At 68.2% G+C, this 57,671-nt stretch carries 48 protein-coding genes and 2 pseudogenes (1 of these 50 cut by a window edge); 23 read left to right on the plus strand and 27 right to left on the minus strand.

Translation table 11 applies throughout. The features are described from left to right. Positions 1–98: 98 nt before the first annotated feature. The 4 genes from recF to dnaA form a co-directional block, all read right to left on the minus strand. Positions 99–1,256, minus strand: coding sequence for a DNA replication/repair protein RecF (gene recF, locus JWQ81_RS32520; protein WP_297547586.1), 1,158 nt, complete (start codon positions 1,254–1,256; stop codon positions 99–101). Positions 1,257–1,277: 21 nt separating this feature from the next. Next, a complete protein-coding gene (gene gnd / locus JWQ81_RS32525; protein WP_297547587.1) occupies positions 1,278–2,168 on the minus strand; it encodes a phosphogluconate dehydrogenase (NAD(+)-dependent, decarboxylating) in 891 nt (296 codons plus the stop codon). 59 nt (positions 2,169–2,227) lie between these two features. Further along, positions 2,228–3,364, minus strand: coding sequence for a DNA polymerase III subunit beta (gene dnaN, locus JWQ81_RS32530; protein ID WP_297547588.1), 1,137 nt, complete (start codon positions 3,362–3,364; stop codon positions 2,228–2,230). Between the two features lie 1,061 nt (positions 3,365–4,425). After that, on the minus strand, positions 4,426–6,048 hold the full coding sequence (dnaA, locus tag JWQ81_RS32535) for a chromosomal replication initiator protein DnaA (protein ID WP_297547589.1): 1,623 nt from the start codon (positions 6,046–6,048) through the stop codon (positions 4,426–4,428). A 645-nt stretch (positions 6,049–6,693) separates the two neighbouring features. Between dnaA and rpmH the strand changes: the two genes are divergently transcribed. Genes rpmH through JWQ81_RS32560 form a run of 5 tightly spaced genes read left to right on the plus strand, consistent with a single transcriptional unit; the run spans position 6,694 to position 9,373 of the window. After that, positions 6,694–6,837 carry a 50S ribosomal protein L34 gene (rpmH, locus tag JWQ81_RS32540; RefSeq protein WP_297547590.1) on the plus strand — a complete coding sequence of 48 codons (144 nt, stop codon included), beginning with the start codon at positions 6,694–6,696 and terminating at the stop codon, positions 6,835–6,837. Positions 6,838–6,860: 23 nt separating this feature from the next. Next, positions 6,861–7,262, plus strand: a complete 402-nt coding sequence (rnpA, locus tag JWQ81_RS32545) for a ribonuclease P protein component (RefSeq protein ID WP_297547591.1) — start codon at positions 6,861–6,863, stop codon at positions 7,260–7,262. Beyond that, positions 7,259–7,576: a membrane protein insertion efficiency factor YidD gene (yidD, locus tag JWQ81_RS32550; protein WP_297547592.1), complete on the plus strand. Its 318-nt coding sequence runs from the start codon at positions 7,259–7,261 to the stop codon at positions 7,574–7,576. The genes rnpA and yidD overlap by 4 nt, the downstream gene beginning before the upstream one ends. 4 nt (positions 7,577–7,580) lie before the next feature. Continuing rightward, positions 7,581–8,771 carry a membrane protein insertase YidC gene (gene yidC, locus JWQ81_RS32555; RefSeq protein ID WP_297547593.1) on the plus strand — a complete coding sequence of 397 codons (1,191 nt, stop codon included), beginning with the start codon at positions 7,581–7,583 and terminating at the stop codon, positions 8,769–8,771. Positions 8,772–8,800: 29 nt separating this feature from the next. Next, positions 8,801–9,373, plus strand: coding sequence for a R3H domain-containing nucleic acid-binding protein (locus tag JWQ81_RS32560; protein ID WP_297547594.1), 573 nt, complete (start codon positions 8,801–8,803; stop codon positions 9,371–9,373). Between the two features lie 69 nt (positions 9,374–9,442). Here JWQ81_RS32560 and JWQ81_RS32565 read toward each other — a convergent pair whose 3' ends face one another. After that, positions 9,443–10,030, minus strand: a complete 588-nt coding sequence (locus tag JWQ81_RS32565) for a DinB family protein (RefSeq protein WP_297547595.1) — start codon at positions 10,028–10,030, stop codon at positions 9,443–9,445. Positions 10,031–10,366: 336 nt separating this feature from the next. Between JWQ81_RS32565 and rsmG the strand changes: the two genes are divergently transcribed. The 3 genes from rsmG to JWQ81_RS32580 all read left to right on the plus strand — a co-directional run bounded on the left by rsmG (position 10,367) and on the right by JWQ81_RS32580 (position 13,102). Next, positions 10,367–11,047: a 16S rRNA (guanine(527)-N(7))-methyltransferase RsmG gene (gene rsmG / locus JWQ81_RS32570; RefSeq protein ID WP_297547596.1), complete on the plus strand. Its 681-nt coding sequence runs from the start codon at positions 10,367–10,369 to the stop codon at positions 11,045–11,047. Positions 11,048–11,168: 121 nt separating this feature from the next. Next, entirely contained in the window at positions 11,169–12,098 is a 930-nt protein-coding gene (locus JWQ81_RS32575; protein ID WP_297547597.1) for a ParA family protein, read from the plus strand. Beyond that, the gene (locus JWQ81_RS32580; protein ID WP_297547598.1) at positions 12,095–13,102 is read left to right on the plus strand and encodes a ParB/RepB/Spo0J family partition protein; all 1,008 of its coding nucleotides are present in this window, start codon (positions 12,095–12,097) and stop codon (positions 13,100–13,102) included. Before JWQ81_RS32575 ends, JWQ81_RS32580 begins: the two co-directional genes overlap by 4 nt. Before the next feature lie 122 nt (positions 13,103–13,224). On the opposite strand, the gene JWQ81_RS32585 is transcribed toward JWQ81_RS32580, so the two are convergent. Both JWQ81_RS32585 and JWQ81_RS32590 read right to left on the minus strand, forming a co-directional pair. Beyond that, positions 13,225–14,175: a D-alanine--D-alanine ligase gene (locus tag JWQ81_RS32585; protein ID WP_297547599.1), complete on the minus strand. Its 951-nt coding sequence runs from the start codon at positions 14,173–14,175 to the stop codon at positions 13,225–13,227. A 62-nt stretch (positions 14,176–14,237) separates the two neighbouring features. Beyond that, positions 14,238–15,557, minus strand: coding sequence for a PLP-dependent aminotransferase family protein (locus tag JWQ81_RS32590; protein WP_297547600.1), 1,320 nt, complete (start codon positions 15,555–15,557; stop codon positions 14,238–14,240). Positions 15,558–15,759: 202 nt separating this feature from the next. Here JWQ81_RS32590 and JWQ81_RS32595 point away from each other — a divergent pair, with 202 nt between their 5' ends. Continuing rightward, positions 15,760–16,401 carry a GNAT family N-acetyltransferase gene (locus JWQ81_RS32595; protein ID WP_297547601.1) on the plus strand — a complete coding sequence of 214 codons (642 nt, stop codon included), beginning with the start codon at positions 15,760–15,762 and terminating at the stop codon, positions 16,399–16,401. A gap of 180 nt (positions 16,402–16,581) precedes the next feature. Here JWQ81_RS32595 and JWQ81_RS32600 read toward each other — a convergent pair whose 3' ends face one another. From JWQ81_RS32600 to JWQ81_RS32640, 9 genes are all read right to left on the minus strand, one after another. Beyond that, a complete protein-coding gene (locus JWQ81_RS32600) occupies positions 16,582–17,727 on the minus strand; it encodes an N-acetylmuramoyl-L-alanine amidase (RefSeq protein WP_297547602.1) in 1,146 nt (381 codons plus the stop codon). A gap of 229 nt (positions 17,728–17,956) precedes the next feature. Next, on the minus strand, positions 17,957–18,280 hold the full coding sequence (trxA, locus tag JWQ81_RS32605) for a thioredoxin (RefSeq protein ID WP_297547603.1): 324 nt from the start codon (positions 18,278–18,280) through the stop codon (positions 17,957–17,959). Positions 18,281–18,320: 40 nt separating this feature from the next. Beyond that, the gene (gene trxB, locus JWQ81_RS32610; protein WP_297547604.1) at positions 18,321–19,322 is read right to left on the minus strand and encodes a thioredoxin-disulfide reductase; all 1,002 of its coding nucleotides are present in this window, start codon (positions 19,320–19,322) and stop codon (positions 18,321–18,323) included. 195 nt (positions 19,323–19,517) lie between these two features. Continuing rightward, a complete protein-coding gene (locus JWQ81_RS32615; protein ID WP_297547605.1) occupies positions 19,518–20,294 on the minus strand; it encodes a hypothetical protein in 777 nt (258 codons plus the stop codon). Then, positions 20,291–20,896, minus strand: a complete 606-nt coding sequence (sigM, locus tag JWQ81_RS32620; protein WP_297547606.1) for an RNA polymerase sigma factor SigM — start codon at positions 20,894–20,896, stop codon at positions 20,291–20,293. Before sigM ends, JWQ81_RS32615 begins: the two co-directional genes overlap by 4 nt. A 57-nt stretch (positions 20,897–20,953) precedes the next feature. Further along, positions 20,954–22,516 carry a protein kinase family protein gene (locus JWQ81_RS32625; protein WP_297547607.1) on the minus strand — a complete coding sequence of 521 codons (1,563 nt, stop codon included), beginning with the start codon at positions 22,514–22,516 and terminating at the stop codon, positions 20,954–20,956. A gap of 122 nt (positions 22,517–22,638) precedes the next feature. After that, entirely contained in the window at positions 22,639–24,606 is a 1,968-nt protein-coding gene (gene murJ / locus JWQ81_RS32630; protein WP_297547661.1) for a murein biosynthesis integral membrane protein MurJ, read from the minus strand. Between the two features lie 270 nt (positions 24,607–24,876). Then, complete coding sequence (locus JWQ81_RS32635; protein ID WP_297547608.1) at positions 24,877–27,132, minus strand: DUF6049 family protein; 2,256 nt, start codon at positions 27,130–27,132, stop codon at positions 24,877–24,879. Further along, positions 27,129–27,650: an NUDIX hydrolase gene (locus JWQ81_RS32640; protein WP_297547609.1), complete on the minus strand. Its 522-nt coding sequence runs from the start codon at positions 27,648–27,650 to the stop codon at positions 27,129–27,131. The genes JWQ81_RS32635 and JWQ81_RS32640 overlap by 4 nt, the downstream gene beginning before the upstream one ends. A 101-nt stretch (positions 27,651–27,751) precedes the next feature. On the opposite strand from JWQ81_RS32640, the gene JWQ81_RS32645 reads away from it, so the two are divergent. Together JWQ81_RS32645 and JWQ81_RS32650 are read left to right on the plus strand one after the other, a co-directional pair. After that, positions 27,752–29,197, plus strand: a complete 1,446-nt coding sequence (locus JWQ81_RS32645) for a CCA tRNA nucleotidyltransferase (protein WP_297547610.1) — start codon at positions 27,752–27,754, stop codon at positions 29,195–29,197. A 47-nt stretch (positions 29,198–29,244) separates the two neighbouring features. Further along, a complete protein-coding gene (locus JWQ81_RS32650) occupies positions 29,245–30,558 on the plus strand; it encodes an ATP-binding protein (RefSeq protein ID WP_297547611.1) in 1,314 nt (437 codons plus the stop codon). Between the two features lie 369 nt (positions 30,559–30,927). Here JWQ81_RS32650 and JWQ81_RS32655 read toward each other — a convergent pair whose 3' ends face one another. From JWQ81_RS32655 to JWQ81_RS32665, 3 genes are read right to left on the minus strand one after another with little or no spacing between them, the layout of a single operon-like run. Beyond that, on the minus strand, positions 30,928–32,847 hold the full coding sequence (locus JWQ81_RS32655; RefSeq protein WP_297547612.1) for a TNT domain-containing protein: 1,920 nt from the start codon (positions 32,845–32,847) through the stop codon (positions 30,928–30,930). Between the two features lie 31 nt (positions 32,848–32,878). Next, the gene (locus JWQ81_RS32660) at positions 32,879–33,973 is read right to left on the minus strand and encodes an ADP-ribosylglycohydrolase family protein (protein WP_297547613.1); all 1,095 of its coding nucleotides are present in this window, start codon (positions 33,971–33,973) and stop codon (positions 32,879–32,881) included. Between the two features lie 4 nt (positions 33,974–33,977). Next, positions 33,978–35,456, minus strand: a complete 1,479-nt coding sequence (locus JWQ81_RS32665) for a TNT domain-containing protein (RefSeq protein ID WP_297547614.1) — start codon at positions 35,454–35,456, stop codon at positions 33,978–33,980. A 407-nt stretch (positions 35,457–35,863) separates the two neighbouring features. Here JWQ81_RS32665 and JWQ81_RS32670 point away from each other — a divergent pair, with 407 nt between their 5' ends. Then, entirely contained in the window at positions 35,864–36,445 is a 582-nt protein-coding gene (locus JWQ81_RS32670) for a YqgE/AlgH family protein (RefSeq protein ID WP_297547615.1), read from the plus strand. A gap of 3 nt (positions 36,446–36,448) precedes the next feature. Here JWQ81_RS32670 and JWQ81_RS32675 read toward each other — a convergent pair whose 3' ends face one another. After that, positions 36,449–36,877 carry an SdpI family protein gene (locus JWQ81_RS32675; protein WP_297547616.1) on the minus strand — a complete coding sequence of 143 codons (429 nt, stop codon included), beginning with the start codon at positions 36,875–36,877 and terminating at the stop codon, positions 36,449–36,451. A gap of 65 nt (positions 36,878–36,942) precedes the next feature. Here JWQ81_RS32675 and JWQ81_RS32680 point away from each other — a divergent pair, with 65 nt between their 5' ends. Together JWQ81_RS32680 and leuS are read left to right on the plus strand one after the other, a co-directional pair. Beyond that, positions 36,943–38,100 carry an esterase-like activity of phytase family protein gene (locus tag JWQ81_RS32680; RefSeq protein ID WP_297547617.1) on the plus strand — a complete coding sequence of 386 codons (1,158 nt, stop codon included), beginning with the start codon at positions 36,943–36,945 and terminating at the stop codon, positions 38,098–38,100. Between the two features lie 161 nt (positions 38,101–38,261). Next, positions 38,262–41,150, plus strand: coding sequence for a leucine--tRNA ligase (gene leuS / locus JWQ81_RS32685; RefSeq protein WP_297547618.1), 2,889 nt, complete (start codon positions 38,262–38,264; stop codon positions 41,148–41,150). Positions 41,151–41,181: 31 nt separating this feature from the next. Here the strand turns inward: leuS and JWQ81_RS32690 are convergent, their stop codons facing one another. Continuing rightward, positions 41,182–41,913, minus strand: coding sequence for a TetR/AcrR family transcriptional regulator (locus tag JWQ81_RS32690; RefSeq protein WP_297547619.1), 732 nt, complete (start codon positions 41,911–41,913; stop codon positions 41,182–41,184). 473 nt (positions 41,914–42,386) lie between these two features. Here JWQ81_RS32690 and JWQ81_RS32695 point away from each other — a divergent pair, with 473 nt between their 5' ends. Then, complete coding sequence (locus JWQ81_RS32695) at positions 42,387–43,262, plus strand: ribokinase (RefSeq protein ID WP_297547620.1); 876 nt, start codon at positions 42,387–42,389, stop codon at positions 43,260–43,262. Here JWQ81_RS32695 and JWQ81_RS32700 read toward each other — a convergent pair. Continuing rightward, complete coding sequence (locus tag JWQ81_RS32700; protein WP_297547621.1) at positions 43,259–43,387, minus strand: hypothetical protein; 129 nt, start codon at positions 43,385–43,387, stop codon at positions 43,259–43,261. The genes JWQ81_RS32695 and JWQ81_RS32700 overlap by 4 nt on opposite strands. 30 nt (positions 43,388–43,417) lie before the next feature. On the opposite strand from JWQ81_RS32700, the pseudogene JWQ81_RS32705 reads away from it, so the two are divergent. The 4 genes and pseudogenes from JWQ81_RS32705 (at position 43,418) to ptsP (ending at position 47,609) form a co-directional block, all read left to right on the plus strand. Then, positions 43,418–44,003: pseudogene (locus JWQ81_RS32705) on the plus strand (helix-turn-helix transcriptional regulator). Positions 44,004–44,020: 17 nt separating this feature from the next. After that, positions 44,021–44,199, plus strand: a pseudogene (locus JWQ81_RS32710) (DUF397 domain-containing protein). Between the two features lie 201 nt (positions 44,200–44,400). Then, positions 44,401–45,909 (plus strand): arabinofuranosidase catalytic domain-containing protein, encoded by a 1,509-nt coding sequence (locus JWQ81_RS32715; protein WP_297547622.1) that lies wholly within the window; start codon positions 44,401–44,403, stop codon positions 45,907–45,909. 71 nt (positions 45,910–45,980) lie between these two features. Then, positions 45,981–47,609 carry a phosphoenolpyruvate--protein phosphotransferase gene (gene ptsP / locus JWQ81_RS32720; protein WP_297547623.1) on the plus strand — a complete coding sequence of 543 codons (1,629 nt, stop codon included), beginning with the start codon at positions 45,981–45,983 and terminating at the stop codon, positions 47,607–47,609. On the opposite strand, the gene JWQ81_RS32725 is transcribed toward ptsP, so the two are convergent. Further along, positions 47,606–48,346, minus strand: a complete 741-nt coding sequence (locus tag JWQ81_RS32725) for a DUF1707 domain-containing protein (protein ID WP_297547624.1) — start codon at positions 48,344–48,346, stop codon at positions 47,606–47,608. The genes ptsP and JWQ81_RS32725 overlap by 4 nt on opposite strands. Positions 48,347–48,446: 100 nt before the next feature. Between JWQ81_RS32725 and JWQ81_RS32730 the strand changes: the two genes are divergently transcribed. Then, the gene (locus JWQ81_RS32730; protein WP_297547625.1) at positions 48,447–49,532 is read left to right on the plus strand and encodes a hypothetical protein; all 1,086 of its coding nucleotides are present in this window, start codon (positions 48,447–48,449) and stop codon (positions 49,530–49,532) included. 84 nt (positions 49,533–49,616) lie between these two features. After that, positions 49,617–50,663: a hypothetical protein gene (locus JWQ81_RS32735; RefSeq protein ID WP_297547626.1), complete on the plus strand. Its 1,047-nt coding sequence runs from the start codon at positions 49,617–49,619 to the stop codon at positions 50,661–50,663. 3 nt (positions 50,664–50,666) lie between these two features. Here the strand turns inward: JWQ81_RS32735 and JWQ81_RS32740 are convergent, their stop codons facing one another. The 4 genes from JWQ81_RS32740 to JWQ81_RS32755 are packed head-to-tail and all read right to left on the minus strand — an operon-like array spanning position 50,667 to position 54,013. Next, a complete protein-coding gene (locus tag JWQ81_RS32740; RefSeq protein ID WP_297547627.1) occupies positions 50,667–51,341 on the minus strand; it encodes a response regulator transcription factor in 675 nt (224 codons plus the stop codon). Then, positions 51,338–51,721 carry a VOC family protein gene (locus JWQ81_RS32745; RefSeq protein ID WP_297547628.1) on the minus strand — a complete coding sequence of 128 codons (384 nt, stop codon included), beginning with the start codon at positions 51,719–51,721 and terminating at the stop codon, positions 51,338–51,340. The genes JWQ81_RS32740 and JWQ81_RS32745 overlap by 4 nt, the downstream gene beginning before the upstream one ends. 28 nt (positions 51,722–51,749) lie before the next feature. Continuing rightward, positions 51,750–52,895: a DUF5931 domain-containing protein gene (locus tag JWQ81_RS32750; protein WP_297547629.1), complete on the minus strand. Its 1,146-nt coding sequence runs from the start codon at positions 52,893–52,895 to the stop codon at positions 51,750–51,752. Continuing rightward, on the minus strand, positions 52,892–54,013 hold the full coding sequence (locus JWQ81_RS32755; protein WP_297547662.1) for an AI-2E family transporter: 1,122 nt from the start codon (positions 54,011–54,013) through the stop codon (positions 52,892–52,894). Before JWQ81_RS32755 ends, JWQ81_RS32750 begins: the two co-directional genes overlap by 4 nt. 391 nt (positions 54,014–54,404) lie before the next feature. On the opposite strand from JWQ81_RS32755, the gene JWQ81_RS32760 reads away from it, so the two are divergent. Both JWQ81_RS32760 and JWQ81_RS32765 read left to right on the plus strand, forming a co-directional pair. Then, complete coding sequence (locus JWQ81_RS32760; RefSeq protein WP_297547630.1) at positions 54,405–55,511, plus strand: hypothetical protein; 1,107 nt, start codon at positions 54,405–54,407, stop codon at positions 55,509–55,511. 204 nt (positions 55,512–55,715) lie between these two features. Beyond that, positions 55,716–57,671 carry the 5' portion of a PE-PGRS family protein gene (locus JWQ81_RS32765; RefSeq protein WP_297547631.1) on the plus strand. It continues 1,020 nt past the right edge of the window, so the window shows 1,956 of its 2,976 coding nt (coding positions 1–1,956); the start codon lies at positions 55,716–55,718; its stop codon lies off the right edge, out of view.

Raw genomic sequence — 57,671 nt, forward strand, 5'->3', positions numbered from 1 at the left:
TGTTATCCACACTATCCACAGGTTTGTCCCCAGATCGGTGCGACTCTGGTGTGGTCCCGGTCACCGCGCGTGGCCAGTTTGATCTTGTGGGTGATTGGTCAGGCACGGGACAGCTCACCTTCTGCCACCAAAAAACGGCATCCGGCCAGTTCAGCCGGGATATCTTCCTCGACCGCAGCGGTCACCAGCACCTGTTCGGCACTCGCTGCCACCTCCGCGAGCCGGGACCGCCGACGGCGATCAAGCTCCGCGAACACATCGTCCAGCAACAACACCGGTTCTCCGGCTTCGCCACGCAGAAGCTCGTACGACCCGAGCCGCAGCGCCAACGCGAACGACCATGATTCCCCGTGGCTCGCGTAGCCCTTCGCCGGGGCCTCCCCGAGGATGAGCTCGAGCTCGTCGCGATGCGGCCCGACCATGCTGACCCCGCGTTCCAGCTCGACCTTCCTCGAGTCGGCCATGGCCTGGACCATGATCGCGGCGAGTTGCTCGACGTCGGCGCGCTCCCCACCGGGCACGCCGTACTCCGGCGGCATCGCCGCACCGAGACTGGAGCGGTAGGCGATCTTCGCCGGCCTCGAATCCGGTGCCACCCCGGCGTAGGCCGCCGCGGTGTACGGCTCGAGGTCGGCAACCAGGTTCAGCCGCGCCGCGAGCAGCTGCGCGCCGGAAGTCGCCAAGTGGTTGTCCCAGACTTCGAGAGTCGACAGCGCGTACGGGTCTTCCTTGCCGGTGCCCTTGCGCTTGCCCGCGGTCTTGAGCAGCGCGTTCCGCTGTTTGAGGACCTTCTCGTACTCGGCGCGGACGCCCGCGTACCGAGGAGCCCGCAGTACGAGCAGCTCGTCGAGGAAACGACGTCGCTCCCCTGGGTCTCCGCGCACCAGCGCCAGGTCCTCCGGAGAGAACAGCACCGTGCGCAGGATTCCGAGGATGTCGCGAGGCCGGCCGACCGCGCCTCGGTTGACGCGGGCCCGGTTGGCCTTGCCCGGGGTGATCTCCAGTTCGACGGTCAGCTCGCGGTCCTCGTTGACCACGGCCACCCGCACCAAAGCCCGCTCGCAGCCATGGCGGACGAGCGGCGCGTCCGACGCGACCCGATGCGAGCTGAGGGTCGCGACGTACCCGATCGCTTCGAGCAGGTTCGTCTTGCCGCGGCCGTTCGGCCCGACCAGCACGGTCGGACCCGGCGTCAACGGCAGGTCGGCGTGTGGCCACGACCGGAAGTCGGTGACCTGGAGATGTCTGAGATGCAAGCGCTGTACCCGGGAATTCTGCTAGCTGCCGGCCTTCTTCACGGCGTGCCCGCCGAACTGGTTGCGCAGCGCCGCCACTGCCCGCATCGCGGACGAGTGCTGCTGCCGCGAAGCGAACCGGGCGAAGAGCGCGGCGGAGATGACCGGCGCCGGCACCGCGTTGTTGATCGCTTCTTCGAGCGTCCACCGGCCTTCGCCGGAGTCCTCGACATAACCCTCGAGGTCGTCGAGGTCCGGGTCCTCATCGAGCGCACGCACGAGGAGGTCGAGCAGCCAGGACCGGACGACGGTGCCGCGCTGCCAGCCCTTGATCACGGCGGGCACGTCCTGGACGACCTTCGAGGCCTCCATGAGTTCGAAGCCTTCGGCGAAGGCCTGCATCATCCCGTACTCGATGCCGTTGTGGATCATCTTCGCGTAGTGGCCGGCACCGACCGAGCCGGCGTGCGAGAAGCCTTCCTCGCGCGGACCTTCCGGGCGCAGCGCGTCGAAGATCGGCATCGCGTGGGCGACATCGGCCTCGGCGCCGCCGACCATCAGGCCGTAACCGTTGTCCTTGCCCCAGATGCCACCGGACACCCCGGCGTCGACGTAGCCGATCTTCTTGGCCGCAAGCAGTTCCGCGTTCAGCTTGTCGTCGGTGAACTTCGAGTTGCCGCCGTCGATCACCATGTCGCCCTCGGCGAGCAGCTCACTGAGCTCGGTGATCGTCTGCCGGGTCGGGTCACCGGCGGGCACCATCACCCAGACGATCCGCTGACCGTCCAGTTTGGACACCATGTCGGCGAGTGACGCGGAGTCGCTCACCGCCGGGTTGCGGTCGTAACCGACAACTTCGTGGCCGGCCGCGCGAAGCCGCTCACGCATGTTGAAACCCATCTTGCCAAGGCCGATCAGTCCCAGCTGCACCATGAGATCCCCTTCGTTCACAACAGAAATTCGCCAGAGCGGGAAGAGCGAGTACGAACCGGTCAGCCCGGGAGGCGGACCGGCATCAGGAGGTAGAGATAGCCAGGAACGACGTTGCCCTGCTCGTCCGCGGGCTTGATCAGCGCGGGGCGGTTGGGCGTGGTGAAGGTCAGCTCGGCGCGGTCGGCGTGCAACGCGCTCAGCCCGTCGACGAGGTAGCCCGGATTGAAGGCGATGGTCACCGCTTCGCCTTCGTAGTCGACCGGAAGCTCTTCCTCGGCGCTGCCTTCGTCGTCGCCGCCGGCGGAGAGCCGCAGCGATCCGTCGGCGAACTCGAGCCGGACCTGAGTGCCGCGCTCGGCGACCAGCGACACGCGCTTGATCGACTCGGCGAGTGCGGCAACCTCGATGACGGCCCGGGAAGTGTGCTGCGCCGGGAGAAGCTGGCGGTACGGCGGGAACTCGGCGTCGAGCAACCGCGTCGTGGTGGACCGGCCGGACCCGGTCAGGCCGAGCAGCCCCTCACCACTGGCGAGCGCGAGCTGAACGGTGGCACCGCTCGAACCGAGAGACTTGGCCGCTTCGGCCAAAGTCCGCGCGGGCACGAGGACCGCGGCGTCTTCGAGACCTTCGGTCGGCTCCCAGGTGAACTCGCGCATGGCGAGCCGGAAGCGGTCCGTTGCCACGAGGGTCAGCGAAGTACCGGAGATCTCCAGCCGCATGCCGGTGAGCATCGGGAGGGTGTCGTCCTTGCCCGACGCGATCGCGACCTGCGTGACGGCCTGACCGAACGCGTCACCGGCGAGTTCACCGGCGAAGGCGGGCTGAGCCGGCAGCTGCGGGTAGTCCTCGACCGGCATGGTCGGCAGGCTGAACCGGGCACTGCCGCAGGTGATGCTGGCGCGGGCGCCGTCGACGGCGATCTCGACCGGCTGGTTCGGCAGCGACTTGGTGATGTCGGCGAGCAACCGCCCTGAGACCAGAAGGCGACCGCCGTCGGCGATGGTGGCCGCGACGCCGACCGTGGCCGAGACCTCGTAGTCGAAACCGGAGACCGTCAACGTGTCGCTGCCGCCGGTGTCCGAGCCGGCATCGAGGAGCACCCCGCCGAGCACCGGAACCGGCGGCCGGGACGGGAGGCTTCGAGCCACCCACGCCACGGCGTCGGCGAGCCCGTCACGCTCGACGCGGATCTTCATGCGCCCATCCTTTCGACAGCCGAGCTCGTCGGAGCCCGAGAAGATCAACGAGGTCGCGGACCGGGCGCCGGAGCGGCACGGCCGGAGACCTCGCCGGTGTGGTGCGGTCCGGCTCCGGGGATCGGCGCCGTGGACCAGGTGTGGGCTCCCACGTTAGGCCGTCGGCGAGGACCGCGTCATCTCGGCCTCGCCATCGACTTGTCGACAAAGTTGCGGTGGCCTCGAAGTGTCCCCAGCTTCGGCCCCTGCCTGTTTTTATCTTTTTCTTTTCTTCAAGAGATTTAAGAACAGCAGTAGTAATAGGCGTTGTGGATTGTGTGGACAGGTGCCGTCTTGGCTGCTGGCAGGCGGTCCCGACGTGTGTACAGGGTGGGTGGCGAACCGGTGGACAGTTCGGGCGGCCGGTGGATGAATTTTCCCCACGTTCGATCCGTCCACAGATCCGGCCGGTTGTCCCCATGGTTGTCCCCAGTTTGCGAGCCAGTTGTACCCAGGTTCGGCGGCCCTCCGGCGTGATCGGAATCGCCCTGTCGAGTGACGGGCGCCGGATGTGGACTGACTGGGGACAGCCTGTGGAACCACTGGGTACAACCATGTGGACTTCCTGTGGATGGGCTGGGGACGGATTGTGGAGCAAATCCCATCGTCGCCTGTCGGGAGGCCTACCACCCTGTGGGGCAACCGCCCACAGGGTGGGGAAACTTCCTTGTGGGCCAACGAGTTTTTCAACGCTGTCCGAAGTGGTCTCGACGTGCGTCACGATTTCGCAGCTATACAAGGGATCTCGCGCTGCGTACGTAGGCGTCACCGCTTCGCGCGCTGAAGGCGGCTACGCGACGTCTCGCTCGCTACGCGAAGCTGCTTGGCAGCCAAGGAAAATCGCGTACGCACTCGCAACTCGACGGCGAGTTGCGCTGTTGTGGGGTAGGGCGCGTCCGCCCATTCGTATCAGGGGTCCCCCGATACGCAACGCTGTCGACAGGACACCGAGACGAAGAACGGGCCCTCCCGGTGGTGGGAGGGCCCGAAGCGAAGCGGCTCTATAGATAAGGACAGAAGGCTTACTGCCGGGCGCGCTGCTTGATGCGCGAGGTGAGTTCCTGGACCTGGTCGTAGATCCGCCGGCGCTCGGCCATCTCCTTGCGGATCTTCTTGTCCGCGTGCATGACCGTGGTGTGGTCGCGGCCGCCGAAGGTCTGCCCGATCTTCGGCAGGGACATGTCGGTGAGCTCGCGGCACAGGTACATCGAAATCTGCCGCGCGGTGGCCAGCGCCTTCGTCTTGCCGGGGCCGCAGAGGTCGTCCAGGCTCACGTCGAAGAACTCGGACGTGACGCTCATGATCGTGGGTGCGGTGATCTCCGGGGCGTGGGAGTCCGGGATCAGGTCACGAAGCACGATCTCGGCGAGGCTGATGTCCACCGGTTGCTGGTTCAGCGAAGCGAACGCGGTGACGCGGATGAGCGCGCCTTCGAGCTCCCGGATGTTGGCCTCGACTCGCGTCGCGATGAACTCGAGTACTTCGGCAGGCGCGTCGAGGCGGTCCTGTGCGGCCTTCTTGCGGAGGATCGCGATGCGCGTTTCGAGTTCCGGCGGCTGGATGTCGGTGATCAGGCCCCACTCGAACCGGGTGCGCAGCCGATCTTCCAGGGTTTCCAGCCGCTTCGGCGGGCGGTCGGAGGAAACGACGATCTGCTTGTTCGCGTTGTGCAGCGTGTTGAAGGTGTGGAAGAACTCTTCCTGAGTTCCTTCCTTGCCTTCGAGGAACTGGATGTCGTCGACGAGCAGAATGTCGATATCTCGATACCGGCGCTGGAACGCGACCTTGCGGTCGTCTCGCAGCGAGTTGATGAAGTCGTTGGTGAACTCTTCGGTCGAGACGTACCGGACGCGCATGCCCGGGAACAGGCGTTGCGCGTAGTGACCGACCGCGTGCAGCAGGTGCGTCTTGCCGAGGCCGGACTCGCCCCAGATGAACAACGGGTTGTATGCCCGGGACGGTGCCTCGGCGACCGCGACCGACGCGGCGTGCGCGAAACGGTTGGAGGCGCCGATGACGAACGTGTCGAAGGTGTACTTCTCGTTCAGCCGGGTCTTCGAGGTCTGGGGCTGCGCGGGCGCCGTGTAGGGCTGGCCCGCCACCGGGCGTCCGGAGAACGTGGGCCAGATCTCGTGCACGGCGGCGAGCGCTTCGCCTTCTTCGTCCACTTCTTCGTCACTGTCGTCGTTGGTGTCTTCGGTTTGCGCCTGGGGGATCGGCTGGGCCGGTGGTCCGGCGGGCGGACGCACCGGCGCGCGGACGCCGTCAGTTGCCGGCAGCGGCGGAGGCTCGGCGGCTTGTCCGGTGTGCCCGGCGGGGTTTTCCACCCGGCTGGGTGAGGGCGTGTAGCGCGGCTGGCTCGACGGCGTGCTCACGACGGACTCGGTGCTGTCGACCTTGACCGCGAGTGAGACGTCGCGGCCGAGACGTCGTGAGAGCGCGTCAGTGATCGCGCCGCGGAGGGCGCGTTCGATCGCTTCCTTCGCGAAGTCGCTTGGCGCGGCCAGCAGAGCGGTGCCGTCGAGCAGGCCGATGGGCCTGGTGACGCGCATCCACGCTCGTTGCTGCGGTGAGAGCGTGCCGTCGGAAAGTTCTCTGACGACCTGCTCCCAGATGACACCCAGATTGACCTGATGGTCGGACACCTAGCTAGCTCCCCTCCCCGCGGTAGCGCTCAGCCACTGAAAACGACACTGGAACCACGTCGAACCACTCCCTGAGCACGTAGTTCACTTCATCGAGTGTCGTCGAGTGCAGTCTTGGACCGATCCGCTTACCCGGCGCAGCAGGTATCCACATAGTTGTCCACAGCTGTGCACTAATGTACGACCACCCGCGGTGACTCCAGCCGCGGGCTCTCGCTGCGCCGGCCGAGGCCTCCACTCCTGCGGCGCACAACGTCATCCGGCGCGGTCACAGCGATACTGTGCACGTGCACCGAAGACCCGAGAGAGGCACGCTAACAAGTGCCGGGCCTTGCCACAAGGCCGTGGCGGAGGCAAGCATTTCACGGTGTACGGCGTGTTGCCATTCGGTGCTGCGCGGTAGGTCCACCAGTCTCGTCCGCTTGATCGCGGTGTGTGGTCGAGGGGGCGCTTTCGTCGCCACGGAAGCGGGTGCGTACCCTCGTAAGGTCTCCCGCCTGCAGTGGGTGTGTTCTGCGTGCCCGGGTAGTCGTCGCTGGATGTGACGGGACCACACGTTGGTAGGAGACACCACAGACTGCCGTGTGCGAACACGACACGCCTGACGACGGGCGACCAGAAGTCGAGACCAGGAGATTTTGAGCCGTGAGCAAGGGTAAGCGCACCTTCCAGCCGAACAACCGTCGCCGCGCTCGGACCCACGGGTTCCGTCTGCGCATGCGGACTCGCGCCGGCCGGGCCATCTTGGGTGCCCGTCGTCGCAAGGGCCGCGAGACGCTGTCCGCCTGATTCGGCCGTCGTCGAGGCGTGCCGTGTTGCCGGCTGCCGCACGTTTGCGGCGTAGTGAGGACTTCCGCGTTGTCCTGCGACGCGGGGTCAGGGCCGGTAAGCGCCGCCTCGTCGTCCACGCACTGACCACGGACCCGCCCGGGTCTGCCGAGGCAGCCAGGGCGGGTTTTGTGGTGAGCAAGGCCGTGGGCAATTCGGTGGTCCGCCATCGGGTGAGTCGTCGACTTCGCCATCTTGTGTCCGCCCGGCTCGGAACCTTGCCGGTCGGTACTACGTTGGTAATTAGGGCGTTACCCCCGGCCGCCACCGCGAACAGCGCGGAGCTCGGCTCGGATCTTGACGCTTCACTGCGCAGGCTCGGCTTGCTCGCGGCGAAGCAGACACGCATCCGCGACGCCTCCCACGACGAGGGAGCAGCGGTGTGAGCGAAAAACAAGCGACCACGACAGGTGGAACGCCGGAAGCACTCCGGCCGGGCCCGGTGGCGTGGGTGCTGCTGCTCCCGATCAAGCTGTATCGCAAGGCGATCTCCCCCTTCTTCCCACCCGCGTGCCGGTTCTATCCGAGCTGCAGCGCGTATGCGGTGGAGGCGTTGACCCGGCACGGCGCCGGTCGCGGGCTGTACCTCGCGACCCGCCGGCTGCTGCGTTGCGGCCCGTGGACCATGCCTGGCCGCGACCCGGTGCCCGAGGTGTTCTCGTGGCGTCACCAGAGACCTGGTACATCAACCGAGGAGTAGTTTCGTGCTCAACTTCATCTACTACCCCGTGTCCTTCATCCTGTGGTGTTGGCACAAGGTGTTCGGGTTCGTCTTCGGGGACGCCACGGCCATCTCCTGGATCCTCGGCGTCATCTTCCTGACCTTCACGATTCGCGGCATCCTCTTCAAGCCGTTCGTGAACCAGGTCCGGTCGATGAAGAAGATGCAGGACTTCGCACCCGAGATGAAGAAGGTGCAGAAGAAGTACGCCAACGACAAGCAGAAGCAAGCGCAGGAGATGCAGAAGCTCCAGAAGGAGCACGGCGTCAACCCGCTGGGCAGCTGCCTGCCGATGGTGCTGCAGATCCCGGTCTTCATCGGCCTGAACCACGTGCTGCGGTCGTTCACCAACCTCGGGCTCGAGCAGAAGACCGGCAACTACTTCTTCGACCACGCGGGCGTCGAGTCGTACGTCAACGCCAAGTTCTTCGGCGTCAACCTCGGTGAGGCGATCCACAACACCGCCATCGTCGGTGGCACGGGCGGCGGCTGGCACTGGAGCATCGCGCCCGTCGCGATCCCGCTGATGATCATCGCCGGTATCGCGACCCACCTGACCGCGCGTCACAACGTGAGCCGGCAGAACCCGGAATCGGCCACCGGGCAGACCGCGATGATGAACAAGCTGACGATGTACGTCTTCCCGCTCGGTGTCCTCGTCTTCGGTGCGCTGTTCCCGATGGGGCTGCTGTTCTACTGGCTCGCCAACAACGGCTGGACCCTGATGCAGCAGCGGCTCGTCTACACGCGCATCGACAAGGAGCAGGAAGCCAAGAAGGCCGAAGCGATCGAGAAGCGCAACGCGCTCGCCCCGAAGGCAGGCCAGAAGCCGGCCGTCGGACAGAAGCCCGCGGTGGGGCAGAAGCCGGTCCAGCAGAAGCGAAACCAGTCCGGCGGTGGCTCGCAGCAGGGCAACAAGAAGGTCGTCAAGGCAGGCTCTCCGCACGGCTTTGCGCAGAGCGCGTCGACCGCGAAGGCCGGAACCGCACCCAAGAACAACGGCACCAAGTCGAGTTCGGCGAAGCCCGCCGCGGCCGGTTCCGGTGGTAATGCCACCGGAACCGGCGCCGCGTCGCAGGGCAACTCCGAGAACGGCGGTGCCCAGGAAAACGGCTCGGGAACTCCCGGCCTGATCAGCGACTCACCTAAGAAGTCGGGCCGCAAGCGTCGTTGACGCTGTCGGGTCTGGAGAGGAGACGAATGATGTCGGACACGATCGACACGATCGAAGCCAAGCAGGACGACGCCGCGTCGGAGGCGACCGAGGAGTCCATCGAAGAATCCGCCACACCGGGACGCCGCGGAGACGACCTGCTCGTGCAGGAAGGCGACATCGCGGGTGACTACCTCGAGCGGCTGCTGGACCTGCTCGACTACGACGGCGACATCGACCTCGATGTCGAAGCCGGTCGCGCGATCGTCAGCATCGACGGCGGCGAGGATCTCGAGAAGCTCGTCGGCTCGCGGGGCAACGTCCTCGAGGCGCTGCAGGAGCTGACTCGGCTCGCGGTTCAGCAGGAGACCGGTTCTCGCAGCCGGCTCATGCTGGACATCGCGGGCTGGCGTGCGGACCGCCGCGAGGAGCTGAAGGAGCTGGGCCGCTCGACCGCCGAGTCCGTGGTCTCCTCCGGCGAGCGTGTGCGGCTTCAGCCGATGAGCCCGTTCGAGCGCAAGGTCGTGCACGACGCGGTCGCCGCGGTTGACGGAGTTCACAGCGAGAGCGAGGGTGAAGACCCGAAGCGTCGCGTGGTGGTCTTCCCCGACACCGAGGCCTGACAGCCGTCAGAACTACGAACCGCCCCACTGGATCTTCCGGTGGGGCGGTTTTGTTTTGTGGTGAGCGCGTCAGTGACTGAGCGGACGGTGTGCTTCCGCCGCGAGCTGAACGCGCTCGACGTAGGCGGTCGACGTTTCCTCGGGATCGCTCGCTGTCCGCCCGTCGATCATTTCGCGGACGATGTCCGCATGCCCGGCGTGGTGCGCGGTCTCGGCGACCATGCGCACCAGCAGAGAGCCGAACGTCGTCTCCCGCCGTGCTTCAGGCCACCACGAAACGCTCGCCGGTGAGTCGAGCGCCAGCTGGCCAATCGACTCATCCGAGTGCGCCCAGGCCGCTCGGTACAAGTCGACGATGTAGGTCTTGCTCTCTTCGGCTTTCGCCCACATGTCCGCGCCATCCCAGATCGACCCGTCGTCGACCCAAGGCAACTGAACCGGCGAAGGACGACCTACGGAGTTCCCCAGATAGGCAAGCTCGAGCCCGGCGAGATGTTTGGCGAGCCCGAGCAAGTTGGTAGCGGTCGGTGTCATCGGTCGCCGGATCTGGTACTCCGTCAAGCCGTCGAGCGCGGCGAGGACGGTCTCCCGGGACTCCTGGAGGTATCGGCGTAAGTCGCGGGTGAGTGTGGCGTCGACGTCAGATCGTTCGGTCATGCGCCGAGGCTAACGCTCCGCGTTTCACGTGAAACGGTTAGCCGAGCGCCTGCATCACCGAAGCGAACCGGATGGCATTTTTCGCGGCAGAAGGCCGGGACCGGACGACTTCTGCCGGGTCGGCGGAGAAGCAGCCGACGTACATCGTCGACCCCTCGACGACATGGACACCGAGTCGCTCTCGATGTCCACAGTTTCACGTGAAACGGCGCGAGAGGCTCGGTCGCTAGGTGGAGTTGTCCACAATTGCGGTCTGTCGCTCGGATCTGGCGGCGGAGTCGTGGACAATCAACCTGAGCCGTTTCACGTGAAACGGCGATGGTTGAGGAGTGATCAGTGAGCTTGGATGGTGCCGCGGTCGCGGTGCGCACAGCGGCAACCAAGGTCTTCGGTGACCACGTCGACAAGGCCGAGGGGTACGTCGAGCTCCTGCGCGAGCATGGCGTCGAGCGTGGGTTGATCGGACCGCGTGAGGTGGATCGACTCTGGGAGCGGCACGTTCTGAACTCCGCGGTGATCGGTGAACGCATCCCCGAAGGTGCCCGCGTCGTCGATGTCGGGTCCGGCGCAGGGCTACCGGGTGTGCCGCTGGCGATCAGTCGACCGGACCTCGATATCGTTCTCCTCGAGCCGATGGCCCGTCGGGTCGACTGGCTCACCGAAGTTGCCGAGAAGCTGGACCTCTCCATCATCATCGTGCGTGGACGCGCGGAGGAACGAGAAGTGCGCGAGCAGGTAGGCGACGCGGACGTCGTCACCGCTCGCGCCGTCGCTCCCCTGGCTCGTCTCGCGGGATGGTGTCTGCCGCTCGTGCGGCCTGGTGGCCTTCTTCTCGCACTCAAGGGTGCGAGTGCCGCCGAGGAAATCGAACGTGACCAACTGGCTGTCCGACGAGCAGGTGGCGGGTCCCCAGTGGTCGCCGAGTGTGGCTCGGCGGTCCTTGAGGTACCGACCACGGTCGTCCTGATCGAGCGGCTTGCGGCGAAGCCGGCGCGGCACCGAGGCAGGCAGAAGTAGTGCACCACGAGTACGGAGCCGCGATGTTCCACGTGAAACGCCGCGGCCAGATCGCCGCTGAGACTTCACCGCATGAGCCCGCTACCCATGAGCCATCCACACAGAGGAGGTGTCTCGACCGGTGACTCCCCCGCCGTCAGACCCCACAAGCACCAGCAGCGAGCTGGGCTGGACCCCGATCGCCGAGGAAGCAGTACGCGCCGCGCGCATCCTGCACCCGAAGGCGAACCAGCTGCCCCGCCCCGACCACCGGCGAGTGCTGACCGTTGCCAACCAGAAGGGTGGCGTCGGCAAGACGACGAGCACGGTGAACCTGGCCGCCGCCCTGGCCGTCCACGGGCTGAAGACGTTGGTGATCGACCTTGACCCGCAGGGCAACGCCAGCACCGCGTTGAACATCGAACACCGCTCGGGCACGCCGTCCATCTACGAGGTGCTGATCGGCGAGGTGACGCTCGCCGAGGCGTCCGCGGTCAGCGAGCAGTCCCCGAACCTCTTCTGCGTTCCCGCAACGATCGACCTTGCCGGCGCCGAGATCGAACTGGTGTCGATGACGTCCCGCGAGCACCGGCTGAAGGAGGCGCTGTCGACGGAGATCCTCGACGAGATCGGCGTCGACTACGTCTTCATCGACTGCCCGCCGTCGCTGGGCCTGCTGACGGTCAACGCCATGGTGGCCGCACAGGAGGTACTGATCCCGATCCAGTGCGAGTACTACGCGCTCGAGGGACTCGGCCAGCTGCTCAGCAACATCGAGCTCGTCCAGGCCCACCTGAACCGCGAACTGACCGTCTCGACGATCCTGCTCACCATGTACGACGGCCGCACGAAGCTGGCCGACCAGGTGACGCAGGAGGTGCGCAACCACTTTGGCGACACCGTGCTCACGACGGTGATTCCCCGGAGCGTGAAGGTCTCTGAGGCGCCCGGGTATGGCCAGACGGTCCTCGCCTACGATCCGGGTTCCCGTGGCGCCATGAGCTACATGGACGCCGCAAAGGAGATCGCCGTGCGCGGGGCGACGGACGGACAGAAGGGCGGAGAGTTATGACGGAGCGAAGGGGCGGCCTCGGCCGCGGCCTGGCGGCGCTGATCCCGACCGGGCCGCCGCCCGGATCGGGCCCGACGTCGATCGTCGAGCGGGAGTCCGCCGACCATCGTCCGGGCAACGGCTCGGTCCGTGACGGCGGGGCGGGGCCGCTCGGCGCCGCCGCGTCGAGCGGTGAAGTCGCCGGTGCGGTCTACCGGGAACTGCCGATCACGTCGATCAAGCCGAACCCGAAGCAGCCGCGGCAGGTCTTCGACGAGGAAGCACTGGGCGAACTCGAGCACTCGATTCGAGAGTTCGGACTCATGCAGCCCATCGTCGTGCGCGAGTTGGGCAACGGTGAGTACGAGCTCGTCATGGGTGAGCGGCGGCTGCGCGCGTCGCAGCTGGCCGAGCTCGAAGCCATCCCCGCCATCGTCCGGCAGACCGCCGACGAAGCGATGCTGCGCGACGCGCTGCTCGAGAACATCCACCGCGTTCAGCTCAACCCGCTCGAAGAAGCAGCCGCGTATCAGCAGCTGCTCGACGAGTTCGCGGTCACCCACGAGGAGCTCGCCAGCCGGATCGGCCGCAGCAGGCCGGTCATTACGAACACGATCCGGCTGCTGAAACTCCCGCTTCCGGTCCAGCGCCGGGTCGCCGCGGGCGTCCTTTCGGCGGGGCACGCCCGCGCGCTGCTCTCGCTGGACGACGCCGGGAGTCAGGAAGAGCTGGCGGTTCGCATCGTCGCGGAGGGCATGTCGGTCCGCGCGACGGAAGAAGCGGTCACCCTCAAAAAGGGTGAGAAGCCGGTGAAGCCGAAGGCTCCCCCACGCAAGCCGATCCAGGCTCCGGGGCTCCAAGATCTCGCGGACCGGCTCTCGAACACGTTCGATACGAGGGTCAAGGTCGACCTCGGTCGCCGCAAGGGCCGGATCGTGCTCGAATTCGGTTCGGTCGACGACCTCGAACGCATCGTATCGATCATCGACGGAAATGAGACAAAACAGGCACGGGAAACCGACTAGGGATCACCCCGGGTCGTTTCGTCACGGTGATGATTGCTCGCGGTACTGGTTCTCGTCACGCGAAGTCACCAGATTGAACGGCCGGCGGCTCAGCAGAATTCTCGGTCCCCGCTGTCTCTGAGTCAGCTTCGGCGTTCGATGGCGCGCGAGACGAGTTCGCCGAACACCGAGCCGAGCGAGGAGCCGGACGCTTCGATCGCCATCGGCACGGTCGACGTCTCGGTCAGGCCCGGCGAGAGGTTGACTTCCAGGAATTCGACGGTGCCGTCGGTACGGATGATCGCGTCCGTGCGGGAAATGTCGCGCAGCCCGAGCAACCGGTGCGCGGCGACGGCGAGTTCGCTGACCGACTTCGCGTCAGCCTCGGACAACCTTGCCGGCGCGAAGAAATCCGTCAGCCCGGCGGTGTAGCGGGCGGTGTAGTCGTAGACGCCGCTCTCCGGCACGATTTCGACGGCAGGCAGAGCAACCGGACCAGCTGCGCCTTCGATTACCGTCACGGCCACCTCAACGCCGTCTACGAAGCGCTCCGCGAGCACGGTGTCCCCGTAGGCGAAGCAACCGACCATCGCGGCGGGCAGTTCGGTCGCCTCGCGGACGACCTGGGTGCCGAGCGCGGATCCGCCCTGATCGGGCTTGAGGATCAGCGGCAGCCCCAGCCGTACGACCATCGCGTCGAGGACGCCCTGCGCGCCGAGTTCGCGGAACGTGCTGTGCGGCAGGACGACCCAGTTCGGAGTCGAGTAACCGGCCTTCTCCAGCAACGCCTTCGCCGTGGGCTTGTCCCACGCGTGGCGACAGCCCTGAGAACTCGTTCCCACATAAGGAACTTCGAGCATCTCCAGGATCGTTTGCACCGAGCCGTTCTCGCCCTCGCCGCCGTGCAGGGCCACCACGACCGCGTCCGGGCGCTGCGTGCGCAGGCGGTTGATCAAGCCCGCGTCGGTGTCCCACTCCTCGACGGACAGACCCTCGCTCCGGAGTGCCGCGGACAGGCGCCGGCCGGAGCGGAGCGAGACGTCACGTTCGTGGGACAGACCGCCTGAGAGCACGGCAACGGTACGTTCGGCCACCGGGTGACTCCTTATGTCTCATGTGGACGGTCGGGTGGACCGCCGGCAAAACCCGAGGGCGCTCAGGCCGTGTCGGGAGACGGGTTCTGTGGACCCGAGATGGTGCGTGGGCTCACGTTACCGAAGGTGCGCATGAGGTCCATTTCGGACTCCAGCACGGCGGCGAGGCGCCGGACGCCTTCCTTGATCCGGTCGGGCGTCGGATAGCAGTACGACAACCGCATCTGTCTGCTGCCGAACGCATCCGCGTAGAAGCCGGTCCCAGAGGCGTACGCGACTCGCGCGGTCACCGCCCGCGGCAGCATCGCCTTGGTGTCGACCCCCGGGGGCACGGTCACCCAGACGTAGAACCCGCCGTCCGGGTGGGTCCAGCTGCAACCGGCCGGCATGTGCTGCTCCAGTGCGGTCAACATGGCGTCGCGGCGCTCGCGGTAGCTCTCCTGGAACTTCTTGATCTGGCCCTGCCAGTCGTGGGTCGCCAGGTACCGCGAAACGATCATCTGGTTCAGCGTCGGCGGGCACAGCGTCGCGGATTCGGCGGCCAGCACCAGTTTTTCGCGCACGGCGTGCGGAGCGAGCACCCAGCCGACCCGGAGACCCGATGCGAACGTCTTCGAGAACGAACCGAGGTACACGACGTTGTCCGGGTCGAGCGAGCGGAGTGCGGGATACGTCTGGCCGTCGAAGCCGAGTAGCCCGTACGGGTTGTCCTCGACCACGAGGACGCCGTACTCGCGGCAGATCTCGAGGATCTCGGCGCGGCGCTCTACGGCCAGCGTCACACCGGCGGGGTTGTGGAAATTGGGGATCGTGTAAAGGAACTTGACTCGCTTGCCGTGCTTCTCGGCCTGGGCGAGTGCATCCCGCAAGGCCTCGGGCACCAGGCCGTCGTCGTCCATAGTGACGTGAGTCACCTGGGCCTGGTACGCCGTGAAAGATCCCAGCGCGCCGACGTAGGACGGACCTTCGGCGATGACGATGTCGCCCGGGTCGCAGAACAGCCGGGTGACCATGTCGAGGCCCATCTGCGAGCCGACCGTCACCACGACGTCGTCAGGATGCGCCGAGATGCCTTCCAGCGCCATGATTTCGCAGATCTGCTCCCGCAGCACCGGGATGCCGTGCGCGGAGCCGTACTGCAGCGCGACCAGCCCGTCCTCGGCGATGATCTCGGCGACCTGCGTCGACAGCGTGTCCAGCGGCAGCGCCGCCAGGTTTGGCATACCGCCCGCGAGCGAGACGACCTCCGGCCGGCTCGCGACGGCGAACAACGCTCGGATCTCCGATGCGGTCATCCCGGCGGTGCGCGCGGCGTACCGGTCGAGATGCGGGTCGAGGTTGTGGTGGCCGGCTTGCAGCCTGACAGGGCGGTTCTCGGTCATGGGACACGTCACCAGGATCTCGGCGGGCGGGTTCTACCGGCAGGTAGACCCACCGAGTGTAACCACCACACCGTGTGGCCTAACCGACCTTTCGGCGCGCATCACATCGGCCTATCCTCGGACACGTCCTTTCGGACGTGTGCCGTGCCCTATTCTGGAAGCACGGGTAGGCAGGTTTTCCGGTGTTCTGCAAGGAGGACGCGTGTCGCGACGCGTAGTGGGCGTCACGCTGGACAACCTCGAGCAGTTGCCCAAGCGCTGCCGGCGGTGCGTGTACTGGGAGGTCGCGCCGCATCTCAAGGCGCAGGCCGAGGAGTACGGCTCCACCGAGGTCGAGAAGGAGTCCTGGGTGTCGAGCGTGCTGCTCGAATGGGGCTCCTGCGGCCGGATCGCCTACAGCGACACCCTGCCCGTCGGTTTTGTCTTCTACGCCCCACCGAACGCCGTGCCGCGCGCTCGGGCGTTCCCCACCTCGCCTCCGGGCCCCGACGCCGTCCTGTTGACGGCGTTCCAGGTGCTGCCCGAGTTCCGTGGCGGCGGGCTGGGCCGCATGCTCGTCCAGGCCGTGGCGAAGGACCTCACCAAGCGCGGGGTAAAGGCGATCGAGGCGTTCGGTGACGCCGATCCGGCCGAGAACGAGCTCGAGGAACACAGCTGCGTCGTGCCGGCCGCGTTCCTGCAGAGCGTCGGCTTCAAGACCGTTCGTCCGCACCCGAAGTGGCCGCGCCTGCGTCTCGAACTGCGCTCGGCCAGCTCGTGGAAGGAAGACGTCGAGGCGGCTCTCGAGCGGTTGCTCGGACAGGTCACCATCACCACGGCCGAGCCGAGCCTCAACCGCGCCTAGCCCATCTCTGACCCGTCGTCCTTCTAGCACGTGATCATCTAGCACAGTGCCGACCCTATGGCGCGGCACATCCACCGGTTGTGTATGGCTGTGGACGAAACCACAAGTTATCCACAGATCGCTGCTGAGGACGTCGGCGAAGCTGTGGATGAATCGGGCTGAGGGTGAATAACCTTCGGGTTACTCCGCCTTCGCCAACTCGTGCGCGAGCACGTCGGCGAAGGTGAAAGTCCCGGTGGGCTGGTCGCCTTCACCGAGCAAATACAGGCGCTTGACAGCGATCAGGATGCCTTCGGTGACCAGGTCGCGGAAGGCCGGATCGGACAGCCGCCGGTGGTCTTCGGAGTTCGTCAGGTACCCGACCTCCACCCGCACCGCGGGGCAGCGCGTCCTGGTGAAGATCTCCCAGGTCTTGGGGTGCGTGCGGCAGTCCAGCAGACCCGTGCGCGCGGCCACCTCACGCTGGATGAAGCCGGCGAGCAGTTCGCCCACCGTCGACGTCGTGCCGGTGCCGGTGCCGAAGTGGAAACTGGCGACGCCCTGGGCCTTCGGCGACGCGCTACCGTCGTTGTGCAGCGACAGGAAGAGGTCGGCGCCGGCGTCGTTGGCGAACTGCGCGCGCTCGGCCTCGGACGGGCTCTGGTTCGGGCCGCGGGAGATCAGCGCTTCCATCCCGGTGGCCTTCATCCGGCCCTCCAGGCGGCGCGCGAGGTCCCAGGCGAGGTCGGCCTCCCGCAGGCTGCCGGCGACGACGCCGAGGTCGTCACCGCCGTGCCCGGGGTCGATCACGATGCGCTTGCCGCGCAGCCGCGGTCCGGCACGCCGGACCTGCTCCTGCTCGCGCAGGAAGACCGGACGGCCGCCACTGGCTCGAGGGGACAGCTGCCGCAGCTGGCGGACCGTCTCCGCCCCGCAGATGCCGTCGACGACCATGCCCATGTCGCGCTGGAAGTTCCGCAGGGCGTGCTCGGTCTGCGGGCCGAAGGCGCCGTCGGGGCGGCCGGCGTTGTAGCCGAGCTCGGTGAGCCGCTCCTGCAACGCGAACACGTCGTCGCCGTGGATCGGGGCCGAGATGAGGTGCGCCAGCGGGCGGCTGCCCAGGTGGAAGCTGGCGCCGCGCAGCGCCCGGTAGGTCGCGGGACCCACCACTCCGTCAGTGATCAGGCCACGGCGCTGCTGGAAGGCACGAACGGCTTGTTCCACGGCCGTGTCGAAAGAACCGTACCCATCGGCACCACTTACCGCGGGCAGAAGTTCCACCGCAGCAAGAGCCGATCTGATCTCGGCGACGTCAGGTCCGGCGTCACCGCGGCGGAGTACCCGCATGCACTCCTCGCTTTTCGCTCGGCACCGAACTCGAGTCTCGGTGCGACTACAGAAAACTTGGCACTGGGGAAGACCCAGTTCGTCTATTGTGCCCTGTGAACTCTGGGTGAGCGCGCAGGCCCGGTCTGTAGGTCAAGCCGCTGAACGTATGAGGACAGCGAAAACCCGGTGATCGTACGCCCGTTTTGGGCGACCACCGGGTTTTCGCTGGTTACACGCTCAACTCAGCTCAGAGCACGTCCGACAGGTCCGACAGGAGCGCCGCCTTCGGCTTCGCTCCGACGATCTGCTTCACCGGCTTGCCACCCTGGAAGAGGATCAGCGTCGGGATGGACATGACCTGGTAGTCACGCGCCGTGTTCGGGTTCTCGTCGACGTCGAGCTTGGCGACGGTGATCTTGTCGCCGTACTCGGCCGCGATCTCCTCGAGCACCGGGGCGACCATCTTGCACGGGCCGCACCAGGTAGCCCAGAAGTCGACCAGGACCGGCTTCTCGCTGGTCAGCACGTCGTCGACGAAACCGGCATCAGTCACCTTGACGGTGTTGGACATCTTGTCTCCTGTTCAGGGGTTGGGCGTCAGGGGTTGGGAGTCAGTGGGCGGAGACCTGCGCGGCGTAACCGCCGCCGACCAGCTCCGATGCTTCGTGGGCGTTCTCCACGCCCGCGTTCTCGGCGAGCCAGCGCTCGGCGTCGATGGCCGCGGCACAGCCCGAGCCGGCGGCGGTGATCGCCTGCCGGTAGGTGTGGTCGACCAGGTCGCCGGCGGCGAACACGCCGTCGAGGTTCGTGTACGAGCTGCGGCCCTTGGTGATGACGTAGCCGGCGTCGTCGACGTCGACCTGGCCACGCACAAGAGCGCTACGCGGGTCGTGCCCGATCGCGACGAAGAACCCCGTGACGTCGAGCGTGGACTCCTCGCCGGTCTTGGTGTCCTTCAGCTTCAGGCCTTGGACCTTGCCGTCACCGACGACGCCGGTGATCTCGGAGTTCAGCTTCCACTGGATCTTGTCGTTCGCCTTGGCGCGCTCGACCATGATCTTGGACGCCCGCAGCTCCTCGCGGCGGTGCACGATGGTCACCGACTTGGCGAACTTGGTGAGGAAGGTCGCTTCCTCCATCGCCGAGTCGCCGCCGCCGGCCACCACGATGTCGTGGTCGCGGAAGAAGAACCCGTCACAGGTCGCGCAGGACGACACCCCGCGGCCGAGCAGCTCCTGCTCCCCGGGCACGTTCAGATAGCGGGCCGCCGCGCCCATCGAGAGCACCACGGCGCGGGCGGCGTACCGCACCCCGTTCGCCGTGACGTACTTGATGTCGCCGGTCAGCTCGAGGCTTTCGACGTCTTCGGAGCGCAGTTCCGCGCCGAACCGCTGCGCCTGCGTCCGCATCTGCTCCATCAGGTCGGGGCCCTGGATGCCGTCACGGAAGCCGGGGTAGTTCTCGACCTCCGTGGTCGTCATCAGCGCGCCACCGAACTGGGTGCCTTCGAACACCAACGGCTCCAGCTGCGCCCGCGCCGCATAGACGGCAGCGGTGTATCCGGCAGGACCTGATCCCACAATGATCAGGTTCCTGATTTCCTCGGCAGCCACCCGTGTCCTCCGCTCGTAATGACCCTGTGTCTTGAGCAAGGCCGGTACCCACCCATTCGTAGCCGACCTCACCGAGATCTGCCCGCTGGTGGATTTTCCGTCCCTGTACAGGGCTCAACACGATCGTAGGGGCCGGTGTTCCCCACGTTCGCCAGGCGTAAGGTGTCGCGCGTCGCAGCAGGTCAGCGACCTGCGCTACTTCTCGCCGACCACCCGGTCGAAGAGCTTGCCGGGGTGTCCTGGCCCACAGTCCGCGGGGAAGCCGACGAGCCGGTACTGCGCGAACTTCCCGGTGGTCAGCAGGATCATCACGCCGGACCGGCCGCCGACCGTGACCGGCAGGATGCCGGCCGGCCGGACCGTGGGGTCGAACCCGTTGGCGTCCAGGCAGGCGTCCAGGTGCTGCTCATCGTGCAGCGGGCCGAAGTCCCGGACGCCGAGTCCGCCGCCGACCAGAGCGTCCGCGCCCGAACCGTCGCCGCCGAGGGCGGGGATGCCCGCGCCGGGGCTGCCCGCTGACGGGCCGGGGGCAGGCGGCAGCGCGACACCCGGGCTCGAGCTGTTGCTGCCCGAGAGGGGCACGACGATGAGCGTGACCGCGGCGGCTGCCGCGACCAGCAGTCCGGCACCCCAGCCCAGTTGCTTGTTCCGACGCCGGCGTGCGGCGTCCAGGCTGGTGACCGGTGCGACCGTGGCCTCGGGCGCGCTCGCTTCCTGCGCGAGCGCGGCGTCGAGCCGGGCCGCGAAGTGGGCGGGCATCGGCTCGAACGGAGCGTCGGCCAGTGCCGAAAGGTCGGCCGTGGTCGCTTCGAGAGCGTCGATGATCGCGCTGGCCTCGGGGTCCGCGTTCACCTGCGGCCACAACCTTGCCGATTCGACGTCGTCGAGGACCCCGGCGTGCAGGTCGGCGAGGACGTCGACAGACCACGGCGGGCCGACGGCTCCGTCAATCCCCCGACTTTCGTCCGTCATCGTCCCTCCCCGTCTCGTTTGCTTTCGTGAGTTGGGACGTTCGCAATCGCATCGGGGTTCCGCAGATGTCCGAGAACCTTGGCCAGCTTCCCGCGACCTCGGGCACACCGGCTCTTGACCGTGCCTTCGGCGATTCCGAGCAGCTTGGCGGTCTCCGCGACCGAGTAACCCTCTACGTCGACCAGGACGATCGGGGCGCGCTGGTTCTCCGGCAGCTCGTCGAGCGCGGCCTGGACCATCAGCTTCGTTTCGCGCTCCGAAATCGAGTCGCGAGGGGAAGCGGGTTCGTTGAAACCGGTCTCCGGCAGCGGCACCGTGGGGCGCGCCTGCCGTCGGCGAATCCGGTCGAGGCAGGCGTTGACCACGATCCGGTGCAGCCACGTGGTGACCTGCGACTCGGCGCGGAAGTTGCCGGCGGCGCGGTACGCCGAGATGAACGCGTCCTGCAGGGCGTCAGCGGCTTCCTCGGGGTCGCGCACCGTCCGGAGGGCCACCGCCCACATCCGGTCCCGATGTCGCCGGACCAGTTCACTGAAGGCGTGCGGATCCCCGGCGGCATGCGCCGCCAAGAGATCGGCATCCGTAGGTGCTGCTGCGGTCACCGGCCAGAGCTTACTGACGCGGTCGGACCGCGCTTTTTCAAGTCGGGACCGTTCGCGTCAACCCGCCGGGACAAAGCTCAGATCACCGATCTGCGAGCTGAACTTTCCGGTGTCCCCGCCCAGCTGGGTGATCCAGACGATGAAGAACTTGCCGTCGGTGGGCTGCTGCAGCGTGATCGTGGTGTCCGGGCCGGTCAGGTCGCCGGCGCCGACGACCTTCGTGTCGGCGAGGGCCGCGTCCTGGCTGTCGGCCGTGCGGATCTCGACCTTGGTACCTGGGCTGTTCGCGCTGATCTTGACCTGCGCGAGCTTGATCGAGTTGTCGAAGTTGGCGACCAGGCCCACGCCGGACTTCAGCACTGGGAACTGCTGGTGGTACTGCTCGGTCTTCCAGACGGTGGCCGGGTCGCCGTCGATCGCGTTCTTCGCGCGGGACGCGTAGTCGCCGGTGCCTTCCGGGTTGTAGACCGCGACTCCGGCCGGATCCACCGGGGTGCCGAACTTGGCGGCCGGCGGAGCTGCCGGAGGTGCGGCGGACTGCGCGGGTGCCGGCGCGGCCGAACTCGACGATGCGGCCACGTTGACCTTGGGACCGGTAGCGGCCGGATCGCTCTGGAAGAAGCTGATCGCGAGCATGCCCAGCCAGGCGAGGATGCCGACGGCGGCGACCACCAGCACGGTGACGCCGGCGGCCAGCTTGCGCCGCCGGGCCGCGTCCTTGACCGGCTTCTTCGTGGTCCAGATCGTGCCGTTCTCATCGCGGCCTTCGACGTCGGCAACAGAGCCGCCGACCGCCTTGATCAGCTGGGTGCGCTCCTCGGCCTCGGCGGCCTGGTCGAGCACGCGCAGGATCGCGGAGCTGGTGCGGATACCTCCGTGGTCGCCGTCCTCGATGGTTCGGACGGCCAGCGACGACAGCTCCGGCGGGACGGACGGGACCAGCGACCGCGGCGGCACGATGCGGCCGGCCGGGGTCAGCGGGGCGGCCGGGATGGCCGTCGGACCACCGGGCAGCGCCCACTTGCCGGTCAACAGCAGGTACAGCACGGCACCGAGGGCCTTGACGTCGTCACGCAGGGTGGCGTCCGGCAGTGGGCCGGGGAACGCCAGCTTGAGGGCGCCTTCGGGGGTGAGCCGGAGGCGCTGCGGGTGGTCGAGGCCGAGGACGAGACCGCTCTGGTGGGCGCGTTCGACGGCTTCGGCCAGCGCCTGCACCATGCGGGCCGCGGCCGCGGGGGCGACCGGACGCTCGGCTACCAGGTCGACGAGGTCGCTGCCCTTGGTCCATTCGGCGACAACAACGCCGAGCAGGCCTTCGTTGGACGTGACGCCGCTGCCGAGGCTGAGGACGTCGAGCACCCGGGCGACGCCGGAGTGGCCGAACTTCGCGGCGTGCGCCGCGCGCTCGAGGGTGCGGCGGGCGAGCCGGGCGGATTCCGCGTCGGCCGGGTCACCGACCAGCAGCGTCAGCGCCACATCGCGGCGGAGCTGGCCATCGCGGGCACGCCAAAGATGCGCCCCGGCCCGTTCGTCGATGCCGAACTGGGCCAGCAGCCGGTATCGGCCGTCTCCGACGACACGGCCGGGCGCCAGGGATCCACCACGTGCCTTTGTGACCACTGGTCTAGGACCCCCTGCTTGCTCGCTCCGTCTCGTGTCCACGCACGCTCCCGCTTATCTCCCTGCACGAGGATACTCTGAACACGGCGGGTGAACCGGGGTTATCTGTGCGTGAATCGTTATCAGCGCCTGATCAACCGGGTGATTCTGGCCGTGGCAGGGGCGATTTCCTCCACTTTGAGCGCCATCAGGACGCCGAAGGACACCACCAGGCCGACCGTTCCCTGCAAGATCAACTTGATCCAGGCCTGCAGAGTTGTGCCCAGGGAGCTTGGCACGAGGTAGCCGACGCCGAGCGCGGCGGCCACGCCGAGTGCGCTCGCGACCACAGTGAAGAGGATCACTCCGAGTACCCGTTTGCTACGCAGGTTACCGAGCGTCACCCACAGCCAGACCTGGCCGAGCACCGCGCCGACCACGAACGTCAGCGCGTTGACCATCATCGCGCCCAGCACGATGTGGTCGGCGTCGAGCAGCTTCGGGGTCAGGAAGAGCAGGGGGATCTTCACCGCGGTCATCGCGATCATGATCAGCGTCGGCGTCCTGGCGTCCTTCATCGCGTAGAACACCCGCATCTGGAGCATCACCAGCGCGTACGGGAGCAGAGCGAACGCCGAGATGGCGAGCGCGCCGCCGAGGCGGTCGGCCGACGCGAGCGAGCCCTTGCCGACGGTGAACAGCGCGATCCCGACCGACGAGCCGATGATCGTCATCACCGCGGAGATCGGCAGCAGCATCACCGTGGAGATCCGGGACGCGTACGAAAGGTCGCCGACCAGCTTCTTGGTGTCGCCGTCCGCGGCCGCGCGGCTCATCCGCGGCATGATCGCGGTCAGCAGCGACACCCCGATGACGCCGTACGGCAGCTGGAAGAGCAGCCACGCGTTGCTGTACGCCGTGACCCCGCCCGCGGTGCCGGCGGTGAGCACCCGGGTGTTGGCGATGTACCCGAGCTGGCTGACCGCGACGTACCCGAGGATCCACAGCGCGAGCCCGCCGAACTCCTTCATCCGCTTGTCGATGCCCCAGCGCCACTTGAACCGGAAGCCCGACCGCAGCAGTGGCGGGATCAGCATCAGCGCCTGCGCCACGATGCCGAACGTGACGCCGAGGCCGAGTGTCAGCAGCTTCGGGTCGCTCATCTTGACCGGGTTGAGCGAGATCTCGCCGGGCATCACCCAGACCACGAGGATCGTGACGATGACGACGAGGTTGTTGACCACCGGCGCCCACGCCGTCGGGCTGAAGATGTTCTTGGCGTTCAGCACGGCCGAGACCAGCGCGAACAGGCCGTAGAAGAAGATCTCCGGCAGCAGCAGGTAGGCGAACGCGGTGGCCAGCGCGGGGTTCGCGTTCGCTGACGACTTGTCGACATAGAGCGAGGTGAACAGCGGCGCCGCGATCACCGCGAGCACCGTGCCGACGAGCAGGAGCGTCAATGCCACGGTCATCAGCCGCTGGGCGTAGGCGATGCCGCCGTCCTTGTCGTCCTGCGAGCGTACGAGCAGCGGGACGACAACACTGGCGAGCACGCCGCCGAGCAGCAGCTCGAAGACGATGTTCGGGAAGGTGTTGGCCACGTTGAAGGAGTCGTTCGCCATGCCCTGGCCGATCGCGTAGACCAGCAGCAGCTTCCACAGGAAACCGGTGATCCGGCTGATCAGCGACGCGATGGCCATCCGGCCGCTGGCCCTGCCGAGAGACGTGGGTTTCGGCGCGGTGACCGGCTGTTCCCCGGTCGTCCCCGGGATGTGGACCAGCGGACCGGCCGTGACCCGCGGCATGACCTGCGTGGCCAGCTGGTCGTACGGCCGGAGGAAGTCCGGGTCGGCCGTCGGCCACCGCGTACCCACCTGGCCGCCGGGGATCCGGGGGATGAACTGGGTCGCGTCCGGCGCGGACGGCTGCGGACCGTCCTCCCACGGGCGCACCGGGGGCGGCGGACGCCGGGAGACCGGGGGAAGCGCCGGCGGCGGGACGGGCGCGCGCGGCGCCCCGCGGCGCGGCTGAGCCTGTGGTGGAGTCTGGGGTGGCGGCGTGCCTCGGCGTGGCGGGAGCTGGTTCGGCTGCGAGGGTTGCACCGGGGCCATTCGCCGGGTCTTCTCCACCTCACGCGGCGGGGCGGCCCGGCGGCGTGCGTCCGCGGGCGGCGGCGGCACCGGCCGCTGCGGCCGGTCGACCGGCGGGCGCGGACGTTCGGCCTCCCAGCCTTTTTCCCCACGCACGGGCGGCAACCCGTCGTCGGGACGCGGAGGACGGCCAGCACGCTCGGGTGGTAAACCCGGTCCTCGTTCCAACGCGTGCCCAATCCTCAGCGGTTACTCGGTCGCCTCAGCGTAATCGGAGGTGACCGGAAAACCTCAGTGACCGTCCGCCCTGGCCGCCTTGGCGTCCCTTACCCGGCGGTAGATGCGCCGGGCCGACAGCAGCAACAGTGCCCCGCCCGCGGCCGCCGTGACGATGATCGTAATGACCCCGTAATTGTTGGAACTGAGCTCGAACCGGGCGGTTGTCCCCAGGTCCAGGCCTGATGGTGTGCTCAACGACACGTCCACGCTGAGCCGTCCCGCACGCAGCGCCTCCCCGAAGTTGACCAGCTGGTTGATCTTCCGGCCGGCCGGGATCGTGTAGGTGGAGATGTTCTCCGGCCGCAGCCCGGCGTTGTTTTTCAGCAGGACCTGCACGGTCACATCGACCGGCAGCGAGTTCGAGACGAACACCGGCAGCGGGGCCGAGTCCGACAGCGACAGCCGCTGGGAGGGCGCCACCACGGTCACCGCGGCCCGCAGGACGTTGAGCTCGCCGCGGGCGTTCGCGGTCGTGATCGCCGAACCGCCGCCGGCCCCCTGCCACGCGACCGAGGACGCGCGGATCAGCCCGTCCCGGACGGGTTTGATCAGTTCGCCCGGTCCGACACGGGTGCTCGTGTTGGTGTTGAGCTTCATCGCCCCGGCGAACCCGGCGGTCGAGGTATCGAGGTCGGACAGCGCGGCGGCGCCGTCGCCGGCCGGAGGTGACGTGAGGTCGTCGGCGCTGGTCGCCATCGTGGCGGTGTTGTCGCCGGGGCCGGGCGCGAGCAGCTCGGACAGCGTCTGCGGCTGCACGACCCCGGCGTTCGTGAACGCGGCGAGCTGGTCCAGCAGCGTTGTCAGCTCGGCTGCTGGGACGTTCCAGCGTCGCGGCGGAGCCAGCAGGATCGGGTTCGCGTGCTGGGCCGAGGTCGCCTGGCCGAGACCTGACCGGAACGCGAGCGCGGCGAGTCCGTCCTGGGTGGACACCGCGGGCTCGTCGCCGGCCGGGGTCAGGTTCACCTGCGTGGGCGTACCGGCGAGCTGGGCGTTTCCCGGCATCCCGGCGAACGCCGCCGACACCAGCGGGTCGATGGGCTGACCGCGGACCTGGGTCCCATTCAGCGAAGCCGCCGTCGTGGCCGGCTCGCCGCCCTGCCTGGCTTCGTTGGTGAGCACGGTCTGGATCCCCGCGTTTCCCAGCAGGCCGAGGGTCTTGGTGTCCATCGTGCCTGCCGGCCAGAGCACCCCGGCCCGCGGCGCGACGCCGAGCAACCTGGTCAGCGTGGCGGCGCCGGACACCGCGCTGGTGACCAGGTCGGCGTCCTGGGCGCTGCCGGCGTGCACCTGCGACAGTGTCGACAGGTTCGCGTCGGCGAACGGCAGCGGCACAACACAGCTGTTCTGGCTGGTCAGCTGCTTGAGCGCGGTCAGCCAGTTCTGGGCAGCCGGCGTCCCCCGGCCCGTCGCGGGAGGGGTGTCCTGGCCGGTTTGGACCTGGTAGCCGCGCGACATCCCGTCGACGACGGAGAGCAGGTCAGGGTCGATCGCCAGGCAGAGCGAGCTGAAGACGTGCGGGCTGGTCTCCTTGGCAGCCTGCGCGGCGGAGACGAGCGAGTCGAGCCGGCCGCCGGAGCTCAGGTCGGCAGCAAGCTCGTCGTCGGTCAGCACCAGCTGGCCGCCCAGCGGCTGCGCCCAGGTCGCGACGTGCGGAATGGTGTCGGCGATCGGCCACAGCACGGACACCGGACTGGCCTTCTGCTGGTGTTCGGGTGCCTTTCCCGGCACGCCGAGTACCGGCACCAGCAGGTTGACCGCGGCGAGCCGCGTCTGGCCGCCGAACTCCGGCGTGCCGTTGACGTTCATCAGTACGGGGTAGACGCCCGGCTTGCTGAGCTTCATCGCGCCCGCGGCGGAGCCGAACGGAAGCGAGATCTGCACCGGCGCGCTCTGGCCGGGCTCGAGCGACTCGGTGATCGAGGTGAACTGCGGTTGCGTGGTGTCGGCGGCGCCGTTCGCAAGCGCGTCGGTGAATTCGCGCTCGGTCGTCACGCGGTTGCCGACCTGCAGGCGGACCAGCAGTTTCGAGATGCGGCGGTCGCCGGTGTTGGTGACCCGGCCGGTGACGCTGAAGCTGGTCGACGTCGAGGTGATGACCGGCGTGACCTGGTCGACGTCGAGCCGGAGCCGGCTCGGCGTGTTCGCCGCCGTCCCGCCGGACTGCGCCTGCGCCGCCGCGCCGAACGAGCCGAGCGCGAGCAGGAACAGCGTGGTCAGGAGCGTCGCGGCGGATCGTCGCAGCGCGCGCCTGGTGTCCACTTCACTCACTCGGGTGCTCCCGCGGTTTCTTCGCCGGCCGCCAGGAGCGTGCGGGCTTTGCGGACCAATGTTCGTTCGTCGGCGTAGGCGAGCTTCGTGTCGAGTTCGGTCAGCGGGACCCAGCCGACCTCGGTGACTTCGACGTCTTCGTCCGACAGCTCACCGCCGTCGGCCGCCAGCATGAAATGGTGGACCGTCTTGTGCACCCGGTGCCGCTCGGCGACGAACCAGTAGTCGATGGTGCCGAGCGGGCGCAGCACGTGCGCGGAGATGCCGGTTTCCTCCTTCACTTCGCGCACAGCCGTCTGCTCCACGGTTTCCCCATCCTCGATGTGCCCCTTCGGGAGCGACCAAAGCAACTTGCCACGGCGGTCGAGCCTGCCGATCAGGACAGCGTTCTCTCCGGCGGCGTCCAGCACGAGGCCACCGGCGGACGTCTCGTCGACCGTTTTCAACTTCCTGCCGCGATGGCGCCGTCGCCGTCGTCCAGGCTTGGCGGCACCGGAGCGACCGGCCGATCCAGACATGCTGCGATGCTAGAGCAAACGCCCGCGTCGGTACGCTGGCTCTCCGTGTCCGTGTCGATCGGTCCGCGTAGTAAGTGGACTCTCTTGTTGGTTGGATCGCTGTGAATGAAGTTGTCGCCAAGCAGAAAGCCGTGGCCGAGCTGATGCGGATCTCCCCGCTGGCCGACGAGCTGGCCGAGCGGTTCGCCGAGGCGGGCCACCAGCTCTACCTCGTCGGCGGCAGCGTGCGCGACGTGCTGCTCGGCAGGCAGTCGAGCGACCTGGACTTCACCACCGACGCGAGACCGGACAGGGTGCTGGCCATCGTGGCGGACTGGGCCGACGCGGTGTGGGAGGTGGGGATCGCCTTCGGCACGGTCGGGGTCACCAAGAAGGGCTCCCTGCTGGAGATCACCACCTTCCGCGCGGACAGCTACGACAGGGTGGGCCGCAAGCCCGAGGTCACCTTCGGCGACACGATCGACGGCGACCTGCTCCGCCGCGACTTCACTGTCAACGCGATGGCGATCGACTTGTCGACGAAGACCTTCGTCGACCCCCACGGCGGGCTGGAAGCCGTCCGGTCGAAGGTGCTCGACACCCCGGCGACCCCGCAGGAGTCCTTCGCCGACGACCCGCTGCGCATGCTGCGCGCGGCTCGCTTCGCCGCGCAGCTCGGCTTCACCCCGGCTCCGCGCGTGGTCGACGCGATGACGTCGATGGCAGGCGAGATCGACCGCATCACCGCCGAGCGCGTCCAGGCGGAGGTGTCGAAGCTGCTGCTGGCTGACGACCCGGCGCCGGGGATCGAGCTGATGGTCGACACGGGCTTGGCCGAGCGCGTGCTGCCCGAGGTGCCGGGCATGCGGCTCGCCATCGACGAGCACCACCAGCACAAGGACGTCTACCAGCACTCGCTGACCGTGCTCCGGCAGGCGATCGACCTGGAGAAGACGCACGAACCGACGTCATCGCCCGACCTGATCCTGCGGCTCGCCGCGCTGCTGCACGACATCGGCAAGCCGGCGACGCGGGAGTTCCAAGACGGCGGCGGGGTGAGCTTCCACCACCATGAGGTGGTCGGCGCGAAGATGGTCCGCAAGCGTTTGCGCGCGCTGAAGTTCTCGAAGGAGATCATCACCGACGTCTCCCAGCTCGTGTTCCTTCACCTGCGGTTCCACGGGTACGGCAACGGAGAATGGACGGATTCGGCGGTCCGGCGGTACGTCACCGACGCCGGCGACCTGCTCCCCCGGCTGCACAAGCTCGTCCGGGCCGATTGCACCACGCGCAACCGGCGCAAGGCGGCCGCACTGCAGGCGACCTATGACCAGCTCGAGGAGCGGATAGCCCGGATCGCGGAGGCCGAGGATCTCGCGAAGGTGCGTCCCGACCTCGATGGCAACGAGATCATGAAGCTGCTCGGCCTCCCGCCGGGTCCGCAGGTCGGGCAGGCCTGGAAGTTCCTGAAGGAGCTGCGGCTCGACCGCGGGCCGCTCGAGTACGACGATGCTGTCGTCGAGCTGCGGGCATGGGCCGCGGCGGAAGGTATCGCCCCACCGGAGTAGCGCTTGCCGGTGGAATTCCGCGGGCGGTTGGGGAGAGGATGTGGGGCATGCCGGAGCCCTCGCCTGGACCACCCCGCCCGGCGAGCTTCCTGCTGACCCTCATCCGCCGCGGCGCGCCCGCCATGGCGACCGCGACCAACGCGTTGTCCGACGAGGTCGCCGACCCGACGCCGATGCGGGCGCTGCGCCGGATCTCCCATATCGACGGTCCCATCGACGTGGCTTCCAACGACGGGCTGCTGTTGCGGGCCGCGCGGTACATCGTGTTGGTGCCGCTGCTCTTCCGGGTCGTCGCGGTGCCCGGGGCCATGGTCGTCTTCCTTCTCGCGCACGGTCGGAACGGTGCCGTGCCGGTCGTCGCGGTCACGGCGGTTTCGGTCGTGCTCAACGTCTTCGGCACCGCATGGCTGCTGCGTTCGGCGCCGTTCCGCCCCGGCAACGCGGGTGTCCTGATCGGCATCGACGTGCTGTTCACCCTGGTCATGGGCCTAGTACTGGCGCTGACCGTACCGTCGGAGGCGCTCGCCGACGCCATGGCCGTCTCGGGGAAGCAGCTGATCGGCTGCGTCGGGGTGCTCTCGCTGGCGATGGGGTTGCCGCGCGGGATCGCGTTGGCTCTCGTGAGTTTTCCGGTGCGGCTGCTCGGCACCTGGCTCAACGGCCACACGGACATCGCCGACGCGCTCTCCGGCTACAGCGCGATGCTCGGTGTCCTCTACACGGCCGGCGGCGCGCTCATCATGATCGGCCTCGGCACCCGGCTGGCGCTGGCGTACGGCATCCGCAACGGCCGGTCCGCCGAACGTGCCCGGCAGCAGCGCATGCTCCACGACACCGTGCTGCAGACGCTCGAAACGATCTCGCTGAAGACACCCGGCGACGCCGAACAGCAGCTGGCGGACCTCCGCGGATTGGCCAGGGCGCAGGCCATCCAGCTGCGGCAAACCCTCGAAACCTCCGACGACGACGAAGGCTCGCGGCCGCTCGGTGAGAAACTCGCGACACTGGCCGCGGAAATGGCCCGTGATGGCTTGCGCGCGCAGCTCGTGATCGCCGAACTCGACGACGACACACTGTCCGAGGTACGTCAGATCGCGATCCGCGACGCCGTCCGCGAGGCCCTGCGCAACACCATGAAGCACTCCGGCACCGACCAAGTCGTCGTGCGGATGGAACAGCGAGACGGCGGCCTCGCGGTGATCACCCGCGACCACGGCGCCGGGTTCAGCACCGGGACCCAGCCGCCGGGGTTCGGCATCAGTGAGTCCATCAACGCGCGGCTGGCCGAGGTGGGCGGCACCGCGATTGTCGAATCCTCCCCCGGCAACGGCACCCGAGTCACGCTCTGGGTGCCGTTTTAGGGTTCTGGTCCCGTCGTGTGCAAAGACCCCTCGGGGCCACCCCTGTGGCTTTGAATGCCAATCCCTGGAACTTAGGGGTGTCTGGTGGTTGGTCGGTTGGTGTGGTGGGTTCGGCTTTACTGCAGCAAGGACCGGGGGCCTGTCGCGTCGTGTCGTGAAGGCCACCTTCACGGCGTAAGGCGCACTCACCTAGGCCTTCACGACGTCTCTGTCCTACCGGAACTGCCTTCAGGAGCCCCGACAGTCACATCGCCATCACCAGCACCACCTGCACGACGTGACTGGCCAGTAGACACGACAGCAAACCTAGCGCCGCTCGGATTTCTAGCGCTTCTTTCGGAGCGGCCGCTGGAGGCAGCCACCGCCGTTTCAGACCCGGCTGAGTGCGCCGGTTTCGAGGTGGCGGCCGATCGGGCCGGGCAGCAGGTACGCGACCGCGCCGCCGGGCATGCCGTTCCACGGCGCGGTCAGCCCGGTGAGCACTCGCAACGGCCGTTGCAGCAGGTAGAGCCGTCGTTCGCGCTCCCGCTCGTAGGCCAGCGACGTCTCGGTGAACCGCGCGGACTCGGGGTGCACGAGGTTGCCGGTTTCGTTGCCGAACCGCTGGACCGTGGTGCCCGCTTCGAGGACGACGATCCGCTTGCCGTGGAAGAAGGTGAGCGGCGGTTCGCCGCGCAGAGCCGTGATCGGCCAGTCGGCGACGACCTCGCGCGGGTCCGGTTCGGTGCCCGCCCAGGCCCTGGCCGGGTACAGCAACACGGTGCCGAGGAAGAACCGCGCGGCCTGCTCGAGGTGGGCGAAGAAGAGCGGCTCGTCCGTCGGCGGCCGAGACACCTCCCAGCCCGCTTCGGCCTTACGCAGCAGCCAAACGCCGTCGGTGGCCGTCTCGGGTTCGCCGATCCGGTACGCCGACTCCGCGACGCCGTACTCCGCGAGCCGCTGGTGCAACACCGTCAGTGCGTCGGACGCGCGGAGCTCCGGGCCGGGTTCGCCTTCGCGGTCGATCTTGGCGGGCACGCTGTCGTCGAGGAGGTCGACCGGTTGCTGGGCCGGGTACGGCTGGCCGAGAATCTCGGCTTCCGCCGTCGCCCGGAGCCGCGGGCTGACGTACGGCGTGCGGAATCCGTTCGCCTGCATGTGCCCGAGCAGTTCAGGCTCCGGCGGAACCCCGTATTTGCGCAGGTAGTGGGGCACGGACGCGGCCCAGATCCAGGTGCCGTCGGTGTGGAAGGCGTCCGGCACGTCCGGCGGGCCTTGCGGGGCGAAGATGTCGGGCAGCATGCCGGGCCGGGCGAGCGCGACCGGGGCGCGGAAGAGGTAGTCGAGCACGCCGCGCACCTTGTCCGGCGGCACCGGCGCGCGGTTGACCATCGGCCGTTCGCCTTCGTTGTGGGCGTCGACCACTTTCGCCAGCCGGAACGCGACGTCCAGCGGGCGGCCGGCTTTCACCGACAGCCAAACCGGCAGGTTTTTCGCCTCACGAGGGAAACGTGCCAACTCCATCGCGTAGGCCCGCGGGTTCGGCCGCCCGCCTTCGTTCGGGGGCAGCCGCCACTTGGGCTCGGCGTCGGGATCGAAGTCGAAATCGAAGCTCGAACCGGGCCCCAGCAGGAACGTTCCCTGGAACCACGTGCCCGCGGCGGGGGTGTACATCGCCGACCGCAGCTGCGCGAACAGCCCGCTCAGCCGCGGCGGTGCGGCCAGCGATACGGAGATCTCGCCTTCGCAGACGACGTGGACTTCCAACTCGGCGTAGTCGCCGACCTGGCGGAACTGCGCGGCGACCCGCTGCCAGTTCGACGGCAGGACCCCGAGCAGCGAGCGCCCGATCCCGCGGAGCAACGCCGTCTGATCGCCCGTGCCCGGCTCCGGGCGGACGTCGGACACCGTGTCGAAGTCATGGCGCGTCTGCCAGATCGCCAGCACCGCGGCGGGCGGGACCGCGACGCTGAAATTCACCAGTCCGAGTTCATGCGCCCGTGTCTCGTCGAGGCCGGTCCAGCGCAGCGTCAGCTCGTTCGCGGCCGTTTCGGGCGCGACCTGGTAGATCTCGTCGTCGTAGAGGCAGTGCGTCTCGAGGCTGAAGTTGGAGCTGGTCTCGCCTTCCGGGACGACCTTCGCGGGCGAGTCGTTCCACTCGACGTCGAAGCCGTCAGGCGGGTTCTCACCAGCGGGTACGACGAGCAGCAGGGTTCCGTCCGCGGTCGAGCGCTGGGTGCGGAACACCCGTTCGCCCCATGCCGCGTACAGCCCGTCCGACCGCGTCTGCGAGTCCACTCGATAACGCACTTCCAGTCCCCTCCCCAAGCACGCGCTAAATCTAGTGCGCCGGGTACCGAACCGACCACTGGTCGCCCGTAGGCGCGTCGGGCCCGAACTCGGCCAGCGCGTCGTCGGCGACGCCTTCGATGACCTCGCGCAGCTCCAACCGGTCCAGCCAACTTTCCCGCAGTGCCTGTTCGCCGTACATCGCGCCGACGAGGTTGCCGCAGACCGAACCGGTCGAGTCGCTGTCGCCGCTGTGGTTGACCGACGCGAGCAGCGCGGAGTTCGGGTCTTCCGTGGTCAGCGCCACGTACACCGACATCGACAACGCCGTCTCGCCGACGTTGCCCTGGCCGAGGCTTTCCACCTTTTCGGGCGTCGGCGAACCCTGCTCGGCGAGCGCGAACGCCTGGTCCAGCGCGGGCAGTTGCTCCGCGTGCCCCGGCCAGCGGACGAGGATCGCCTTCGCGGCGTCGACGGCGTCGGGCAGTGAACGTCCGTCCAGCAGGTGGTGCACGATGACCGCGAACGTGCCGGAAGACAGGTAGCCGCTCGGGTGGCCGTGGGTCAGCGCTGAGCTTTCGGCGGCGACCGCGAACACCTGCGACGGGTCGTCCGTCCACAGCGCGACCGGCGCCGCGCGCATCACGCCACCGCAGCCCTTCGAGTTGTTGATCGGCCGGTCGATGGTCCCGCGGACACCGGTTTTGCCGTACGCCTCCAGCTCACCGAAGCAGGTCAGACCCGGTGCCCGACGGCTGTACAGCTCGCGGTTCGTGACCAGCCGGCCGTCGGGCTGCACGCTGTCGTCCTTCGGCCCGCGGGCGCGGTCCCACGGGACGCCCTGGGTGTGCAGCCAGCGCTGATAGGCCAGCTGAAGGAAGTACCCGACCTCGATGTCCCCGGTGAGCCGCAGCGCCACATGAGCCCTGATCAGCCCTTCGAGGGTGAACAGCGTCATCTGCGTGTCGTCGGTGATCCGGCCGACCCCGCCGTACGCGGGGATGAAGTCGGTGATGCCGGCGGGCCCGGCGATCTCGCGGATGCGATCGATCGAATCGAACTCGGTCTTCGCGCCGAGTGCGTCACCGATCGCGCCGGCGAGCAGGCTTCCGCGCCACCTCGACCGCTTGTCCACCGAGTTTTCCATCGAGCTAGCTGATCCTCTCGAGGCTCTTGTCCGCCAGGTGGTCGACAACCGGCTTCGGCAGCACGTAGGCAACCGCCCCACCGGGCAGGTTGGCCCACGGAACGGTGATGCCGGTGATCACGTGCAGCGGGCGGCGGAGCTGGTAGGTCTGCTCGTGGCCGTCCCGTTCCAGTGGAAGCGATGTCGTGGCGAACCTTACTTGAGGGCCGTGCACGAGGTTCCCGTTCTCCGGACCGAACCGCACGACCGTCGTGCCCTCCACCAGCTGGACGACGCGCTTGTTACGCAGCAACGTGAGCGGCGGTTCGCCGTCGGACTCGGTGATCGGCCAGTCGTCCAGTTCCGTCGCTGTCTCCAGCGGGGTCTCGTGCCCGGCCGTCATCCGGGCCGGGTGCAGCAGCAGTGCGCCGAGAAGCTGGTGGGCGGCGTCTTCGGCCTGGTCGAAGAGCCGCGGCCGGACGGCGACGCCGTGCTCGTAGCGTGCGACCTCCCAGCCTTCCGGGGTCTCGTTGAGGCACCAAGTGCTGTCGGCGCGTTCACCGACTCGGTACGCCTCCGGCCAGACGCCGTGTTCGCCGAGCCGCTGGACCAGCACCGCAAGCACGTCGTCGACGTCGAGCCGCGGGTCCGGCCGGGTTTCGAGTTCGGCGGCGATGTCACCGGCGGTGGGTTCGACGTCGCCCGGAATCGGCTGCGGGCGCGGCTGTCCGAGCAGATCGGCCTCTGCTGTCCGTCTGACGAGCAGGTCGACGTACGGCGGCTGGAACTGTTGCCCGGCGATATGCGCGACCAGGTCCGGTTCCGGGGCGACGCCATGTTCGCGCAGGTAGTGCGGTACGGACGCGGGCCAGGTCCAGGTGCCGTCGGTGTGGTAGCTCGCGGGGACGTCCGGCTCGGCGTCCGGGGTGAAGATGTCCTGCTCCGGACCGTCGGCGACCAGGATCGCCGGTTCGCGTTCGAGGTACTGCAGCACGAGCGGCACCACGTCGGCGGGCAGCTCGGGCCGGTCGACCACCGGCTCGCCCTCGGTCACGGCGTCGACGACCCGTGCGTGTCTCAGCCGCAAGCCGAGCGGCAGCCCGACGCGGCGGCGCCACCAGTCTTCGAGATACTCGGGCTCACGGGGGAAAACGGCGAGTTCATCGAGGTAAACGGCGTTGTCCGGCTGATCGTGCCACCGCGGTTCGGCGTCGAGTGCGAAGTCGAAGTCGAAGGTGCCGGTCGCGACGAGCGTGAACCTGGCCTGCAGCCAGGTGCCCTTTTCCGGCTCGTGCATGCCCGCGCGCAGGGCGGTCAGCAGCTCGGTGAGCTCGGGAACCTCGAGCGATCTCGTCTCCGTGCGCGCGTCGATCTCGGTGTACTGGCCGACCTGCCGGAAGTCGACCTCGATGCGCTGCCAGCCGTCCGGCGCGACGGCACGCGCGAGCTTGCCGATCCTGACCAGCAACGATCGCTGCTCTTGGGGCGTGAGGGATCGAATCATGGTGGTCATAGTCAGTTCTCTCGATGTTTCACGTGGATCAGCCGGCGACGTGGTAAGTCGCGGTGTTCGAGGTTTTGGTGCTACAGAAGGCCTTCTGGGCCTGGCTCGGAACGGTGTTCACCCTAATGCGAGAAACTCGGCGATTTTCGGGAAAACCCGCATCCTTTGCGGCCGCGAATCGGCGGGACCGGGACGCGGGCATGGGCACCGCGGAGAGATAAACGGCTGACGCACTCGGTCGCCTCACGGCGGCTATGCGCAGTGTGGCTCCAGCCGAACTGGTATTCCACAAAGGCGGTTCTTCAGTGAGCCCGGGGGACACGGAGTGCGCCAGCCTACGAGTCCAACGGGGCACGAGTGCTTGTTGTTCCCGTACCGGGATACTTCGCGGCGCCAGAGGTGGGATCATGGACAACGTGCCTGCGGACGCCGAGGTTGAGCCGGGAACACTCCTGGTCGCCGCCCCCACGATGTTCGACGCCAACTTCCGGCGGACGGTGGTCTTCGTCATCGATCACCGCGACGAGGGCACCCTCGGGGTGGTCCTCAACCGGCCGAGCGATGTCCCGGTGGACGAGGTGCTGCCCAACTGGGGCAGGCATGTCGCCGAACCGCAGTCCGTCTTCGTCGGCGGGCCGGTCGAAAAGAAGACAGCGCTGTGCCTCGCCGCGCTGCGGACCGGGGAGACGGCGGCGTCCGTACCAGGGGTGATCGCTGTCCGCGGCCCAGTGGCGTTGGTGGATCTGGACACCGATCCCGAGGCGCTGCTGCCGAAGGTGCGCGGCGTGCGGGTATTTGCCGGGTACTCCGGCTGGGACTCCGGTCAGCTCGCGGGCGAGATCGACCGCGGCGACTGGCTCATCGTCCCGGCGCTGCCGAGTGACGTCCTCGCCTCGCCGAACCGCGACCTCTGGGGTCAGGTCCTGCGCCGCCAGGGCATCCCGACCGCGCTGCTGGCCACCCACCCGGGCGACCTCCAGCGAAACTAGGAACTAGACGGCTTCGGCGGGCGTGCCCTTGGTGAACACGCCGCAACCGCCCGCGCCGCAGGCACAGCCCGCGCAGCCGGCGGGCAGTTTCGAGGGCTCCGGCACGGTCGCGGCCGCGCGGTTGCCGAGGACTCCGCCCGAGACGACGAGGGCGACAAGCCCGATCAGGCCCACCACCGCGGCGACCACGGTGCCGCCGCCGCTCGGCATGAGCAGCGCGGCGACCCCGGCCAGCACACCGATCACGCCACCGGCCAGCGTCGGCAGGCCGGCGATCTTGTTGCCGAGCCGGAAGGCTTCGTCGCTGCGCATGGTGGCGGCGGTGCGGACACCGGCGCCACGCTCGCGGGGAAGCCGCTCCCGCCAGCCGAGCAGACCGCCCCAGCCGACGAGCACACCCAGCACTATCGGAACGAGCGCGAGTACGAACACCCCTTGAGGATAAGCGTGACGTTCCGGCAACCCGCCGGATACCCTGATCGACTGTGCTACACGCCATGAAGTCGTCAAACCGCAGCCGAATTACGACCGCCCTGATCGGGACCGTTTCGCTCAGCCTGCTCGCCGCTCCGGCCGCGAGCGCGAGCCCCGGCCTGCACGTGACCCGTTTCCTGGGCGAGCGGATCGTGCCCAATGCCCTGCCGTTCCAAGGCACCACCGTGGGCGGCCTGTCCAGCATCGACTACGACCCGCGCACCGGTGGATACGTGATGATTTGCGACGACAGGTCCGCGTTGCAGCCTTCGCGGTTCTACACGGCGAAGTTCACCGTGGACGCCCACGGGCTCGGCCCGGTGACGTTCACCGGCACCCACCCGTTCCTGCGCCCCGACGGCAAGACGTACCCGCCGCTGGCCCAGAACGACCCGACGCTGCCGCAGAACGAGCAGACCGTCGACCCCGAAGAGCTGCGCGCGGACCCGTGGACCGGTAACTACTACTGGTCGCAGGAAGGCGAGCGCACCGCGACGACGTTGATCGATCCGTCGATCCGCGAGGCGACCCGCACCGGCGACTACGTCCGCGACCTGCCGATTCCGGCGAACGAGCGGATGCTGCCGACGTCGGGTCCGAGGCAGAACCTCGTGCTTGAGGGCATCACCTTCGCCGCGCTCGGCACGTTGGTGGCCAGCGACGTCGAAGCCCCGCTGCTGCAGGACGGCCCGGTGTCCACGACGAGCGCCGGCTCGCTGTCCCGGATCACCCTTCAGTCCCGGTTCGGGCCGATCCTCGCGCAGTACGGGTACCCGCAGGAGAAGCTGTTCGCCGGTCCCGTGCCGTCGACGGCGTTCGCGACCACGGGTGTCTCATCGATGCTGGCGGTCGACCAGGTCGACCCGACGCGCTACCTGATGATGGAACGTTCGTTCGTCACCGGGGTCGGCAACAAGATCCGGATCTACGAAATCGACACCAAGGGCGCGACCAACGTGCTGAAGGTGCCGTCGCTCTCAGCCGCGAAGAACGTCAAACCGGTGAGCAAGCGGCTGATCGCCGACCTCGGTGACTATCCGTTGTCCACTGTCGACAACGTGGAGGGGATGACCTGGGGCCCGACGCTGCCCAGCGGTGAGCGGACGCTGGTTCTCGTCAGCGACAACAACTTCTCCAAAACTCAGGTCACCCAGTTCATCGGACTCGCCGTCCGCCCGTGAACCGCGTTGACCAGGTCGTTATGATTACCTCGTGAACACTGCTCGGCTGCTCCTTAGCCTGCCGCGCTGAACCGACCTCGGTCAGCGCGGCGACCCCTCACGCCTTCGGGCTGGGGGGTCGAGTTGTTTCTGGAGGAGCACCAACACGGAGGATTTCGGCCATGACTGAGTCGACTGGCATTGAGGCGACCGGCACCGAGGCGACCGGCAGGCCCGAGGCGGCCCCTCAGCACCGCTATACCGCGACGCTGGCCGGCCAGATCGAGAAGCGCTGGCAGGACTACTGGGCCGACAACGGCACCTACCACGCGCCGAACCCGGTCGGTCCGCTCGCCGAAGAGGGTGTGCAGGTCCCGTCGGACAAGCTGTTCGTCCAGGACATGTTCCCGTACCCGTCGGGCGCCGGCCTGCACGTGGGGCACCCGCTGGGCTTCATCGGCACCGACGTCTACGCGCGCTACCACCGCATGATCGGGCGCAACGTGCTGCACACGATGGGCTTCGACTCGTTCGGGCTGCCCGCCGAGCAGTACGCCGTGCAGACGGGCACGCACCCGCGCACCACCACCGAGGCGAACGTCCGCACCTACCTGCGCCAGATCCGCGCGCTGGGTCTGGGCCACGACGAGCGCCGCCGGATCGAGACCACCGATCCCGAGTACTACAAGTGGACGCAGTGGATCTTCCTGCAGATCTTCAATTCCTACTACGACGAGACGGCGGGCAAGGCACGCCCGATCGTCGAGCTGGAGAAGGAGTACACCGGCGGCACCCGGCCCACTCCGGACGGCCGCGCGTGGTCGGAGCTGTCCGCCGTCGAGCGGCGCAAGGTCATCGACTCGCACCGGCTGGTCTACATCTCCGACGCGCCGGTGAACTGGGCTCCCGGCCTGGGCACCGTCGTGGCGAACGAGGAGGTCACCGCCGACGGCCGCAGTGACCGCGGCAACTTCCCGGTGTTCCGCAAGAACCTGAGCCAGTGGATGATGCGGATCACCGCGTACTCGGACAGGCTGGTCGACGACCTGGACCTGCTGGACTGGCCCGAAAAGGTCAAGTCCATGCAGCGCAACTGGATCGGCCGCTCCCATGGCGCGCGGGTCGGGTTCGCCGCGGGCGAGCACCGGATCGAGGTCTTCACGACCCGGCCGGACACCCTGTTCGGCGCGACCTACCTGGTCGTGGCCCCGGAGCACCCGCTGGTCGAGCAGCTGACCGCCGCCGACTGGCCCGACGAGGTCGTCGAAAGCTGGACAGGCGGCGCGGCGTCGCCCAAAGAGGCCGTCACGGCATACCGGGCCGAGGCCGCTCGCAAGTCCGACATGGACCGGCAGGAGAGCAAGGAGAAGACCGGCGTCTTCACCGGCTCGTTCGCGGTGAACCCGGTCAACGGCAAGTCCGTCCCGGTGTTCGTCGCCGACTATGTCCTGATGGGCTACGGCACCGGCGCGATCATGGCCGTGCCCGCCCAGGACCAGCGCGACTACGACTTCGCCAAGAAGTTCGACCTGGAGATCGTGCGCACGGTCGACCCGGGCGAGGGTTTCGAGGGCGAGGCATTCACCGGCGAAGGCGCCGCGATCAACTCGGCCAACGAGTCGGTGAGCCTGGATGGGCTGGCCGTCGGCGAGGCCAAGAAGCTGATCACCGGCTGGCTGACCGAGCACGGGCACGGCGAACAGACGGTCCAGTACAAGCTGCGCGACTGGCTGTTCGCGCGGCAGCGGTACTGGGGCGAGCCGTTCCCGATCGTTTACGACGAGTCCGGCCTGCCGATCGCGCTGCCCGAGGACCAACTTCCCGTCGTGCTGCCCGACGTCGACGACTACACCCCGCGCACCTTCGACCCGGAAGACGCCGACTCGGTGCCTTCGCCGCCGCTGTCGCGCGCGACCGAGTGGGTCGACGTCGAACTGGACCTGGGTGACGGGCCGAAGAAGTACCGCCGCGACACGAACGTCATGCCGCAGTGGGCCGGTTCGTGCTGGTATCAGCTCCGGTACGTGGACCCGACGAACGCCGAGGCCTTCGTCGACCCCGAGAACGAGCAGTACTGGGTCGGCCCGCGGCCGGCCGAGCACGGCGTCGACGACCCCGGCGGTACGGATCTGTACGTCGGCGGGGTCGAGCACGCGGTGCTGCACCTGCTGTACGCGCGGTTCTGGCACAAGGTGCTGTTCGACCTGGGCCACGTGTCATCCAAGGAGCCGTACCGGCGGCTGTACAACCAGGGCTATATCCAGGCTTTCGCCTATCGGGACGCGCGCGGCATTCCCGTGCCGGCCGACGAGGTCGTCGAGAAGGACAAGAAGTTCTTCCACGGCGACGAAGAGGTCACCCAGGAATACGGCAAAATGGGCAAGAGCCTGAAGAACGTCGTCACCCCGGACGAAATGTTCGCCGCCTACGGCGCGGACACCTTCAGGTTCTACGAGATGTCGATGGGCCCGCTGGACGTCTCGCGGCCGTGGGCGACCAAGGACGTCGTCGGCGCGCAGCGGTTCCTGCAACGAGCGTGGCGCCTGCTGGTCGACGAGGAGACCGGTGAGCTGCGAGTCTCCGCGGCCGAGGCCACCGAAGCGGACCTGAAGCAGCTGCACAAGGCGATTTCCGGGGTCCGCGAGGACTACGCGGAGCTGCGGTTCAACACGGCCGGCGCGAAGCTGATCGAGCTGAACAACTACCTGACCAAGACCTACGGTTCGGGCGCGGAAACCCCGCGTGAGCTGGCCGAGCCGCTGATCCTGATGCTGGCCCCGCTGGCGCCGCACCTGGCCGAGGAGCTGTGGCGGCGGCTGGGCCACGTCGACTCGCTGGTCTACGGGCCGTTCCCGGTCGTCGACGAGAAGTACCTGGTCGAAGACACCGTGGAGTACCCGATCCAGGTCAACGGGAAGGTCCGCTCGCGGGTCACCGTGCCCACCGGCGCGGCGAACGACGTCGTCCAAGCGGCGGCGCTGGCCGACGAGAAGGTGGCCGCGCTGGTCGCCGGCGGCACCCCCCGCAAGGTGATCGTCGTCCCCGGCCGCCTGGTGAACATCGTCCTGTAGCGGGTCGGCTTCAGGGAACTTGGTGACAGGCTCAGATCAGGCCGATTTCCCGGGCGAGGTCGGCCAGCATGGCGTCGAAGAGGACGTCCGGCTTGGACATCGGGATCGGGAAGTTGCCGAAGACCTCGAGGGTCACGTGGCCGTAGATCCGCGCCCAGATCTGGATCATCAGGAAGATCATGCCGAGGTCGAGCTTCTCCTCGGGGAACACCAGCCCGGATTCGCTGAACACGGCCATCAGGTCGGCCTGGAAGCCGGCTAGGTCGTCGCGTAGTTCGGCGGGCACGACGTCGCTCGACGGCGTCGCGAGGTCGTGGGTCGCCAGCACGTGCCCGGCGGCGGTCAGGAAGATCCGGCCGAACGGTTCGTCGACCCTGCTCAGCGCGCTGCTGGGGGTTGACCCGACACCGCCGGTCGGCGACGCGAAGACCAGCGTGAACTCGTTCGTGTGCGTCAGCGCCCAGCGGCGGAACCCCTTGCAGACCGCGAACAGCTGGAGTGCGCCGTCGTGGTCCAGACCGGCGATGTCCTCGGCGAGTTCGGCGGCGAGGTCCGCGCAGACGTCGAGCCGGAGGTGTTCGACCAGGTCGTCGCGTGAGCCGTAGTAGCGGTAGAGCGCGGGAGCGGTGATGCCCAGCTCCCTGGCGATGGCCCGCAACGTCACCGCTTCGGGGCCCTGCTCGACGAGGAGCTTGCGGGCGGTCCGGCGGATGTCCTTGTCGGTCGCAGCTCGCACGCGACCCCGGCGGGTGGGGTGGCTCATCTGGGCAGTCTAGGAGTGCCGCCGGGCCTTTCCCCTGGACGCGCCGCCCGCGATGCAGTGAAAAGACCGCCGGAAACGCCTCGAGGCCACCTTAGGTGCGTCAGGTGCACCCAAGGTGGCCTTGAGGAACTCGCCGGACCTGCCTGGCCGGCGCAGGCTGGACAGGACCGGAGAGGGCGCCGCCGACACCGATCACTCGGGGGGCTACGTGATCGGCGCCGGCGACACGATGCCCTGCTCCGGCTCGCACCGGTTGGGGGCAACGCCACCGCGCGAACGCGGCAACGTCGAACAAGAGCGGCCCTGTCCTTCGAAATGACGGCTGGGGGATGCATATCCCCCGATCGAGTGACGGCGGGCGCGCACTCGACTGATTGTCGCACCCCGGCCCCGATAAGTTACAAAAAGCTTCACATTTGCCCAGAAGGTGCCGGGCGGCCGGTCCCGTACCAGGTCATGGCACAGTTCTCCCCATGACTGCTGACGTTCTCGTGGTCGGTTCGGCCAACGCCGACCTGGTCGTTCCCGTCGATCGGCGCCCTGGTGGCGGGGAGACCGTGCTCGGCGGCGACACCGTCATCTCGGCCGGCGGCAAGGGCGCCAACACCGCGGCGGCCGCCGGGCGGCTCGGCGCGAAGGTGGCCCTGCTGGCCGCGATGGGCGACGACGCCTACGCCGCAATGCTGCTCGGCTCCCAGCGTGAGGCCGGGGTCGACGTCGGTCTCGTCCGCACCTCCGACCGGCCCACCGGCATCGCCTACATCACCGTGACCCCGGACGGCGAGAACTCGATCCTCGTCTCCACCGGCGCAAATGCGACGCTGCGGCCGGCCGACGTCGACGCCGCGTTGCCCGGGGTGAAAGTCCTGGTCGCGTCCATGGAAATCCCGCTGGACACCGTCGAATACGCCGTCCAGACCGCCGCGGCCGCGGGTGTCCGGGTGCTGCTGAACCTTTCCCCGGTCGCCGAGGTCCAGTCGTCGACCCTCGCCGCGCTGGACGTCTTGCTGGTCAACGAGCACGAAGCCGCCTGGCTGCTCGGCTCCGCGTCCGTCGACGACCCAGCCAAACTGCTCGACCTCGGACCCCGTTCAGCGGTGGTCACCTTGGGCGCGCGAGGTGCGCTGGTCGTCACCGCGGACGGCGTCACCGAGGTCGCCTCGCCGAAGGTCCACGCCGTCGATACCACCGGCGCCGGTGACGCCTTCACCGGAGCACTCGCGGCATCTCTCGCCGAAGGCGCAGACCTCGCCGACGCAACACGGAAGGCGGTGAAGGTCGCCGCCTTCTCCGTCACCCGCCACGGCGCGCAGTCGTCGTATGACTGGCCTGAGGACTTGCGCGGCTAGGCTCGTTCCGGCCAGGTGAAGGACTCGCCGATCCAGTCGCCGACTTCGGTGAGTTCGGCGCCGACATCGGCAGTCTGGTACGGCCCGACCACGATAAACCGGCCTACCGAATCGGTGATCCGCACCTCCGCGCCGCGGTCGCCGAAAAGATGGGCATGTCGCCGAGCAAGATCGGCCGCATCGAGACCGGACACTCGGGGTTGCAACCCGACGATGTGTCGGCCTTGCTGGGGTTTTACGAGGTATCGGCGGACAAACGGGCCGAGCTGATGGACCTGGTCCGCAAGGGCGACGAGCGCGGTTGGTGGGAGCGCCAGCCGGGGCTGCCGACGGTGTGGCGCAGTTTGATCGACTTTGAAAACAAGGCCACCCGCATCCAGAACTTCGAACCACTGGTCGTTCCCGGTCTGTTGCAAACCGGCAAGTACTGCCGCGAGCTCATCGCCGGGGTCAATCCCACGTTGTCGGAGACTGAGCTGGACAATCTCGTCGCCTCACGGATGGCAGGTCGTACCGCTGTCAGCCGGTGCCTACGTCGGTCTGCAAGGCCCGTTCATGATGCTTGAGTTCGCCGACGACCCTGCTCTGGTCTTCATGGAAAACCATGCCACCGCGTTGTTTGTCGAAGAGCCCAACGACCTGTCGGCCTACCGGCTGACTTTGCGCACTACCCTGAATGTTGCCCTTGCACCCGATGCAACGGTTGAGCTGATCACCGCCATTCTCGCGGAAGGCGGCTGATCGAAGGAGGAGCGATCGTGGATCTGACCACCGCCCGCTGGCGTAAGAGCAGCCGCAGCACCAGCAACGCGAACTGTGTCGAGGTGCGTTGGTAAGTCCTGCGGTCGCGGTGCGGGACTCCAAGGCCCCGGCCCCCTGCGCCCTCGTCCTCCCTGCCCCCGGCTGGCAAGCCTTCCTCGCCGACCTGCGCGCGTAAACGGACTCACGAGCCCTGGACCGGACCCCTCGGTGCCGTTGTGCTGGATTTACACAAAAGGCCGCCTGCTCCACTAAGCACACTCTTGACTTAAGTCTTAAGTCAGTCGAATATGGGAGGGCGCTCGCTAAACCCCTCTTGGCTCCCTGTCCCCGCGAAGCGCTGTCTCGACAACTCCCGACAATGACGACGGAGGTTTTCGTGCACGCCTTAGCATTTCGACGGCGCACGCGGCTGCTGGTTTCGCTGCTGCTGGCAGTGGCGCTCGCAGTACCGGTTTCTGGTCTGACGACCACTCAGGCTTCTGCCGCGGCGGCGCAAGGGCCCTGTGACATTTATGCAGCCGGCGGTACGCCGTGCGAGGCGACGTACAGCACCACGCGCGCGCTTTTCGCTGCCTACAACGGCTCGCTGTACCAAATTCAGCGCGCCTCGGACAACAGCACGCTGAACATCGGCTTGGCGTCGACCGGCGGGGTGGTCAACTCCGCGCCGCAAGTCTCCTTCTGCGCCGGCACGACCTGCACCATCACCCAGCTCTACGACCAGACCCCCAACGGCAACAACCTGCCCATCTCCCCGGGCACGTCGTGTTCAGGCTGCTCGGGCGGGCTCACCGGGCCCGGTCCGAACGGCGCGGACATCGGCGCGAATGCGATGGCGCTGCCCGTGACGATCGGCGGCAAGCCGGCGTATGGCGTGCTGGTCAACAACATCGGCACCGGATACCGCAACAACGCCGTCAAGAACGTGCCCACCGGCTCGCAGCCCGAGGGTATGTACATGATGACGTCGTCCAACCTCACCAGCGGTTCCTGCTGCTTCGACTTCGGCTCGGCCGAGACCAACGACTCCGACGACGGCAATGCGACCATGAACGCGATCTACTACGGATCCGCGTGCTGGGTCGGCGGCTGCACCGGGTCGGGCCCCTGGGTCGGCGGCGACCTCGAGAACGGCATGTACTTCAGCAACACCGGCGTGAACCCGTCGAACATCCCGAGTGAGACCGGCATGTTCGTCTCAGCCTGGGAAAAGAACAACGGCACGACCAACTTCAGCCTCAAGTACGGCAGCGGCCAGTCGGGCGGATTGACGACCTCATACTCCGGCGCCCTGCCCAACGGCTACAACCCGATGAAGGTGCAGCCCTCCATCGAGCTGGGCACCGGTGGTGACAACAGCACGCTGGGCAAGGGAGAGTTCTTCGAAGGCGCCGTCACGGCCGGCTTCCCCTCCGACGCCACCGAGAGCGCGGTGCAGGCCAACATGGTCGCGGCCGGCTACGCCAACAACAACACCACGTTCACCAGGAGCACGTCCGTGGTGAGCTTCCGGGCCCACGCCAACGGCAAGTACGTCGACGCGCCGAACAACACCACGTCGCTGATCGCCGACGCCACCTCGGTCGGGACCGCGGAGACCTTCGACATGGCCACCGACACCGACGGCACCGTCACTCTCCGGGCGCACTCGAACAACAACTGGGTCACAGCGGAAAGCAACGGATCCGCGCCGCTGATCGCCAACCGAGGCGCGACCGGGCCCTGGGAGACGTTCTATCTGATTCACAACCCCGACGGCAGCGTGAGCTTGCGTGCGTACAACAACCAGCACCTCGTGACCGCGGAGAACGCCGGCGAGGCGTCGTTGATCGCGAACCGCACGGCGGTCGGCCCCTGGGAGGAATTCGACCTCATCACCCACTGACGACCGAGTCGCCCGGCCGGGACGAGCACCAGCGATCGCCAGGAGACCAGTGGCACGGTATGGTCTAGACCATGTCTGCTAAGCGTCTCTCCGGTGTAGCGGTGAGTCCCGGCCGTGCGAGCGGTCCTGTCGTGCGTGTCGCCGATCCACTGGGCGAACCCGCCAGTACGCCCGCCCCCGCCGATCCGGCCGCGGAAGCCGCCCGGATCGCCCCGGCCACGCAGGTCGTCGTCGGCAGGTTGGAGGCGCTGGCAGAGACGGCCGGCGGCGAAGCGGCCACGATCCTGATCACCACCGCCGCGATGGCGGGCGACCCGGCACTGGTCAGCCAGGCCGAGCAGCTCGTGACCGGCGAGCACCTGCCTGCTGCCCGGGCGATCTACCAGGCCGCCGAGGGATTCGCGACGATGCTCGCCGCGGCCGGCGGGTACATGGCCGAACGTGTCCGCGACATCCGTGACGTCCGCGACCGGATCGTCGCCGAGCTCCTCGGTGTCGAGCCTCCCGGCGTGCCGGAACTGGCCTCCCCCAGCGTTCTCGTCGCGCGTGACCTCGCCCCAGCCGACACCGCCGGCCTCGATCCCTCGAAGGTTCTCGCGCTCGTCACTGAGGAGGGTGGGCCCACCAGCCACACCGCGATCCTGGCCAGGGCGCTCGGCATCCCGGCTGTGGTCGCGGTCAAGGGCCTGCTGGACTTCGAAGCCGAGGCGCTCGCCGTCGACGGAGACACCGGCGTCATCGAGTTGGCCGATCCGTCCGCGCCGGTGGTGGCTGCCGCCGCGACCGGTCCGATCATGTGGAACGGCGTCGGCGAGACCGCCGACGGGCACCGCGTGAAGGTGCTCGGCAACGTCGGTTCCGCCACCGATGCCCAGGCCGCGGCCGACGCCGGCGCCGAGGGCGTGGGGCTCTTCCGGACCGAATTCTGCTACCTCGACGCGCCCACCGAGCCGACCGTGGCCGAGCAGCGTGCGGCCTACACCGCCGTGCTGGCGCCGTTCCGCGGCAAGCCGGTCATCGTCCGGACACTCGACGCGGGCGCGGACAAACCCCTCGCCTTCCTTTCGCCCGAGGCCGAGCCAAATCCGGCGCTGGGCGTCCGCGGCCTGCGTGTCGCGTTCGACCGGCCGGAGATCGTGGACCGTCAACTCGAAGCGATCGCCGGAGCGGCCGAGGACTCCGGTGCCGAGGTTTCCGTGATGGCGCCCATGGTCGCGACACCCGAGGAAGCGGCCTGGTTCGCCGAGCGTGCGCGTGCCGCGGGTATCGCCAGGGCAGGGGTGATGATCGAGATCCCAGCGGCCGCCCTCGCGGCCCGCGAAATCCTCGACGTCGTCGACTTCGTGTCGATCGGTACGAACGACCTCGCGCAGTACACGTTCGCGGCCGACCGTCAGCTCGGTGCCGTCGCGAAGCTCAACGACCCGTGGCAGCCCGCGCTGCTGCGTTTGATCGCGCTCGTCGGCGAGGCCGCGAAGGCCACCGGCAAGCCGGCCGGCGTCTGCGGTGAGGCAGCTGCCGACCCCAGGCTCGCGCTCGTCTTGGCCGGGCTGGGCTTGACCAGCCTGTCGATGAACGCCGCCGCGGTGCGCGCGGTCGGGGCGAGCCTTGCCGCGACCACCCGCGCGGACTGCGAGAAATTCGCCGCCGCCGCACTGGCCACCGCCGACCCGATCGCCGCCAGGAGCGCCGTGGGCTAGCCGAACAGGCCGCGGCGCGGGTGCCGGATCTTCAGCGAACCGCCGTGCACCCGCCCGGTGAGCACGTAGCGCGGGGTCGCGTTGGGGCCGGCGAAGCGGGTCTTGTCTTCGACCGAACCGAACTTGATCTCACTGATCGAATTGACGTCGATGTTGGCGGTGTCCGGGATGATGATCTCGACCCCGCCCCAGCGGATGTCGAGTTCGATGTACACCACCGGGTACTCGACGTGGGCCTCGGTGAAGTCGAGCCGTGTCGAGCCGTACTTGTTGCGGATGAGCATCGCGGGCGGCACCACCCAGTAGCCGCTGCGGTTGAGCGAGGAGTACTTCGCCGTGAGCTCGACCCGCTCGCCCCGGCCGAACTTCGGCTGCTGGCTGTACGGGTTCGGCTGACGCCACGGCGTGGCGGGCGGTGTCTGCTCCGGCATGGCGTCCCGGTGGATCAGCCCGGGCAGGTCGGTCAGCACGACGTTCAGCTCACCGCGGGTCCGGGCGGCGAGGGCGATGTCGGTGCGCTCGGTGAACTCGTCGAGGTCGAGCATGCCGCGCCCGATCGCCTTCTGCAGTACGCCGACGACGTGCTCGCGCTCCTCGTCGGACACCCGCAGATCGCGCTGGCTCAACGGTTTCGGCTCCGCGTTCGGCGCCTCGGCCGCCGGTGGTGTCTCCACCGGTGTCGGCAGTGGTGTCTCCGCGGTGGTCTGCGTGGTGGTGCCGGTCTCTTCCTCGCCCATGTCCTCGAGAGTAGATCCCGATCAGCCCTGGTGGATCCGGGGAAAACCCTGAAAGCTGAGGGCTTGGGGTTTTTCCTCTCGGGGTAGCCGGGGTGACGTCATGACCGCACGAGTGGTTCCGCTAGTGCTTGCCTGCCTTGCCCTTGCCGCCTGTACGGGTGCTCCCGCGCCGCCTGCTCCGAGCACTCCCGTCGTTCCCAGCCCGTCCACGACAGTGGTCGTCCCACTGGGGCCGCTGGTCGGGAAACAGGCCACCGGGCCGACCGGTATCCGGCTGCTGCTGGCGCAGACTAGGCCGTCCGTGTTCGACGTCGACACCGGCGGTGACGTCCCGATTTCCGGTCCGTTCAGCGCCGATCGCACCAACTGGACGACCAGGGTCGGCACCGCCATGGTCGTCAGTTCGAGTGTGACCTGCACGTCCAACGCCTGCGACCCTCAAGCCCAGGTACTGGTTTACGACCGGGTCGACGGCCCGCCGCGGTCGCTCGGCAAGGCGTACAGCACCGGGCCGTCCGCAGACCACGCCGCGCTGTGGATGATCCGCGACGCCGGGAACGGCCAGTGCGTGCTGGAACGGCAGCCGTTGTCCGGGGCGGCACCGGGTTCCAGCAGCCCAGCCAGTTGTGACACGGGAGTGGTCGGGGAGAACTTTGGCGGTCTGCTCCTGCGGATCACCACGCCCGCGGCCAGCCAGGTCGTGCTCATCGATCCGGCGACGGGCCGCACGGTTCAGCAGTTCCCGCAGTTCGTCGCGATGACGCCGGACTACCTGTTTTCCGCCGATGGCACCAAGTTCAGCCTGTTCAGCGGCCGGAGCGGAGCGAAGCGCCCAGTGCCGAAACCCGCCACCCAGGCGGATCCGCAAAACGCGAGCCTGAGTCGCGACGGCCGGTACTTCGCGGTCGTGTTCGCCGATCCCTCGATCAGTGGGACCAAGGACCAGTCCTACGACCTCTGGCTGTTCGACCTGTTCACAGTGTCGTGGGTGCATCCGCCGTCGATGCCCGTCGGGATCGACAGCAAGCACGCCGCGCTGGACTGGACCACCACCGGTGACGTCGTGCTCGCCACCGGCACCCCGGGCGCCGGCTTGGGGATCTGGCGACCAGGCCAGGCCGCGTGGACCCTGACGAAGGCACCGCTGCCCTCGGACTGGAGAGGAAACACGATGCTGGTGATCTAGGCCCTGGTGAATCAGTGACAAACCCGGAAGGCTGGAGGCTTGGGGTTTTCCTTTCGGGGTAGCTGGGGTAGCAAGGGGGATGTCATGTCCACGCGCGTGATTCCGTTGTTGTTCGCCTGTCTCGTGCTCGCGGCCTGCTCAGGGACGCCCGCGCCCCCACCACCGCTGGGGCCGATGCGGGGGACGCCCCCGACCCACCCGACGGGGATCCGGCTCGTCGTCCCCAGCGTCACGCCGTCGGTGTTGACCGCCGACACCGGTGTGTCCGCCCCGATACCGGGCGCGCCGATCGGCAAACTCAACGTCCGCCAGAACTGGGTGATCCGCGTGGGGAACACCGCGGTGATCGGCTCCGCCCCGAAGTGCAATGCCTACGGCTGCCTCGATCCGGCCGACGTGCTGGTCTACGACAAGTCCGGTCCGCTGCGTTCGCTGGGCAAGGCAAGGAGTTTCGCCGCGTCGGCCGACGCGCAGGGGCTGTGGATGATCCGTGACGACGGGAACAAGCAGTGCCATCTCGAGCTGCAACCCCTGTCCGGCGCGAAGCCCGGTCCCAGCAGCCCGGCCGCGTGTTCGACGGTCCTGATCGGGGAGAACCGTGCTGGCCTGGCGCTGCGCATCACCACCAACGGGCCGAGCCAGACCGTGGTCATCGACCCGGCGACCGGTCGGACGATCCAGCAGTACTCGTCACTCATCGCGATGACGCCCGACCAGCTCCTGGTCAGCGAAGCCGAGAACACGCTGACCCTGGTCGACCCTCGCAGCGAAGCCAAGCACCCGGTGTCTTGGCCCGCTCAGGGAAGCCAACCCGGCAACGCCGTCTTGAGTCGCGACGGGCGGTATCTAGCCGTGCCGTTCGTGGATCCGTCCGTCGACGGAACCAGCCACCAGTCCTACGACCTGTGGCTGCTGGACCTGACCGACCTGTCCTGGGTGCATCCGCCGTCGATGCCGATCGAGGTCGACGTCGCGAACGAGGCGCTCGACTGGACCGCGGCCGGCGACGTCGTCATCGCCGGTCCGGAGACCGAGACCGGGGTGGGGAGCTGGCGTCCGGGGCAGGACTCCTGGACGCTCACGCCAGGGCCGCTGTTGCCCGGCTGGATGGCGACGATGGTCTCGATCTGACGCTCAGTCCTCGTCGAGGCCGTGCTCGATGGCGTACCGGGCGAGCTCGACGCGGTTGTGCAGCTGGAGTTTGTGCAGCGTCGACTGGACGTGGTTCTCCACGGTCCGGTGCGAAAGGACGAGTCGCTCGGCGATCTGCCGGGCGCTCAAGCCCTTGGCGACCAGCCTGAGCACGTCGGTCTCTCGTTCGGTGAGGCGCGGCGGGGGCGGGCTGCCGGTTGCGGCGTCGGCGTCGTTGGCAGTGTCTGCGGCGTCAGCGATCCGCCGGTACTCGCCCAGCACCAGCCCGGCGAGCCCGGCGGTGAACACCGGGTTTCCGGCGGCGGTGCGTTCGACGGCTTCCACCAGCTCACGCGCCGACGCGGATTTCAGCAGGTAGCCGGAAGCCCCGGCCTTCACCGCCTCCAGGACGTCGCTGTGTTCGCCGCTCGCGGAGAGCACCAGCACCTTCGTCAACGGCAGCGCCGCGACGATCTCCCTGGTCGCGTCCACCCCCGACGTCTGCCCGAGGTTGAGGTCCATCAGCACGACGTCGGGCCGGACCGCGCCCGCGATGCGCACAGCCGCGCCGGCGTCCGACGCGGTCGCCCGGACGTCGAAACCGTGCTCGGTAAGGTCCCTGGCCACGCCGTCGCGCCACATGGGGTGGTCGTCGACGACCATCACCGAGACGGTCATCCCGCGTCGAAGACCAGGCAGAAGGGGTGGCCTGCCGGGTCGAACAGCACCCGGACGTTCTCCTGCGGCTGGAACTCCGCCACCGTGGCGCCCAGCGCGACCGCTTCGTCGACCGCCTCGGCGAGGTCGCCGACCTGGAAGTCGAAGTGGATCATCGGCCGCTGCTCCCCCTCGGCCGGGGGCCAGACCGGAGCCTGATAGCCGTCCGCCTTCTGGCACACGAAGAACGGCCCTTGAGGGGATGAGGCGACGATCGCGGTGCTCGGCTCTTCGCGCACGACCTGCCAGTCGAGGAGTTCGGCGTAGAACCTTGCCAGGAGACCGGGGTCAGGCGCTTCGAGTGCGGTGCCCCACCACATTCCGCCAGTACGAGATTTCATGCCGACAGCCTCTCTGATGTCGAATCGGTCATCTTGCGCTCTTCGCCTTCACCGGGACCTTGATCTCCCACTCCGTCCCGGAGCCGGGAGCGGAGACCAGCACAGCCGTGCCGCCGAGATCGCGGACACGTCCCCTGATGGACTCCACCACACCAAGTCGTCCTTCCGCGGCCGCGCGTTTCTCTGTTCCCGGAGCGATACCGGGTCCGTCGTCCCTGATGCTGACGACGACCTCGGTGCCGAGGTCCTCCAGCAGCACCCAGGCCCGTGCGTCGGGGCCCGCGTGTTTCCCGACGTTCGCCAGCGCTTCGCTGGTGGCCGCGACGAGTTCCGCGGTGATGTGCGCTGGCAGGGCGACTTCCCCAGCCGGTGCCGAAACCTGCACGGACGCCGTCGCGAGCAGTTGCAACGCCGACCGCAGGTCGGTCGTACCGCGGGCGCTGGGGCCGACGGGCTGGGTGGTGACCAGTGTCCGCAGCGCGATTTCCTGCTCTCCAGCCAGTTTTGCCAGCTCCGCGGCTTCTCCGCCGACCTCGGTGCCGCGTTGGCGAACCCTGGCGAGAACCTGCAACACGCTGTCGTGGATGGACCTGGCGAGCCGTTCCCGTTCGGCGGTCGCCGCTTCGGTGCGCAGCGCCTGCGCCAGTGCGGCGGCGGACCTGCGGGCGATCGTCGCCGCCATGCCGACGAGCAGCCCGGACGCGATCAGCAGGAATCCGTCGCGGGCGACGTCCAGGTCGAACCGGCGCTGGGCGAACACGGTCGTGACGGCGACGGCGAGTCCGGCGAGCACCCCGCCGTCCCGGCCGAACCGGACGCCCGCCGCGACCGGCGCCACCGCCGCCCAGACAGTGGTGATCAGCGGGTCGCCGTGGCCGTACTGCCCTGCCGAAAGGATGAGCAACGAGGTCAGCACGAGCGTGCAGGTGAGCACCACGTCGGCGAGGACGAGCCAGTCCCGGCGCAGCCGCTCTCGGGCGTAGACAACACTGGTGACGATGGTCCACGCGGTCATCACGCCGAGAACGACCCAAGCGAGCCACGGCCGCTGGAAGTCGTCCCGGTGAACGACCGCGGCCCCGATCGCGAACAACAGCGTGACCACGCGAAGGACGACGGTCGCGGACCACAGTGGAGCCGCCGCGTCCCGGGTTTCGGCTCCCTGGCGGGTCATTCCTTCGCGGCTGCGTGCGGCTGCGCGTCCTTTTTGTTCAGCGCATGGACGGTGGTCGGGTCCAGGTGCTCATCGCTCAGCAGCGATCGGATGCCCGCGTTGAGTACGGCGAGCAGCGGCACCGAGAGCAGCGCGCCCGCGATTCCGGCGGCCACCAGGCCGGCGGTGATCGAGAGCACCACCGCCAGCGGGTGCAGCTTGACCGCGCGGCCGAGCAGCAGTGGTTGCAGGACATGGCCTTCGAGCTGCATCACCAGTATCACGATGGCCAGCACCACGATCGCGCCGATCACGCCGTTCGTGACGAGCGCGATGAGCACGGCGACCCCGCCGGCCACGAACGCGCCGATGATCGGGATGAACGCGCCGAGGAACACGAGCGTCGCCAGCGGGATGACCAGCGGAACCCCGACGATGGCCAGGCCGATGCCGATACCGACCGCGTCGACGAGCGCCACCGAGGCGGTCGCCCGCACATAGGCGACCAGTGAGGCGAAGCCGCGGCGCCCGGCGACGTCGACGCGGCTGCGCACCGGCGCCGGCACGCCGCGCACGAGGAACGACCAGATCTTTTCCCCACCGGACAAGAAGAAGATCAGGATGAACAGCGTCAGCGCGAAGCCGGTGAGGACCTCGCCGATGGTGGCGGCGGTGGTGAGCGCGCCGCTCGTCAGCGCGCCCGTGTTCTGCTGCAGGAACGCGATGGCTTTGTCGAGATAGGCCTGGTACTGGTCCTTGCCGAGGTTGAACGGGCCCTTGATCAGCCAGTCCCTGATCTGCGAAAGGCTTTGACCGAGCTGCTGCTGCAACTGCGGGAGCCCGCTAGTGAACTGCGTGATGACGAACGTGAGCAGCCCGCCCAGCACGGCGAGGCCGGCGATGAGCACGATCGCCGCCGCCAGCCCGCGGGGGACGTGCACCTTGACCAGCTGGAAAACCAGCGGGGCCAGCAACGCCGCGAGCAGCAGCGCGATCGACAGCGGGATGACGACCACCGACAGGTAGCCCACGAGGTAGATGACCACGTACAGCGCGGCGATCACCACGAGGAAGCGCCAGGACAGCGCGGCGCCGATCCGTAGCCCCCGGGGCACCACCGCGGCTACATCGTCTGACACGGGGCCGGATGCCGAGTCGCCGCCGACTTTGGTCTCGCTGCTCTCGCTCACCTGGTTCACCGTAGCGGTCCGGGCGAAACGGGCATGCCGAAACGCCGCAAGTGACGGCGGACACGAAAGAGGGCGGCGGACCGTCGGGTAACCGGGCAGTGCCTGGTCCGATCACTGGGGGTTAAATCGGAGCACACGCTGTGTTCTTCACACGATCGGGCCATTAAGTCGTGTCAAAGGTGCGCGGGACCGCTTCTCTTTGCTTATCTCATGAGGCACAGCGAATCGGAATTCGCGAAACGTTGTCGAAGCGGGGCCGCACGGCCTCGAATACGAAGATTCTTCGCACGAGACTTTTACCCGGACTTCCCCGTTAACCACCGGTTCGACAGGAGAACGAGTGACGCAGGCGTCGGCGAACGAGCGACAGGGCGGTGACCGCGAAAGCGGCCGCGCCGGTCGCTGGATTTCGCGCGCCCTCCTCGTTCTCGGTGGCATCGCCGCCGGCACCGTCGCCGCCTGGGCCGTCTCGGGCGCTTCCGCCTCCGCGGACACCCTTACTACCGAGGCTGTTACTACTACTGCCGCCACAACTACTGCCGCGACCGGCACCACGGTGGACGCCACCCCGGTCACCGACGCCACCGTCTCCGGCCTGAACGACGTCACCCACGGTGTCTCCGGCCTCGCCGGTGACACGGCGGGCACTATGACCGCCGCGCTGCGGGACACGGCCTGCCACCAGGACGCGACAACCTGGACGGCGGCCGGCTCCGCCGAGCAGCTCCACCCGCTTCCCGCCTGGTGCGCCCAGGTCGATCGCGACGAGGTCGGCGGCCCGCTCCGCACCCACGGCACCCACCGTTCGGTGAGCGAAGCGCTTGGCCGGGACGTCGCCGGCCGGGTCAGCGACGCGGTGGACAACTTCACCGCCACCGCGATCACCCACCCGGTCAAGACCACTCTCAGTGCGGTCGAGCGGATCGTGACCAAGCCGCAGGATGCCGGCAAGGTGCTCGGCGAGACGCTCACCCCCTCCGCCGACGACCAGGGTCTCGGCCACCAGGTGTGGGATTTCCTCAACCCGGTCGTCAGCGGTTCCGGCCTCCTTCCGGGCAGTGGCTCCGACAAGACCGGCGCCCCGATCCAGGCAACGGCTCCCGCCGATCCGAGTTCGATCGCCCAGACCGTCACCAAGGCAGCGTCTTTCGCGCCGGGTGCGGGTCGCAGCGCGGCGGACGAATCCTCGATTCCTGACGGATCCACCGGCGGTCACCACGACTTCCCGACTCCGTTCTCTCCGGTGCAGTTCCCGATCGCACCGCTGACCACCCCCACTGTCCCCGGAGGCGGCAACGCTCCCGGTGGTCACTTCGACGGCTCGACCGCTGGCGTTCCCGCCTGGTCCTCTGCCGCGTTCGACAACGCCATCGCGGATCTCGTCCGCGTCGGCGTGCGGTACATGCCGCTCACCCCGGGCTCTCAGCCCGGTGTCACTCCTGACTGAACCACTTTTCCCGCGGGGTAGCTGACGCTCCTCGATACCCACGCCTTTCCGCGTGCCGGTTTCGCGTCACCTTCCATTACCCCGCATAAATGAGCGGTATGCCTTTCGCATCCGCTTGCTGTTTCACCTGGTGCGCTCGCTCCCGCGAAATAAAAGCACCCCACAAACCCGCAAGGGAAATCAAATATGAAGGAGAACCCTCACATGCATTCCTGGGCAAAGCGCGGACTCCAGACCGCGTTGGTCACGGGTGGCTTGTTGATGCTGGGTACCGGCATCGCTTCAGCCGACGAGAACGTCAACCCTGACACTCCGGCGAGCCCGCTCGACCTCAACGTCACCGTTCCCCTTGACGTTTCGAACAACGCCATCGGCACCCCGCTCGGACAGCTGAACGTTCCCGGCTTCCACGCCGTCGTGTCCACCAAGCCGGTCACCGCACCGGTCAAGGCCGCCGCGGCCGCGCTGGACAAGAACCTCAGCCCCGTCGACGCCGGCAACAGCCTCGGTGGCGGTTCCTTCGACCCGGTCACCCGCGGTCTCAAGGGCAACAAGGTCGTCGGCAACGTCGTCGTCCCGATCCAGATCACCGGCAACGCGATCGGCGCCCTCGGTGGCGACGCGGTGGTCGATGGTGGGGCAGCGGACCAGAGCTACTCGCACAACCAGGACGTCGCGACCGACGGCAAGAACTCCGGCATCGCCGGCAACGCCGTGGTGCTGGACTGGGCCCTGCCCATCCAGATCGCGGGCAACGCCGGTGGCGTGGCAGGCGGGTCCGGCAAGACCAGCGGCAGCGCGAGCCAGAGCGCGTCCGAGACCGGCAACGTGTGGACGAACGGCAAGGGCTCCGGCCTGTCCGGCAACGTCGTCGCGGGCCAGTTCGCGACGCCGGTCCAGGTGACCGGCAACGCCGCCTCGTACATCCTCGGCAACGCCTACAGCTCCTACGACGCCGACAGCAGCGCGACGTCCGGTGGCTACATCAAGACCAACGGCAACGGTGGCGCGGGGACCGGCAACGTGGCCGGTGTCCCGATCGCCCTGCCGGTGAAGTTCAACGGCAACGCCGGTGGTGTCTGGGGTTCGGACGCCGACGCGGTGTCGAACTCCTCCGCCGACGCGGTCGCGGGCTCCAAGACCAACGGCAGCCTGAACATCCCGACCTACATCGAGACCGCCGGGAACGACTCGTTCCTCGCGGGCAACGCGATTGTGCCGCAGGGTGGCCTCGTGGCCAACGTCGCCGGTGTCGCGGGTTCGTGGATCGGTAACGCCACGACCGGCAACGCGCTGGGCTCGGGCAAGGCCGGCTCGTCCTCCAGCACTGTCGACGCCGGTGGCTTCGTCCAGACCACGGGCAAGGACTCCGGCGCTTCCGGCAACATCGTCGACCCGGCGATCGCCCTGCCGGTCGAGGCGTTCGGCATCGGTGGTACCTACATCGGTAACGCCCACGCCAACCACGACAACTCCACCGACGTGAACTCCGGCAACGGCAGCTACACGAACGGCACCGGGGCGGTCCTGGGCGGTAACACCGTCAACGCGCAGCCCGCGGGTGCGGCCGAGGTCTACGGCATCGGCGGCAGCCACATCGGTAACGCGTCCGGTCAGTCGACCGAGACCAAGACCGTGACGGCCGGCGGCTACGACGGCACGCAGGGCAGCGGCTCCTCCGGCTCGGGCAACCTGGTCCAGGTGCCGGTGGCACTGCCGGCCGAGGTGTTCGGTGTCGGTGGCTCCTTCATCGGCCAGGGCTCCGGCTCGGGCGACGAGACGAAGGTCATCCGCGGCGGCGGCGGCGGCAGCACCCACGACGACTCGGGTGCAGCCAGCTCCAACCTCGTGACCGCGCCGCTTTCGGTGCCGGTCCAGCTGTTCGCCATCGGTGGCTCGTTCATCGGCCAGGGCCACGGCAAGGGTTCGACCGACACCACCTCCACCGCCGGTGGCGACGTCAGCGCGACCGGCGTGGCCGGCGCGGTGGCCGGGAACCTGATCCAGGCCCCGATCTCGCTGCCCGTCCAGGGTCACGGCGTGGGCGGTTCCTTCATCGGGATCGGCACGGGCGCCGGCGACAACCTGACCGACTCGGTCGCGGGCGGTACCGCCTCGACCGACGGTCACGATGGCGGCCTCGCCGGGAACATCGTGCAG

Source organism: Amycolatopsis sp. (assembly GCF_025464955.1).
In the GTDB taxonomy this organism is placed as follows: Bacteria; Actinomycetota; Actinomycetes; order Mycobacteriales; family Pseudonocardiaceae; genus Amycolatopsis.

Coding starts and splice junctions, on each gene's coding strand:
- JWQ81_RS32680 (WP_297547617.1), top strand. CDS start 36,943: ATGAAGTCGTCAAACCGCAGCCGAATTACGACCGCCCTGATCGGGACC.
- JWQ81_RS32690 (WP_297547619.1), bottom strand. CDS start 41,913: ATGAGCCACCCCACCCGCCGGGGTCGCGTGCGAGCTGCGACCGACAAG.
- JWQ81_RS32730 (WP_297547625.1), top strand. CDS start 48,447: ATGACCGCACGAGTGGTTCCGCTAGTGCTTGCCTGCCTTGCCCTTGCC.
- JWQ81_RS32670 (WP_297547615.1), top strand. CDS start 35,864: ATGGACAACGTGCCTGCGGACGCCGAGGTTGAGCCGGGAACACTCCTG.
- JWQ81_RS32560 (WP_297547594.1), top strand. CDS start 8,801: ATGTCGGACACGATCGACACGATCGAAGCCAAGCAGGACGACGCCGCG.
- JWQ81_RS32650 (WP_297547611.1), top strand. CDS start 29,245: ATGCCGGAGCCCTCGCCTGGACCACCCCGCCCGGCGAGCTTCCTGCTG.
- JWQ81_RS32580 (WP_297547598.1), top strand. CDS start 12,095: ATGACGGAGCGAAGGGGCGGCCTCGGCCGCGGCCTGGCGGCGCTGATC.
- JWQ81_RS32640 (WP_297547609.1), bottom strand. CDS start 27,650: ATGTCTGGATCGGCCGGTCGCTCCGGTGCCGCCAAGCCTGGACGACGG.
- JWQ81_RS32745 (WP_297547628.1), bottom strand. CDS start 51,721: ATGAAATCTCGTACTGGCGGAATGTGGTGGGGCACCGCACTCGAAGCG.
- leuS (WP_297547618.1), top strand. CDS start 38,262: ATGACTGAGTCGACTGGCATTGAGGCGACCGGCACCGAGGCGACCGGC.
- murJ (WP_297547661.1), bottom strand. CDS start 24,606: ATGGCCCCGGTGCAACCCTCGCAGCCGAACCAGCTCCCGCCACGCCGA.
- JWQ81_RS32750 (WP_297547629.1), bottom strand. CDS start 52,895: ATGACCCGCCAGGGAGCCGAAACCCGGGACGCGGCGGCTCCACTGTGG.
- ptsP (WP_297547623.1), top strand. CDS start 45,981: ATGTCTGCTAAGCGTCTCTCCGGTGTAGCGGTGAGTCCCGGCCGTGCG.
- JWQ81_RS32565 (WP_297547595.1), bottom strand. CDS start 10,030: ATGACCGAACGATCTGACGTCGACGCCACACTCACCCGCGACTTACGC.
- JWQ81_RS32600 (WP_297547602.1), bottom strand. CDS start 17,727: ATGCGGGTACTCCGCCGCGGTGACGCCGGACCTGACGTCGCCGAGATC.
- JWQ81_RS32590 (WP_297547600.1), bottom strand. CDS start 15,557: ATGACCGAGAACCGCCCTGTCAGGCTGCAAGCCGGCCACCACAACCTC.
- JWQ81_RS32735 (WP_297547626.1), top strand. CDS start 49,617: ATGTCCACGCGCGTGATTCCGTTGTTGTTCGCCTGTCTCGTGCTCGCG.
- dnaN (WP_297547588.1), bottom strand. CDS start 3,364: ATGAAGATCCGCGTCGAGCGTGACGGGCTCGCCGACGCCGTGGCGTGG.
- JWQ81_RS32660 (WP_297547613.1), bottom strand. CDS start 33,973: ATGGAAAACTCGGTGGACAAGCGGTCGAGGTGGCGCGGAAGCCTGCTC.
- trxA (WP_297547603.1), bottom strand. CDS start 18,280: ATGTCCAACACCGTCAAGGTGACTGATGCCGGTTTCGTCGACGACGTG.
- JWQ81_RS32615 (WP_297547605.1), bottom strand. CDS start 20,294: ATGACGGACGAAAGTCGGGGGATTGACGGAGCCGTCGGCCCGCCGTGG.
- JWQ81_RS32740 (WP_297547627.1), bottom strand. CDS start 51,341: ATGACCGTCTCGGTGATGGTCGTCGACGACCACCCCATGTGGCGCGAC.
- JWQ81_RS32725 (WP_297547624.1), bottom strand. CDS start 48,346: ATGGGCGAGGAAGAGACCGGCACCACCACGCAGACCACCGCGGAGACA.
- JWQ81_RS32665 (WP_297547614.1), bottom strand. CDS start 35,456: ATGATTCGATCCCTCACGCCCCAAGAGCAGCGATCGTTGCTGGTCAGG.
- gnd (WP_297547587.1), bottom strand. CDS start 2,168: ATGGTGCAGCTGGGACTGATCGGCCTTGGCAAGATGGGTTTCAACATG.
- JWQ81_RS32695 (WP_297547620.1), top strand. CDS start 42,387: ATGACTGCTGACGTTCTCGTGGTCGGTTCGGCCAACGCCGACCTGGTC.